Annotated in this window: 40 protein-coding genes and 4 pseudogenes; 25 read left to right on the top strand and 19 right to left on the bottom strand. The window is 60.3% G+C overall.

Going from position 1 to position 49,024, the window contains the following annotated elements; all coding sequences use genetic code 11:
* Window positions 1-36: 36 nt before the first annotated feature.
* On the bottom strand, window positions 37-333 hold the full coding sequence (locus tag F0169_RS13615) for a DUF3077 domain-containing protein (protein ID WP_152746822.1): 297 nt from the start codon (window positions 331-333) through the stop codon (window positions 37-39).
* A 501-nt stretch (window positions 334-834) separates the two neighbouring features.
* On the bottom strand, window positions 835-1,296 hold the full coding sequence (locus tag F0169_RS13610; RefSeq protein WP_152746821.1) for an Lrp/AsnC family transcriptional regulator: 462 nt from the start codon (window positions 1,294-1,296) through the stop codon (window positions 835-837).
* Between the two features lie 160 nt (window positions 1,297-1,456).
* Between F0169_RS13610 and yedA the strand changes: the two genes are divergently transcribed.
* Together yedA and rhlE1 are read left to right on the top strand one after the other, a co-directional pair.
* Window positions 1,457-2,353: a drug/metabolite exporter YedA gene (gene yedA / locus F0169_RS13605; protein WP_152746820.1), complete on the top strand. Its 897-nt coding sequence runs from the start codon at window positions 1,457-1,459 to the stop codon at window positions 2,351-2,353.
* 48 nt (window positions 2,354-2,401) lie between these two features.
* Window positions 2,402-3,736, top strand: a complete 1,335-nt coding sequence (rhlE1, locus tag F0169_RS13600) for an RNA helicase RhlE1 (RefSeq protein WP_058413865.1) — start codon at window positions 2,402-2,404, stop codon at window positions 3,734-3,736.
* A gap of 126 nt (window positions 3,737-3,862) precedes the next feature.
* Here the strand turns inward: rhlE1 and F0169_RS13595 are convergent, their stop codons facing one another.
* Window positions 3,863-5,089, bottom strand: a complete 1,227-nt coding sequence (locus tag F0169_RS13595) for a TIGR03862 family flavoprotein (RefSeq protein ID WP_152746819.1) — start codon at window positions 5,087-5,089, stop codon at window positions 3,863-3,865.
* A 170-nt stretch (window positions 5,090-5,259) separates the two neighbouring features.
* Window positions 5,260-6,180: a histone deacetylase family protein gene (locus F0169_RS13590; RefSeq protein ID WP_058413867.1), complete on the bottom strand. Its 921-nt coding sequence runs from the start codon at window positions 6,178-6,180 to the stop codon at window positions 5,260-5,262.
* Between the two features lie 75 nt (window positions 6,181-6,255).
* Here F0169_RS13590 and F0169_RS13585 point away from each other — a divergent pair, with 75 nt between their 5' ends.
* From F0169_RS13585 to F0169_RS13575, 3 genes are read left to right on the top strand one after another with little or no spacing between them, the layout of a single operon-like run.
* Window positions 6,256-6,825: a GNAT family N-acetyltransferase gene (locus tag F0169_RS13585; protein WP_058413868.1), complete on the top strand. Its 570-nt coding sequence runs from the start codon at window positions 6,256-6,258 to the stop codon at window positions 6,823-6,825.
* Window positions 6,826-6,866: 41 nt separating this feature from the next.
* Window positions 6,867-7,736 carry an acyl-CoA thioesterase II gene (gene tesB, locus F0169_RS13580; RefSeq protein WP_058413869.1) on the top strand — a complete coding sequence of 290 codons (870 nt, stop codon included), beginning with the start codon at window positions 6,867-6,869 and terminating at the stop codon, window positions 7,734-7,736.
* A complete protein-coding gene (locus F0169_RS13575) occupies window positions 7,733-8,338 on the top strand; it encodes an HAD family hydrolase (RefSeq protein ID WP_152746818.1) in 606 nt (201 codons plus the stop codon). Before tesB ends, F0169_RS13575 begins: the two co-directional genes overlap by 4 nt.
* Window positions 8,339-8,482: 144 nt before the next feature.
* Here the strand turns inward: F0169_RS13575 and F0169_RS13570 are convergent, their stop codons facing one another.
* The 3 genes from F0169_RS13570 to F0169_RS13560 all read right to left on the bottom strand — a co-directional run bounded on the left by F0169_RS13570 (window position 8,483) and on the right by F0169_RS13560 (window position 10,860).
* On the bottom strand, window positions 8,483-9,469 hold the full coding sequence (locus F0169_RS13570) for an alpha/beta hydrolase (protein WP_152746817.1): 987 nt from the start codon (window positions 9,467-9,469) through the stop codon (window positions 8,483-8,485).
* Window positions 9,470-10,357: a KPN_02809 family neutral zinc metallopeptidase gene (ypfJ, locus tag F0169_RS13565; RefSeq protein ID WP_152746816.1), complete on the bottom strand. Its 888-nt coding sequence runs from the start codon at window positions 10,355-10,357 to the stop codon at window positions 9,470-9,472. It lies immediately after the preceding gene.
* Window positions 10,358-10,443: 86 nt separating this feature from the next.
* Window positions 10,444-10,860 carry a membrane lipoprotein lipid attachment site-containing protein gene (locus tag F0169_RS13560; protein WP_152746815.1) on the bottom strand — a complete coding sequence of 139 codons (417 nt, stop codon included), beginning with the start codon at window positions 10,858-10,860 and terminating at the stop codon, window positions 10,444-10,446.
* 185 nt (window positions 10,861-11,045) lie between these two features.
* On the opposite strand from F0169_RS13560, the gene F0169_RS13555 reads away from it, so the two are divergent.
* Complete coding sequence (locus F0169_RS13555; RefSeq protein WP_152746814.1) at window positions 11,046-11,924, top strand: DMT family transporter; 879 nt, start codon at window positions 11,046-11,048, stop codon at window positions 11,922-11,924.
* Between the two features lies 1 nt (window position 11,925).
* On the opposite strand, the pseudogene F0169_RS13550 reads toward F0169_RS13555, so the two are convergent.
* Window positions 11,926-13,091 (bottom strand): annotated as a pseudogene (locus F0169_RS13550) (MFS transporter).
* 400 nt (window positions 13,092-13,491) lie between these two features.
* Here F0169_RS13550 and quiC point away from each other — a divergent pair.
* Window positions 13,492-15,393 carry a 3-dehydroshikimate dehydratase QuiC gene (quiC, locus tag F0169_RS13545; protein WP_152746813.1) on the top strand — a complete coding sequence of 634 codons (1,902 nt, stop codon included), beginning with the start codon at window positions 13,492-13,494 and terminating at the stop codon, window positions 15,391-15,393.
* Window positions 15,394-15,470: 77 nt separating this feature from the next.
* A complete protein-coding gene (locus F0169_RS13540) occupies window positions 15,471-16,136 on the top strand; it encodes a TetR/AcrR family transcriptional regulator (protein WP_058413877.1) in 666 nt (221 codons plus the stop codon).
* Between the two features lie 36 nt (window positions 16,137-16,172).
* On the opposite strand, the gene F0169_RS13535 is transcribed toward F0169_RS13540, so the two are convergent.
* Window positions 16,173-17,021 carry a shikimate dehydrogenase gene (locus F0169_RS13535; RefSeq protein WP_152746812.1) on the bottom strand — a complete coding sequence of 283 codons (849 nt, stop codon included), beginning with the start codon at window positions 17,019-17,021 and terminating at the stop codon, window positions 16,173-16,175.
* Complete coding sequence (aroQ, locus tag F0169_RS13530) at window positions 17,018-17,467, bottom strand: type II 3-dehydroquinate dehydratase (RefSeq protein WP_058413879.1); 450 nt, start codon at window positions 17,465-17,467, stop codon at window positions 17,018-17,020. The genes F0169_RS13535 and aroQ overlap by 4 nt, the downstream gene beginning before the upstream one ends.
* Window positions 17,468-17,750: 283 nt before the next feature.
* On the opposite strand from aroQ, the gene F0169_RS13525 reads away from it, so the two are divergent.
* Both F0169_RS13525 and F0169_RS13520 read left to right on the top strand, forming a co-directional pair.
* Window positions 17,751-18,179, top strand: coding sequence for a hypothetical protein (locus tag F0169_RS13525; protein WP_058413880.1), 429 nt, complete (start codon window positions 17,751-17,753; stop codon window positions 18,177-18,179).
* Window positions 18,176-18,616 (top strand): DUF2442 domain-containing protein, encoded by a 441-nt coding sequence (locus tag F0169_RS13520; RefSeq protein WP_058413881.1) that lies wholly within the window; start codon window positions 18,176-18,178, stop codon window positions 18,614-18,616. The genes F0169_RS13525 and F0169_RS13520 overlap by 4 nt, the downstream gene beginning before the upstream one ends.
* 6 nt (window positions 18,617-18,622) lie before the next feature.
* Here the strand turns inward: F0169_RS13520 and trmA are convergent, their stop codons facing one another.
* Window positions 18,623-19,702, bottom strand: coding sequence for a tRNA (uridine(54)-C5)-methyltransferase TrmA (trmA, locus tag F0169_RS13515; protein ID WP_099235022.1), 1,080 nt, complete (start codon window positions 19,700-19,702; stop codon window positions 18,623-18,625).
* Window positions 19,699-20,994, bottom strand: a complete 1,296-nt coding sequence (locus F0169_RS13510) for an NCS2 family permease (RefSeq protein ID WP_058413883.1) — start codon at window positions 20,992-20,994, stop codon at window positions 19,699-19,701. Before F0169_RS13510 ends, trmA begins: the two co-directional genes overlap by 4 nt.
* Before the next feature lie 210 nt (window positions 20,995-21,204).
* Here F0169_RS13510 and F0169_RS13505 point away from each other — a divergent pair, with 210 nt between their 5' ends.
* The 4 genes from F0169_RS13505 to F0169_RS13490 all read left to right on the top strand — a co-directional run bounded on the left by F0169_RS13505 (window position 21,205) and on the right by F0169_RS13490 (window position 25,435).
* Window positions 21,205-21,648 (top strand): DUF4879 domain-containing protein, encoded by a 444-nt coding sequence (locus tag F0169_RS13505; protein ID WP_058413889.1) that lies wholly within the window; start codon window positions 21,205-21,207, stop codon window positions 21,646-21,648.
* A gap of 96 nt (window positions 21,649-21,744) precedes the next feature.
* Window positions 21,745-22,269 (top strand): (2Fe-2S)-binding protein, encoded by a 525-nt coding sequence (locus F0169_RS13500; RefSeq protein WP_058413884.1) that lies wholly within the window; start codon window positions 21,745-21,747, stop codon window positions 22,267-22,269.
* The gene (locus tag F0169_RS13495; protein ID WP_058413885.1) at window positions 22,266-23,255 is read left to right on the top strand and encodes an FAD binding domain-containing protein; all 990 of its coding nucleotides are present in this window, start codon (window positions 22,266-22,268) and stop codon (window positions 23,253-23,255) included. The genes F0169_RS13500 and F0169_RS13495 overlap by 4 nt, the downstream gene beginning before the upstream one ends.
* The gene (locus tag F0169_RS13490; RefSeq protein WP_152746811.1) at window positions 23,252-25,435 is read left to right on the top strand and encodes a xanthine dehydrogenase family protein molybdopterin-binding subunit; all 2,184 of its coding nucleotides are present in this window, start codon (window positions 23,252-23,254) and stop codon (window positions 25,433-25,435) included. Before F0169_RS13495 ends, F0169_RS13490 begins: the two co-directional genes overlap by 4 nt.
* A 185-nt stretch (window positions 25,436-25,620) precedes the next feature.
* On the opposite strand, the pseudogene F0169_RS13485 reads toward F0169_RS13490, so the two are convergent.
* Window positions 25,621-26,777: pseudogene (locus F0169_RS13485) on the bottom strand (MFS transporter).
* A gap of 418 nt (window positions 26,778-27,195) precedes the next feature.
* Between F0169_RS13485 and F0169_RS13480 the strand changes: the two are divergent.
* From F0169_RS13480 to F0169_RS13470, 3 genes are read left to right on the top strand one after another with little or no spacing between them, the layout of a single operon-like run.
* A complete protein-coding gene (locus F0169_RS13480) occupies window positions 27,196-28,635 on the top strand; it encodes a cytochrome ubiquinol oxidase subunit I (RefSeq protein WP_152746810.1) in 1,440 nt (479 codons plus the stop codon).
* Between the two features lies 1 nt (window position 28,636).
* Window positions 28,637-29,644 carry a cytochrome d ubiquinol oxidase subunit II gene (gene cydB / locus F0169_RS13475; protein WP_058415051.1) on the top strand — a complete coding sequence of 336 codons (1,008 nt, stop codon included), beginning with the start codon at window positions 28,637-28,639 and terminating at the stop codon, window positions 29,642-29,644.
* Window positions 29,645-29,656: 12 nt separating this feature from the next.
* On the top strand, window positions 29,657-29,824 hold the full coding sequence (locus F0169_RS13470) for a DUF2474 domain-containing protein (RefSeq protein ID WP_082649093.1): 168 nt from the start codon (window positions 29,657-29,659) through the stop codon (window positions 29,822-29,824).
* Between the two features lie 67 nt (window positions 29,825-29,891).
* On the opposite strand, the gene F0169_RS13465 is transcribed toward F0169_RS13470, so the two are convergent.
* Window positions 29,892-31,016 (bottom strand): methyltransferase, encoded by a 1,125-nt coding sequence (locus F0169_RS13465; protein WP_152746809.1) that lies wholly within the window; start codon window positions 31,014-31,016, stop codon window positions 29,892-29,894.
* 169 nt (window positions 31,017-31,185) lie between these two features.
* On the bottom strand, window positions 31,186-31,896 hold the full coding sequence (locus F0169_RS13460) for a helix-turn-helix transcriptional regulator (RefSeq protein ID WP_152746808.1): 711 nt from the start codon (window positions 31,894-31,896) through the stop codon (window positions 31,186-31,188).
* A 425-nt stretch (window positions 31,897-32,321) separates the two neighbouring features.
* Here F0169_RS13460 and F0169_RS13455 point away from each other — a divergent pair, with 425 nt between their 5' ends.
* Window positions 32,322-33,098 carry a ferredoxin--NADP reductase gene (locus F0169_RS13455; protein WP_152746807.1) on the top strand — a complete coding sequence of 259 codons (777 nt, stop codon included), beginning with the start codon at window positions 32,322-32,324 and terminating at the stop codon, window positions 33,096-33,098.
* Between the two features lie 48 nt (window positions 33,099-33,146).
* Here F0169_RS13455 and mscL read toward each other — a convergent pair whose 3' ends face one another.
* Window positions 33,147-33,563 (bottom strand): large-conductance mechanosensitive channel protein MscL, encoded by a 417-nt coding sequence (mscL, locus tag F0169_RS13450; RefSeq protein ID WP_058415055.1) that lies wholly within the window; start codon window positions 33,561-33,563, stop codon window positions 33,147-33,149.
* A 287-nt stretch (window positions 33,564-33,850) separates the two neighbouring features.
* Between mscL and katB the strand changes: the two genes are divergently transcribed.
* The 3 genes and pseudogenes from katB (at window position 33,851) to radA (ending at window position 37,391) form a co-directional block, all read left to right on the top strand.
* Window positions 33,851-35,392, top strand: coding sequence for a catalase KatB (katB, locus tag F0169_RS13445; RefSeq protein WP_152746806.1), 1,542 nt, complete (start codon window positions 33,851-33,853; stop codon window positions 35,390-35,392).
* A gap of 57 nt (window positions 35,393-35,449) precedes the next feature.
* A pseudogene (locus tag F0169_RS13440) lies at window positions 35,450-35,980 on the top strand (ankyrin repeat domain-containing protein); the annotation flags it as partial.
* Window positions 35,981-36,023: 43 nt separating this feature from the next.
* Window positions 36,024-37,391, top strand: a complete 1,368-nt coding sequence (radA, locus tag F0169_RS13435) for a DNA repair protein RadA (RefSeq protein WP_058415058.1) — start codon at window positions 36,024-36,026, stop codon at window positions 37,389-37,391.
* A gap of 132 nt (window positions 37,392-37,523) precedes the next feature.
* On the opposite strand, the gene F0169_RS13430 is transcribed toward radA, so the two are convergent.
* Complete coding sequence (locus F0169_RS13430) at window positions 37,524-37,892, bottom strand: PilZ domain-containing protein (RefSeq protein ID WP_152746805.1); 369 nt, start codon at window positions 37,890-37,892, stop codon at window positions 37,524-37,526.
* Between the two features lie 172 nt (window positions 37,893-38,064).
* On the opposite strand from F0169_RS13430, the gene F0169_RS13425 reads away from it, so the two are divergent.
* The 3 genes from F0169_RS13425 (at window position 38,065) to yjiA (ending at window position 41,469) form a co-directional block, all read left to right on the top strand.
* On the top strand, window positions 38,065-40,131 hold the full coding sequence (locus F0169_RS13425; RefSeq protein WP_058415060.1) for a carbon starvation CstA family protein: 2,067 nt from the start codon (window positions 38,065-38,067) through the stop codon (window positions 40,129-40,131).
* Between the two features lie 15 nt (window positions 40,132-40,146).
* Entirely contained in the window at window positions 40,147-40,344 is a 198-nt protein-coding gene (locus F0169_RS13420; RefSeq protein WP_058415061.1) for a YbdD/YjiX family protein, read from the top strand.
* Between the two features lie 165 nt (window positions 40,345-40,509).
* On the top strand, window positions 40,510-41,469 hold the full coding sequence (yjiA, locus tag F0169_RS13415) for a GTPase (protein ID WP_152746804.1): 960 nt from the start codon (window positions 40,510-40,512) through the stop codon (window positions 41,467-41,469).
* Between the two features lie 144 nt (window positions 41,470-41,613).
* Here yjiA and glyA read toward each other — a convergent pair whose 3' ends face one another.
* Both glyA and F0169_RS13405 read right to left on the bottom strand, forming a co-directional pair.
* On the bottom strand, window positions 41,614-42,867 hold the full coding sequence (glyA, locus tag F0169_RS13410) for a serine hydroxymethyltransferase (RefSeq protein WP_058415063.1): 1,254 nt from the start codon (window positions 42,865-42,867) through the stop codon (window positions 41,614-41,616).
* 231 nt (window positions 42,868-43,098) lie between these two features.
* Window positions 43,099-46,949: pseudogene (locus F0169_RS13405) on the bottom strand (sensor domain-containing protein).
* A 285-nt stretch (window positions 46,950-47,234) separates the two neighbouring features.
* Between F0169_RS13405 and ettA the strand changes: the two are divergent.
* Window positions 47,235-48,899 carry an energy-dependent translational throttle protein EttA gene (gene ettA, locus F0169_RS13400; RefSeq protein ID WP_058415065.1) on the top strand — a complete coding sequence of 555 codons (1,665 nt, stop codon included), beginning with the start codon at window positions 47,235-47,237 and terminating at the stop codon, window positions 48,897-48,899.
* The last annotated feature ends 125 nt before the right edge of the window (window positions 48,900-49,024 follow it).

Here is a 49,024-nt window from a genome sequence, read left to right as displayed (position 1 = left end):
GTCGCACCGCCCCTCCCACAGTTATTTATGCGGCGCCTATCGAGGCTGCACACACTCCAACGCCCGATCTACAACTTCCTTCGCCATCCCCACCAAATGCATCACCGCACGCTGCTGCGGGTTCACTGCATCACCCAACACATTTGTCGTCTCCACCGCGCAATGCAGCAAATCGGCCGCATGGGCGAGGGCATCTTCGAAGCTCAAGTTGTCATTCAGCACAAAGTTGGGCGCATCCGGGGCGGAGGCTTTGAGGTAGTAGTCGATGGCTCGACGATTGAGCAGGGCGTCTTCGCTGAGGAACGTGGGTGGATCTGGGGTAACTTTGACCATGTTGTAATTCCTTTTGTTACGGAAGGAGCTGCATCCATTCGCTTGCACGCGAAATAGGGTGGCAGCGGTACGCGGGTGTGCAAAGACCGGGAAAAAAGGTAAACCCAGCAGATCCGAAGATCTCCCGCGCACCGCCGCCATTACAGATCAACACCAAGCATTGATACACCCGTGTTAATGCGTTCAGACGTTTGTACGGATTTTATTCGGTCGGACTTGCACGTCCGGTCACCGAAAACTCGATGACTGGGCGAGACTAGCGACCTAATCCGGCGGAAACAAGGCCGTGGAATTCTCTAGGAAATTTCCCGCAAATGAAAGGGATCGGTCTTGCTGGCCATTGAAACATCAGGCATTGGGGAGGGTTCTTAAGATTTCCTGAAACAGTCAGTAGGTTGAGTCTGATTCCTGTGTAGGACGCTGCCACTGACGCCCTCGGGAGCACGTCGAATCGTCGCACTGCCCCTCGCACGTTTTGAATCTGCGCCCGCCAGCGGTAGATCAGCCCCCATTTTTGCCATTGCCCTCCAACTGCCCCAGCGGCACTCGCCGCTCTATCGCGCTGGATAAAATAATCGAGGTCTTGCTGAACCCGAACTTTGCGATCCGGTTGATCAGGTTCTCCAGTTCCGGCATCGAGCCCACCGCCGCTTGCATGATCACGCAGGGGTCGCCGGTGACGCGGTGGCATTCGGTCAGTTCGGGAATTTCGGCCAGTGCGTCGTAGACCTTCTGGCTGCCGTGGTTGGTCAGGCGCACTTCAATGACGCACTGGATCGGCAACCCCACTTTGGACAGGTCGACCTTGGCCTGATAGCCGGTGATCACGCCGCTGGCTTCAAGCTTGGCCACGCGTTCGGCGACGGCGGGCGCGGAGAGGTTAACCGTGCGCGCGAGTTGCGCGAAGGACGCGCGGCCGTCTTCGAGCAGGGCGCTGAGGAGCATGCGGTCATATTTGTCCATGATAAGGCGCCTGGAATACATGGCTTTCGAAAGTACGGTTTATAGCGCTCATAACCATGCTTTGAAAAGTGTATGGGCGGTTTAAACAGGTTTTGTAACTTATGTTTAACGGCCCGCCTTTCTAAAATAAGCCTCCCTTATTCTGCCGCAGAGCTACCCAATGCCAGGCCCACGTCGTTTTCCCTTACCGTTGATCGCTGCCTTTTTTGCGTTGTATGTGATCTGGGGGTCTACCTACCTGGTGATTCGGATCGGCGTGGAATACTGGCCGCCGCTGATGCTGGGCGGGATTCGTTTTTTGCTGGCGGGTGTGGCGATGTATGGCTTTTTGCGCTGGCGCGGTGCGCCGGCGCCGACCTGGGCGCAGTGGAAGGCGGCTGCCAAAATCGGCATTTTGCTGCTGACCTTCGGTAATGGCGCGGTGACGGTGGCCGAACACACGGGGGTCGCCTCCGGTGTGGCCGCGCTGGCGGTGGCGACGGTGCCGTTGTTCACGTTGTTGTGCGGCTATTTCTGGGGGGCACGTAACACCCGCCTGGAGTGGGCCGGGGTGGTGCTGGGGATTATCGGCATTGGCATGCTCAACCTGGGCTCCAACCTGCAATCGAGCCCGACCGGTGCGCTGTTGTTGCTGTTTGCTGCCGCTTCCTGGGCGTTCGGCTCGGTGTGGAGCAAACACTTGCCGCTGCCTGCGGGGGCTATGGCCAGTGCGGCGGAAATGATCATCGCCGGGGCCATGCTCTTGCTGGGCAGTGCGCTGACCGGTGAGCACCTGCACGCCATGCCGCCGCTTGAGGGCTGGCTGGCCCTGGCCTACTTGGCCGTGTTCGGTTCGGTTATCGCGTTTAACGCGTATATGTATTTGCTCAAGCACGTACGCCCGGCGGCCGCGACCAGCTACGCCTACGTGAACCCGGCCGTCGCGGTGTTGTTGGGCATTGTGTTTGTCGGCGAAACCATTGGTATGGAAGAAGCCTTGGCGATGCTGGTGATCATCAGCGCGGTGCTGTTAATCAGCCTGCCTCAGTGGCGCAAGCCGAAGCCGGAAATAAGGTAAACTGCGGCGCATTACGGCTTTGCGCTGAATTTTTCCTACGGTAAACACATGACTTTCGCCACCCTTGGCCTGATCGAACCCTTGCTGCGCGCCCTTGAGACGCTTGGCTACCAGACCCCGACGCCGGTGCAGGCGCAAGCGATTCCGGCGGTGCTGGCCGGTCGCGACCTGATGGCTGCGGCCCAAACCGGCACCGGCAAGACCGCTGGTTTCGCCCTGCCGCTCCTGCAATTGCTGACAATGGAAGGGCCGAAAGTCGCCGCCAACTCGGCACGCGCGCTGATCCTGTGCCCGACCCGCGAGCTGGCCGAGCAGGTTCACCAAAGCGTTGCCGAGTATGCACAACACCTGCCGCTGACCACGTATGCGGTGTACGGCGGCGTGAGCATCAACCCGCAGATGATGAAGCTGCGCAAAGGCGTCGACATTTTGGTCGCTACGCCTGGCCGCCTGATCGACCTGTTTCGCCAGAACGCGCTGAAGCTTAATCAGCTGCAAACCCTGGTGCTGGATGAAGCCGACCGCATGCTCGACCTGGGTTTCTCCGAGGAGCTGGCGAACATCTACCGCATGCTGCCGAAAAAGCGCCAGACCTTGCTGTTTTCCGCGACGTTCTCCGATGAAATTCGCCAGCTCGCCGGGCAGATGCTCAACGACCCGCTGACGGTCGAAGTCAGCCCGCGTAACGTGGCCGCCAACACCGTCAAGCAGTGGGTGGTGCCGGTCGACAAGAAGCGCAAGGCAGAGCTGTTTGTGCACCTGATGCGCAAAGGCCGATGGAAGCAGGTGCTGGTGTTCGCCAAAACCCGCAACGGCGTGGATGCGTTAGTGGATAAGTTGCAAGGCCTGGGCATCAATGCCGATGGCATCCACGGTGACAAGCCACAAGCGACCCGCCAACGTGCGCTCGACCGCTTCAAATCCAGCGATGTGCAGATTCTGGTGGCCACCGACGTGGCGGCGCGTGGGTTGGACATCGAAGACCTGCCGCTGGTGGTCAACTTTGACCTGCCGATCGTGGCTGAGGATTACATCCACCGTATCGGCCGTACGGGCCGGGCGGGCAACACCGGTGAGGCGATTTCGCTGGTGTGCGCCGATGAGGTGAACATGCTGTCGGCCATCGAGATGCTCACGCGTCAGACCTTGACCCGGCACATGGAGCAGGATTTCGAACCGGAGCATCGCGTGCCAGACACCGATGCCAGCGGCCAAGTGGTGAAGAAGCCGAAAAAACCGAAGAAGCCTAAAACTTCGGGCGGCGGCGGTAAGCGCAATTTGGGCAAGTGGGTGGACAGCGGGGAAGCGTCGCCGGTGGAACCTTCGATTAAACCTGTGCGTAAAGTGCCTGTTTTTAATACGGGGCCGCGTAAGAAGAAGTGATTTTTCGGCGTTGCCGATGGCCTCATCGGGAGCAAGCCCCCTCCCACATTTTTGATCTGTGAATACATTCAAAATGTGCGAGGGGCGGTGCGAAGATTCGACTGGCTGCCGATGGCGGTTTTGACTTCAGCGCTTAAGCCACTCCAGCACGCCGCGCCCAGCCGCCCGGCCGCTGGCAAAACACCCGGTCAGCAGATACCCGCCGGTCGGCGCTTCCCAATCCAGCATTTCCCCCGCACAAAACACCCCCGGCAATGCTTTGAGCATCAACCGTTCATCCAGCGCCTCGAATGGCACACCACCCGCCGTGCTGATCGCTTCGTCCATCGGCCGGGTTTTCACCAGGTTCAGCGGCAACGCCTTGATGCTCAACGCCAACTGCGCCGGATCATTGAAGTGTTGCGCAGGCGCCAACTCACGCAAGAGCGCGGCTTTCACCCCATCCAGGCCCAGTTGGCTGTGCAAATGTTTGCTCATCGAGCGCGAACCACGCGGTTTGGCCAACGCGGCCTGCACCTTGTCCAGCGGTTTGCTCGGCAACAGGTCGATGTGCACGGTGGCGGAGCCGTGCCGATTGATCGCTTGCCGAATCGGCGCCGACAGCGCGTAGATCAAACTGCCCTCGATACCGCTGGCCGTGACCACACATTCCCCGAGCCGAGGGCTGTCATCCGCCAACCCGATGGCGACGTTTTTCAACGGCGCGCCCGCGAATTTGCTGACCATCAATTCGCTCCAGGCTGACACCTCAAAGCCACAATTACTCGGTTGCAGTGGCGCACACGGCACGCCTCTTTCCTCCAGCAATCTGAGCCAGGCACCGTCGGAACCCAAGCGTGACCAACTGCCGCCGCCCAAGGCCAGCAACACTGCGTCGCTGTGGACAGTTTTATCGCCATCCGGGCTGTGGATAAGTAAATCGCCATCGGCATTCCAGCCCAGCCAGCGATGCCGGGTGTGGATAACCACGCCGTGGTCGCGCAGGCGCTTGAGCCACGCGCGCAGTAGCGGGGCGGCTTTCATGTCGGTAGGGAAGACTCGGCCCGAGGTGCCGACAAAAGTTTGAATGCCCAGCGCGTGAATCCATTCGCACAAGGCTTCGGCACCAAATTCGCGCAACAATGGCGCCACGTGCGGCGCGCGTTCGGCATAGCGCGACACAAACGCCGGGTAAGCCTCGGAGTGGGTGATGTTCATACCGCCCACACCCGCCAGCAGGAACTTGCGCCCCACCGACGGCATGCCGTCATACAGGTCGACCCGCACGCCCGCTTGGCTCAAGACTTCAGCGGCCATCAGCCCGGCAGGGCCGCCGCCGATGATGGCAACGTGTGTGGAGGCGGTTTGAGGCATGGGCAGGGCTACGTTCGCTGAATAGGCCGAGCATTCTACCCGAGGACAGCCTGGCTGCCTGATCAAAAAATGTACACTTTCCTACAGGCCATACGGCTGTTTGCTCTCAGCGCCTTACGCTCAAGTTATCCACAGGCCGTTCCACAGGCATTGTGGGTAAGCTTCACAGTTCAATGACAACCTGATGACGCCCACACCCGCTGCGCGCTGTGGTGCAGGATGCCGTGGCGACGGGCCAGGGCAGGGCGGTCTTTGCTGTAGCCGCCACCGATCACGCCCATCACCGGGATGTCGCGCCCCAGGCAATGGCGCATCACGCTTTCATCACGCGCGGCCACGCCGGCGTCTGTCAGCTTGAGGTAACCGAGGGCGTCATCCTTGTGCACGTCTACACCGGCGTCGTACAGCACCAGGTCGGGCTGGTAGAGCGGCAACAGGTAGTTGAGCGCGTCGTCCACCACCTTGAGGTAATCGGCATCGCCCATGCCCATGGGCAGCGGGATGTCCCAATCACTTTGCGCCTTGCGCGCGGGGAAGTTCTTTTCGCAGTGCAGCGACACGGTGATTGCATCCGGCGTGTCGTGGAGGATGCGCGCGGTGCCATCGCCCTGGTGCACGTCGCAGTCGAAGATCAGCACGCGGTTGACCCGGCCGCTGGCCAGCAGGTACTGGCTGATCACCGCCAAGTCATTAAAGATGCAAAAGCCTGCCGGGTAATCGTAATGCGCGTGGTGCGTGCCGCCCGCCAAGTGGCAGGCCAAGCCGTGCTGCAGCGCTTGTTCCGCCGCCAGTATCGAGCCGCCGACCGCGCGCACGGTGCGCCGCGCCAACGCTTCGCTCCAGGGCAGGCCGAGGCGCCGTTGGTCTTCGCGGCTCAACTGGCCGCTCATGTAGCGTTCGATATACCCAGGGTCATGCGCGAGGGCCAGAATCTCTGGCGGGCACAGCGCCGGGCGCAGCAATTGGCTGTCGTGCGTCAGGCCGCTGTCCACCAAGTGGTCGCGCAACAGGCGAAACTTGTCCATGGGAAAGCGGTGTTCCGCCGGGAACTCGGGGCTGTAGTCATCGTGGTAGATCAATGGCAAAGGCATGGGATTTTCTGACGGGAACCTGCGAAGGATCTTACCAGCGCTGTACACTCACGCACATCGCAAGGGAGGGGACCCATGGAGCCGATACTGGAATTGGAAAGCGCACGCCTGGTGCTGCGCCAATGGCGCGACAGCGACCTGCCGGAATTTGCGCGTATGTGCGCCGACTCGCAGGTGATGCGCTATTTCCCGGCCACGTTGGGCCACTTGGAAAGCGCCGCGTTGATTGGCCGGATTCGCGGCCACTTCGCCGAGTATGGCTTTGGTTTTTGGGCCTTGCAGCGCAAGGACACCGGCGAGTTTATCGGCCTGACCGGGTTGCAGAATGTCAGCTTTGAAGCCGACTTTGTGCCGGCGGTAGAGATTGGCTGGCGCTTGGCCCGCGAGCATTGGGGCTTGGGTTACGCCAGTGAAGCGGCCTGGACCGCGCTGCGCTGTGGGTTTGACCGGTTGCAGCTGGATGAAATCCTCGCCTTCACCACCGAAACCAATTTGCCATCACAAAAAGTCATGCAAGCCATCGGTATGCATTACGCTCCCCAGGCAGACTTTGAACACCCCAAAGTCGCAGCCGATAACCCGCTGCGCCACCATGTTTTGTACCGCATCACCCGCGCCCAATGGTTGGACACGCTGCATGGATAAGCAGCCCGGAATGCCTTATCGATTGTTGTAGGAGTTGCTCAATGAGCCAAGTATTGGAAGACCTAGTGGACTTGCTGACCCTGGAGCCGATCGAGGAAAACCTCTTTCGTGGCCGCAGCCAAGACCTGGGTTTTCGCCAACTGTTCGGTGGCCAGGTGCTGGGCCAGTCGTTGTCGGCCGCCAGCCAAACCGTCGATGAAGCGCGGCACGTGCATTCCTTGCACGGCTATTTTTTGCGCCCGGGCGATGCCGCGTTGCCGGTGGTGTATTCGGTGGACCGGGTGCGCGATGGCGGCAGTTTCAGCACGCGCCGGGTCACGGCGATTCAGAAGGGCAACCCGATTTTTACCTGCAGCGCGTCGTTTCAATATGACGAAGAAGGTTTTGAGCACCAGACCACCATGCCGGTGGTGGTCGGCCCGGAAAACCTGCCGTCGGAACTTGAGCTGACCAAACAGCGCGCGCACCTGATCCCCGAGCACATGCGCGACAAGTTGCTGTGCCCCAAGCCGATCGAAGTGCGCCCGGTCACCGAAAAAGACCCGTTCAACCCGCAGCCGTCCGACCCGGTCAAATACGTGTGGTTTCGGGCAGACGGCGCGCTGGCCGACTCGCCCGCGCTGCATAAATACCTGCTGGCCTATGCCTCGGACTTCGGCCTGCTGACCACCTCGTTGCTGCCGCATGGCAAAACCGTGTGGCAAAAAGACATGCAAGTCGCCAGCCTCGACCACGCGCTGTGGTTTCACGCCGACTTGCGCGCCGATGACTGGTTGCTCTACGCGATGGACAGCCCATGGGCGGGTAATTCGCGCGGTTTCTCACGCGGCAGCGTGTACAACCGCGCCGGGCAGTTGGTGGCGTCGGTGACGCAGGAAGGCTTGATCCGCCATCGCAAGGATTGGTCATGAGCCTGTCGCACGTTAAGCACTGGGTGTTCGACATGGACGGCACGCTCACGGTGGCGGTGCATGACTTTGCCGCGATTCGCGTGGCCCTCGACATCCCGCCGGAAGACGACATTCTCACGCATTTGGCGGCACTACCGGCGGATGTCGCGGCGGCCAAACATGCCTGGCTGCTTGAGCATGAGCGCGAGTTGGCGCTGGGTTCGGTGGCGGCTGAAGGTGCGGTGGCGCTGGTGCGCGAACTGGCCGGGCGTGGCTATCGCTTGGGCATTTTGACGCGCAATGCGCGCGAGTTGGCGCACGTCACGCTGGAGGCGATTGGTTTGGCGGACTGCTTTGCGGTTGACGACGTGCTGGGGCGTGAGGACGCGCCGCCCAAGCCTGACCCCGGTGGTTTGCTGAAACTGGCGGCGGCTTGGGAGGTTTCGCCCACGCACATGGTGATGGTCGGGGATTACCGCTTTGACCTGGATTGCGGGCGCGCGGCGGGGGCAAAGACGGTGCTGGTGAATCTGCCGGAAAACCCGTGGCCGGAGCTTGCAGATTGGCATGCTGAAGACTGTGCGGCCTTGCACCGGATGATCCAGCGCAAGCTCTGGCTTTAGCCTTAGACACTGGAGATCAACTGTGGGAGGGGGCTTGCTCCCGATGGCGGTGGGTCAGTCAGAACATGTGTAGCTGACCCACCGCCATCGGGAGCAAGCCCCCTCCCACAGTTTGATTCCCACAGTTTGATACGGTTTTTTCAGTTATTTCCCGAACAACACCTTTTTACCTTCAGGCGAAGTGAATATCCCGTCGCCGTTATGCCCAACCCCCGGCACTTCCACCAGCGTGTGGCTCAGCTGCGGATGACGCGCTTTCAGGTAGTCAAAATAATTGTGCCCGCGAATCAGCCGATACGCGCCCTGGGTCTCGGCTTCGCAGCTCTTATCCAGCGCCGGGTGATTCGGGTCGGTGTCTTGCTGGCCGAGCAGGTAGGTGACGTTGCGCGACACGTAGGTTTGCTCAAGCCGCGTTGCGCTCTGGCCGTCGGCGTAGGCCGGCAGGTGTTGCATGCCGTACTTCCAGTCGTTGAAGCCAGGGCAACTGGCGGCGTCGAACTTCACCGGGCGCTGCGCGCTGAAGTAGGCGTAGGTCGATGGGTTTGCCACCACGTAACGCAGGCTGATGCCTTCGGTTTTCAACAGTGGGTGGTCGTGGCCGGTGAGGGCGAAACGCTGCACCACTTGGCCGCCGCCGGAGTGGCCGGCTACCACGATTTCTTTCAGTGCCGGGAACAGCGTGCGGTTGCCCAAGTGTTTGATGATGCGGTCGAGCGCGCCATAGGAGCTGACCTGGCCTGGGCCGGTCGACGGCTCGCCGGCCATCCAGTCATTGCCCTTCCAGCGCAGCACCTGGTCGCCCAAGTGGTTGCGCTTCACGTCTGAGGCGTTCAGAAACTGCGGCGCGATCACCAGTGTCGTGGCGCCAAGCCCGGCATGCTCGGCGGCAGATTCACCGCTGTGCAAGTAGGTCTGCGCGTTGCGCTGGCGACCGTGCACGATGATCAGCGCACGGGTAACGTTGGGCAGCGGCTGGCGCCAGTCCTGGCTCAGGCCCACGCTGAGGTCGCCAGCCTCCAGGTGCAAACGATCAGGGCTGACGTCTTTGACGCCGTGTTCTTTCTCGGCTGCCCAAGTGAAAGGCGCGCAGGTGATCAACACGCCCAACAGCAAACCCAATCGTTTTTTCATCTAGAGGCTCTTGGCGGCGAAGGTATCGCATTGAGTGATCTGGCCTTGGGCGAAGCCGGTTTTGAACCAGCGAACCCGCTGCGCCGAGGTGCCGTGGGTAAACGAGTCCGGCACCACGCGCCCTTGACTCTGTTGCTGCAAACGATCATCGCCGATGGCGTTGGCCGCGTTCAATGCTTCTTCAATGTCGCCGGGCTCCAGCCAGTTAAGGCGCTTTTGCGCACGGTTGGCCCACACGCCGGCAAAACAGTCCGCTTGCAGCTCCTGGCGTACCAACAGGCCGCCGTCGCCCTGCATCGGCCGGCCTTGTTGGCGCGCGGCCTGGATCTTCGACGATATGCCGAGCAACGTTTGCACGTGATGCCCGACTTCGTGAGCGATCACGTAGGCCTGCGCGAAATCGCCGGCGGCCTGGAAGCGTTGCGACATTTCCCGGAAGAAATCCAGGTCCAGGTACACCTGTTGGTCGGCCGGGCAATAAAACGGGCCGCTGGCCGAGGTCGCGCCACCGCAGGCGGAATTGACCCGGCCACGGAACAGAATCAGTTTGGGGTTCTGGTAGGTCAGGCCGTTTTCCTTGAACACTTGGCCCCACGTGTCTTCGGTATCACCGAGTACGGCGCGCACAAAGTCGGCCTGCTCATCGTTGGCCGGCGGGGCCTGGCGCGATTGAGTGCTGGCGGTGGGCGCCTGTTCCATCTGGCCGGTCAACTGGCCGAGGATCTGCATCGGGTCCTGGCCGGTCAGCCAGCCGATGCCCACTATCAGCACAATCGCCGTGAGGCTCAGGCCCTTGCCGCCGCCAAAACGCATGCCGCCACCACCACTGCCGCTGTCATCGCGGGCATCTACCACGTTGTCGCTGCGTCGGCCTTTTTTCCATAGCATGAAGCAATCCTCTCGATAAACCTTGGGAACAGTGTGGTGGGTGCGCAGGCATGGCGCCCGTTTAATGCTGTGTCAGCAAAGCTTGCTCAGTCGCGGCAGTAGCCCTCGCCGGTATCGACAATCAGGCAGTCCTTTTTATCCGCCAGCCATTTCAACCCCGTCGCTTCACCGTCGCCGGCGCTCAGTTGTTGCGGGCCGTCCGGGCGGGTAAAGGTGATGCCATCTTCGTTGGCTTCACCTTTGAAGGTGCCCGAATCATCGGCGTCGACCCCGTATTGCATGGTCAGGAGGTAGTGGCCACGGCCAATGCTGTCGTCTTTGGCGATGGTCAGGTACAGGCCTTCGACGCCCACCCACTTGCCCACCCATTTATCCGTCGGTGGGGTGTGCGGCACCAGGGTCGCCTGCACCGACGCGGGGGCGGGTTTGGGGGCTTCTTTCGTCTCCTGATTACACGCGGCGAGCAGGGCGACGGCAGAAAGAATAAACAGTGTTTTTTTCATAGCGGCAGGGCCTTGGTTAAAAAGTACGCAACGCGCGAGCAAACCTGCAGCGTTGGACTCGAATCCGGTGATTTAGTGCGCTGTTCGCACGGTGTTTGGTCATGCTCTTGGGGCAGACGCAGGCCCGGCTGCTAGAGTAACGGGTTGAGTGCCCCAGCGTTCAGCGCGCCATGCAAGAGAACCCAATGACTGTCAGTACACCGCTCTCCGGCGTCAACCACCCCTTTAAAGGTATTTTGCTGATTGTGGTGGCGACGTTTCTGTTTTCCAGCCACGACGCCTTGTCCAAGTACCTGGCGGGGTTTTACCCGATTGTGATGGTGGTGTGGGCGCGCTACCTGGTGCACACGGTGTTGATGGCGGGCATCTTCCTGCCGCAATCGGGCCTGCGTGTGCTGCGCAGCAAGCGGCCGGGCATGCAGTTGGTGCGAGCGTTGTGCCTGCTGGCCACCAGCCTGTTTTTTACCACCGCGCTGCATTACATCCCGTTGGCTGAAGCTACGGCAGTGAACTTCCTGGCGCCGATTCTGGTGACCGCGTTGTCGGTGCCTTTGCTCGGCGAGCATGTCACGCGTGGCCAATGGCTGGCGGTGATCTGCGGGTTTATCGGCGTGCTGGTGATCATCCACCCCGGCGGCGAGCTGTTCACGCCTGCGGTGTTGCTGCCGCTGTGTTCGGCGATGTTCTTCTGCTTTTACCAACTGCTCACGCGCATCCTGAGCAAATACGACACCCCCACCACCAGCAACTTTTTCGCCGGCCTGTGCAATACCGTGGTGATGAGCGCGATGGTGCCGTTCTTCTGGCAAATCCCGAAGCTGTGGCATGGCGTGTTGATGCTGGCGCTGGGCACCTGCGGGATGACCGCGCACTTGATGCTGACGCAGGCGTTTCGCTTCGCGGCACCGGCCTTGCTGGCGCCGTTTGGCTATTGCCAGATCGTGTTTGCCGGGTTGTTGGGCTGGCTGGTGTTCAGCCATACCCCCGACATGACCACGGTGGTCGGCATCGGGGTTATCTGCCTGAGCGGGTTAGCCGCTGCCTGGCAGCAGCGGCGGCGCTGAATCACACGTCTACGCTGGGAATCTTGCGCGGCGCCATGAAGTACATCCACGTCAGCGCAATGAAGTACATCGCCGGTATCAGCGTGAACAGCACGGTGTAGTTATTGTGGGTGACGGTGAGGATATGGCCGACGATTTGGGTCATGAACATGCCGCCGATGGCTGCGCACATGCCGCCGAAACCAAACACCGTGCTCATCATGTGCTTGGGCGTGTAGTCCATCACCAGGCTCCAGATGTTGGCGGTCCAGGCCTGATGCGCGCCGATGGCCAGCGAAATCGCGAACACCGCAACCCACAGTTGGCTGGAGCCTGCGGCCATTATCACGCCGACGATGCAGCAGGCAAACAGCAGCATCGACAGCAGCCGTGCCTTGATCGAGTTCATCCCGCGGCCAATCAGGAACGACGACAGAATGCCGCCGCCCACGCTGCCGAAGTCGGCGGTCAGGTAAATGATGATCAGCGGGATGCCCATTTGGGTCACGTTGATGCCCAGGTTGTATTGCTGGTTCAAAAACGGCGGCAGCCAATACAGGTAAAACCAGAACACCGGGGCGGTCAGCGAGTAGGCGATGGCAAAGGCCCAGGTGCCGCGCATGCGCAGGATACGGCTGAAGGGCACGCTCGGTTGCGGCGGCTCGACTTCCTGTTGCACGTAGGCAAGCTCCGACTGTTTAACGCTCGGATGGTCTTCGGGGTTGTAGTACTTCAAGCCCCAGAACAGCAGCCAGATACCGCCGAGTGCCGACATGCACAGGAACGCCGCCTGCCAGCCCCACACGTGAAGAATCAACGGCAACAGCATCGGCGTCATCATCGCGCCGACATTCGTGCCGGCGTTGAAAATACCGGTGGCCACCGCGCGTTCACCGGCCGGGAACCACAGCCGCGTGGTCTTGACGCACGCCGGGTAGTTCGCGGCTTCGGTCAGCCCGAGGATAAACCGGCACATCATAAAACCTACGGCAGAGGTGGCCAGGCCGTGGGCGCCGTGGCCAGGCTCCACAGCAGCACGGCGCAGAAGAACACGCGTTTTACGCCGACGCGGTCGATCAGGCGGCCCTGCAGCACGAAGCCGATGGCGTAGCCGACCTGAAACCAAAAGTTGATGTTGGCGTAGTCCATCGCCGTCCAGCTCATCTCCTTGGCCAAAATCGGTTGCATTACGCCCAGAGCGGCACGGTCGATGTAGTTCAGGGTGGTGGCGAAGAACACCAGGGCCAGCATGCCCCAGCGCGTTTTACCCACGGCCAGGGCGCCGCGAATCTTGTCGCCGATGCCGGCGTGCGGGTTGCCTGGGCGCGCGGCCAGGGCGGAATTTTGCAGAGGCATGAGGTCGTACCCGTTTTTTGAAATTTTTATGGTGTGTTCTGGGTCTTTTTTCTATGAGGGTTGCGTCGTCGATGGTGCGCAGTGACTAAAAAATCGTCAATTCGCCGATTGCCATTTTGTTCGATAATCGCCCAAAAAACTAACCGGTTCGTACATTTCAATTGCTGTGTACAGTTTAGCGGCGAATAATTTGCCGTAAATAAGACGAGCCTCAAATGCCGGGAGTCGCCCCATGCAACGCTCCATTGCCACCGTTTCCTTGAGTGGAACCTTGCCGGAAAAACTCGAAGCCATCGCGGCTGCCGGGTTTGATGGCGTGGAAATTTTTGAAAATGACCTGCTGTATTACGACGGCAGCCCGCGCGAAGTCAGGCAAATGTGTGCCGACCTCGGCATTGCTATCACCTTGTTCCAACCGTTTCGCGACTTTGAAGGCTGCCGCCGTGACCGCTTGGCGCGCAACCTGGAGCGTGCCGAGCGTAAATTCGATTTGATGCAAGAGCTGGGCACCGACCTGGTGCTGGTGTGCAGCAACGCGTCGGCTGATTGCGTGGGCGACGAGCGCATTTTGCTCGACGACCTTGGCCTGTTGGCCGAGCACGCCGGCCGCCGTGGCCTGCGCATTGGTTATGAAGCACTGGCCTGGGGCAAGCATGTGAACACCTGGCAGCAGGTGTGGAACCTGGTGCGTCAGATCGATCACCCAAGCCTCGGTGTGCTGCTCGACAGTTTTCACACGCTGTCGTTGAAAGGCGACCCGAGCGCCATCGCCGACATCCCTGGCGACAAAATCTTCTTTGTGCAAATGGCCGACGCGCCGATCCTGGCCATGGATGTGCTGGAGTGGAGCCGGCATTTCCGCTGCTTCCCGGGCCAGGGCGAATTTGACTTGGCGGGCTTTCTGGCGCCGATCATCAAGAGTGGTTACACCGGGCCGTTGTCGCTGGAAATTTTCAACGACGGTTTCCGTGCCGCGCCGACGCGGGCGAATGCGGCGGATGGCTTGCGCTCGTTGCTGTACCTGGAAGAGAAAACCCGCCAACGCCTGGCGCAGGAACAACCTGCCGCGCCGGTCGAGATACTGTTTGATACCCCGGCCGCCAGCGAATATGACGGCATTGAATTCCTCGAATTTGCCGTGGACGAAAACCTCGGCGCCAAGCTCACCCAATGGCTGGAGCGCATGGGGTTCGTCAAGGCCGGGCAGCACCGCTCCAAAAGCGTGAGCTTGTTGCGCCAGGGCGACATCAATTTGATCCTCAATAGCGAACCCTATTCTTTCGCGCATAACTTTTTTGAAGCGCATGGGCCGTCGTTGTGCGCCACGGCGATTCGGGTCAAAGACAGTGCCAAGGCGCTGGAGCGGGCGGTGGCCTTTAACGGCCAGCCTTATCGCGGTTTGGTCGGGCCTAATGAACTTGAACTGGCGGCGGTGCGCGCGCCGGATGGCAGCCTGATTTACTTGGTGGATCAGAGCGAAGGCGGGCTGTACGACACCGACTTCAAGCTGCAAACCGCAACGGCTTCGAGCGGCGGCCTGTTGCGCATCGACCATATGGCGATGGCCCTGCCGGCCGACAGCCTCGACAGTTGGGTGCTGTTTTATAAAAGCCTGCTGGATTTTGAAGCCGATGACGAAGTGGTGCTGCCCGACCCTTACGGTTTGGTGAAAAGCCGCGCGCTGCGTAGCCGCTGCAGCTCGATTCGGCTGCCGTTGAATATTTCCGAAAACCGCAACACGGCAATTTCCCACGCGCTGTCGAGCTATCGCGGCTCGGGCGTGCATCACATTGCGTTCGACTGCGCGGATATTTTCGCCGAAGTCAGCCGGGCCAAAGAGGCCGGCGTACCATTGCTGGATATTCCACTCAACTACTACGACGACCTGGCGGCGCGGTTTGATTTCGACGACGAGTTCCTCAGCGAACTGGCGTATTACAACGTGTTGTACGACCGTGACGCTCAGGGCGGTGAGTTGTTTCACGTCTACACCGAGCCGTTCGAGGGGCGGTTTTTCTTCGAGATCATCCAGCGCAAGAACGGCTATGCCGGCTACGGCGCGGCCAACGTGGCGGTGCGCTTGGCGGCGATGGCCAAATCGCGCAGCGGCGCGGTGCGCCAGGCGCGGCTATAACGGCGGGGCGGGTGCTTCCTTCGGCGAGCGCCGCGCCGCATAATCACCGCCTGCATAACACAGGCTGTGAGCGCCCCATGACTTCGAGTCCCGAACTCCCCGCGGTGTCAGACGCACCGCGTAAGGGTCGTAAGAACAACCCCGGAAAGACCCGCGAAAACATCCTTCAGGAAGCCATCGTCGAGTTTGTTCAGCAGGGCCTGTCCGGCGCTCGCGTGGATGCAATCGCCGAGCGCATCCACACCTCCAAACGCATGATCTATTACTACTTCGGCAGCAAGGAGCAGTTGTACGTCGAGGTGCTGGAGAAACTCTACGGCGACATTCGCAACACCGAAACCCGCATGAACCTCACCGAGCTTGAACCGCGCGAAGCGATCCGCCGCCTGGTCGAATTCACCTTTGATCACCACGACCAGAACGTGGATTTCGTGCGCATCGTGAGCATCGAAAATATCCACAATGCCGAATACGTGAAGCGTTCGGATTCGATCAAGGCGATGAACAGCAACATCCTTGAATCGTTGGGCGTTACCCTGCGCCGCGGCGCCGAGATGGGGCTGTTTCGTGAAGGGCTGGAGCCGTTGGACGTGCACCTGCTGATCAACTCGTTCAGCTTTTACCGGGTGTCCAACCGCCATACGTTCAGTGAGATCTTTCAGATCGAGCTGTCGGACGAGGCGATTAAACAGCGGCATCGAGAGATGATTTGCGAGTCGGTGATGCGTTACCTGCAGGCCTGAATGCATTCAATGTGTGAGGGCGCACGCCCCCTCCACTCAGGCAGTCATGCTCTGGAAGTGCGCCAGCATGCGCTGCGCATCGGGCGCCTCGCCACTGAACAACTCGAACGCCTTCACCGCTTGAAACACCGCCATGTTGCCGCCGTCCAGTGTGCGGCAACCCAACGCGCGGGCATCGCGCAGCAGCTCGGTTTCCAGCGGGAAGTAGACGATCTCCGCGACCCATAATTCAGCCCGCAACAAGGCCGCTGGCACCGGCGTGCCGGGCAATTTTGCCATGCCCATCGGCGTGGTGTTCACCAGGCCATCCGCCTCGGCCATGGCGTTCTCCAACTGGCTGCCGACTTGGGCGCGACCGCTGCCGAAGCGTTGCGCAAGGTTATCCACAAGGTCGCGGGCGCGGGCCACGTCCACGTCGAAGATGCTCAAGTGCTGCACACCCTCGGCCAGCAGCGCATGGGCCACCGCCGCGCCCGCACCGCCGGCGCCCATCTGGACCACGCGTTGACGTGCGACATCACTCAAGTTGCGCCGAAAGCCTTCAGCGAATCCCAGGCAGTCGGTGTTGTGGCCGATACGTTTGCCGTGTTTGAACACCACCGTATTCACCGCGCCAATGCCACGCGCCTCGTCGGACAATTCATCGAGTAACGGCAGAATCGCCTGTTTGCACGGGTAGGTAATGTTCAGCCCGGTGAACTGCATCAGCTCGGCGGCGTCCAGCAGGTCGGGCAGGGCAGTGATGTTCAGTTGCAGCGGTTCCAGATCGATCAGGCGATACAGGTAGCGCAGCCCTTGCGCATCGCCTTCCTGCTCATGCAGGGCGGGTGTGCGGGAGGCTTGGATACCCGCGCCGATCAGCCCGGCGAGAATGCGCGGCTTCATTGGCCTGATCCTTTCAACGTGTGGCTGAAGTGTTCCAGCGCCAAATGGTAGCCATGGCTGCCAAAGCCTGCGAGTACCGCCTTGGCGATGGGCGACACAAACGAGTGATGCCGAAACGCCTCACGTGCGTGCACGTTGGAAAGGTGCACTTCAATCACCGGCACTTCACTGGCCACCAACGCATCACGAATCGCCACCGACGTGTGCGTCCAGGCCGCCGGGTTGATCACGATGCCGGCGCAACGCGCGCGCGCGCCGTGTATCCAGTCGAGTAACTCGCCTTCGTGGTTGGTCTGGCGAAATTCTATTTTGAGTCCGAGTTTTTCCGCGCTGCGGCCACACAGCGCGGCGACATCGGCCAGGGTTTCATGGCCGTAGGTGGCGGGCTCGCGAGTGCCGAGCAGGTTGAGGTTGGGGCCGTTAAGCACCAGCACGATGGGCTGCATCAGGGTGTCTCCAGACTTATTGTTCGTTGTGCAAATAAAATGTACCAGATGGTTAATTGGGTCAATCAGTCGCTCAAGATTGATGCTGCATGTGTTCGATTATCGAACGTTTAATCAATCACAGGCGTTTCTCGCAGCGTCGGCATGAGTGGTTACAAGACCAGATTCTCCGTCGCGCCCTGCGTGACTACCCTGTGAACCAGTGCTCGGATAAAGGCGCCGGTTGTCGGGTGATACATGAAAATTGTTACCTGACCGAAAATAACCTAACGGATGGGTTAATATGAAAGTAGGTGCTTACAAAGGATGTGTGATTTCGGTATTTCTCAGGGATGAGCATTGCCCGCCCCACGTACATGTCAGGGGCAAGGAATGGGATGCGCGCTTTGGTTTCAGTTTTCTGGATGGGCGAGTGCAGTTGTGGGACGTAGACCCTGAACGCAGGCGACCGCCGACAGCGGTGCTCGAGGGCGTACGCAAGGCGCTGCTGCAGCCGCACTACTTGGCGCGTGCCCGCAGGATCTGGTGGGAGAAGCTGCAAACGGTTTGCCTGGAGAATCATTCCTGGGATTGGGAAAACGCAGAAGTTTTGCCTGGGCTGATCATTCAGCGCGGTGTTTATGTGATCGCGCGGGCCCGCCACGATGTGGTGGGGCAGAAAACAATTTTGAATCTGGTCAGGGCGCCGGGTTCTGTGGAGATCGACTTATGAAACAGATCGTAAAGGCCAACGTTTTACCCGATGTACCGCTCACCGAGGCCGACGTCGACAAGGCAATCGACCGTGGGCGCAAATTGAAGCGTTTGTACGCCAACGCCAGCAATGTGCGTCATGAGGACAACTGCATCTCCATTGGCTTCAGCGACGGCAGCCGCATCATGCTGCCGGTGGCGGGGCTACCGGAGTTCGAAGGCTTTTCCCAGGAGGATTTTCAGCAGTTGGAGGTGGGTTTTGGCGGCAAGGCGCTGTGCTGTGAAGCGCGCGATCTGGATGTTTCGATTACCGGGCTGATCGCCACAAGCCAGCCCTTGATGGAATTGGCCGCAAGCCTGGTCGCATCGCGCAATGGGCGTAAAAGCAGCGCGGCCAAAACCGCCGCCGCCCGCGCCAATGGCAAGAAGGGCGGGCGGCCACGCAAGGAAACGTAAGAACGCTTATCGGCGGGTTAACAGCACGCCCGATTCCATGTGGTGCGTCCACGGGAACTGGTCAAACATCGCGCATTGGGTAATGCGGTGCGTGTCATGCAGTTGCGCAATGTTCGCCGCCAGCGTTTCCGGGTTGCAGGAGATGTACAGGATAGTGTCGAAGCGCCGGGTCAGCTCGCAGGTGTCCGGGTCCATGCCGGCACGTGGCGGGTCGACGAACACGCTGCCGAATTCGTAGCTTTTCAGGTCGATGCCGTGCAGGCGACGGAACGGGCGTACTTCGTTGAGCGCTTCGGTGAGTTCCTCGGCGGAGAGGCGCACCAGGGTGACGTTACCCACCGCGTTTTCATCCAGGTTACTCAAGGCCGCATTCACCGACGTCTTGCTGATTTCGGTGGCGAGCACTTTGCGCACGCGCGTGGCCAACGGCAGGGTGAAGTTGCCGTTGCCGCAGTACAGCTCAAGCAAATCATCCGTGCGATCGCCCAAGGCTGCGTACGCCCAGTTGAGCATCTTCTGGTTCACCGTGCCGTTGGGCTGGGTAAACGCGCCTTCGGGTTGGCGATAGCTGAACGTGCGGCCGCCGACCTCGAGTTTTTCCACCACGTAATCATGGCCGATTACATCGCGTTTGCCCTTGGAACGGCCGATGATGCTCACGTTCAACTGCGCGGCCAGGGCGTTCGCAGCGGTGTGCCAATGCTCGTCCAGCGGGCGGTGATAACACAGGGTGATCATCGCGTCGCCGGCCAGGGTGGTCAGGAACTCCACTTGGAACAGCTTGTGGCTCAGGGCGGCGCTGGCTTGCCAGGCGGCCTTGAGTTGCGGCATCAACTGGTTGATGCGCGCGCTGGCGATGGGGAATTCTTCGATCAGGATGGGCGTGCGCTTGTCGTCCTGGGAAAACATCGCGTAGTGGCGCTCACCGCCTTCGCGCCACAGGCGAAACTCCGCGCGCAGGCGGAAGTTCTGCAGCGGCGAATCGAAAACCTCTGGCTCTGGCGCGTCGAACGGTGCCAGCAGGTCACGCAAGCGCGTGACCTTGTCTTGCAGTTGAGCGGTGTAGCGTGCGGCGTCAAAAGTCATGCGTTGAACCAGCCCAGCTTGATCACAAACAGAATCGACAGGATCACCAGTGCCGGGTTCAGCTCACGGTAGCGGCCCGAAAGCAGCTTGATGGCGGTCCAGGCGATGAAACCGAAGGCGATGCCGTTGGCGATGGAGTAAGTGAAGGGCATCGCCAGGGCAGTGATCACCACCGGCGCTGCCACAGTAATGTCATCCCAGTCGATTTCCGCGAGGCCCTGGGTCATCAGCACGGCCACAAACAGCAGCGCTGGCGCGGTAGCGAAAGGCGGAACGCTGGCAGCCAAGGGCGAGAAGAACAGCGCCAGCAAAAACAGAATCGCGACCACGATGGCGGTTAAACCGGTACGGCCACCGGCGCTCACGCCCGCAGCGGATTCGATGTAACTGGTGGTGGTCGACGTACCCAGCAGCGAACCGGCCATGGCGGCGGTGCTGTCGGCGATCAGCGCGCGGCCCATTTTCGGCATGTGGCCGTCTTTGCCCATCAGGCCGGCACGCTTGGCGACGCCGATCAGGGTGCCGGAGTTGTCGAACAGGTCAACGAACAGGAAGGCAAAAATCACGCTGACCAGGCCGATGTCCAGTGCGCCTTTGATGTCCAGCTGCAGGAAGGTCGGCGCCAGCGAAGGTGGCATCGAAGTCACGCCGCCGAACGGGGTGAACCCCAGGGCGATGGACACGATGGTCACTGCCAGAATACCGATCAGCACTGCGCCGCGCACGGCCAGGGCTTCCAGCGCCACGATCAGCACGAAGCCCAGGGTGGCGAGAATCGGTGCGGGTTGTTTCAGGTCGCCCATGCCCACCATGGTGGCCGGGTTGCTGACCACGATACCGGCGTTGTGCAGGGCGATCAGCGCCAGGAACAGGCCGATACCGGCGGCAATCGCCGAGCGCAGGGGCAGGGGGATGCTGTTGATGATCCACTCACGGATGCGGAAGATCGACAGCAGGAAGAACAGCACCGCCGAAATAAACACCGCGCCCAGCGCCACTTGCCACGTGTGGCCCATGTGCAACACCACGGTGTAGGTGAAGAAGGCGTTGAGGCCCATGCCCGGCGCCAGCGCGATCGGGTAGTTGGCGATCAGGCCCATCACGGTCGAACCGATGGCGGCGGCCAGGCAGGTCGCGACAAACACCGCGCCCTTGTCCATACCGGTTTCGCCGAGGATGCTCGGGTTCACGAACAGAATGTAGGCCATGGCCAAAAAGGTCGTGATGCCCGCCAGTATCTCGGTGCGCACGTTGGTGTTGTGTGCCTTTAATTGAAACAGCTTTTCCAGCATGCCGGCTCCCTGTGACGCTATTTTGCGTCGTTATTTGTTGACCTCTAAGTCAAAGCACAAATTGCGCCAAGCGCCTGTGGTTTCAGAGAGGATCGGAAAAAGCGGCGCATCATACCAGCAGCCGAAGGCCAATGGCGCATAGGCTTGGTTTTGTGGGTACACGGCCTTGAGGCATACTGCAGCGACGTTCACCAAGGGGTCGTTCACAGCATGAAAAAAGCCAGCGCTGGCAGTCTAGCTCTGTTCGCCCTGATCGGCCTGGGGCCGGTGGCACCGACGTGGGGCGCGACTGCACCGGCGTTGAGCGAGGTGCGCGTGTTCAAGGTCGAATCGGCGCGTTGCACCGAAACCATCCCCGAGCGGGCGACCAGCACCCAAATGTGCACACACCGTGGGCCTACCAGGGTTTCGGTGATGGAGGTTGGGCTCGGCAACAACCCGATGGGCCGCTTCGACGGCGCGGAGTTGAACGGGCAGCGCACGCCGATATGCCAGGTCGGCACCATCAGCCAGGCATGCAATGGCGCAGGCACGGTGATGGGCTACATCTATGTGTTTGACCTGGATGTCGAAGCCCAAGGCTGGTTCCAATACAGCAACTCCTCGATCAACGGCCCGCAACACACCTTGAAAACCCTGCTCAATATCCGCTGATCAATTCTCTTGAACGCTTAAACCCACGGGAAGTCGTACCCCTGAGACGGCGACTTCCCTGAACGCCGCGGATGTACACCAACCCGTGAGGTGTTTATGAGCGCAACCCCTAATGGCGCGGCGGCCAAACCGTTCGTCAGCCACTCCATACGCCTGACCCTGAATGGCCAGGAACGCCAACTGGATGTGTTGCCCTGGACCACATTGCTCGACCTGTTACGCGAGCAACTGGACTTGGTCGGCAGCAAAAAAGGCTGCGACCATGGCCAATGCGGTGCCTGCACCGTGTTGCGCGACGGCAAACGCGTGAACGCCTGCCTGACCCTCGCCGTGATGTGCGACGGCGCCGAGTTGACCACCGTTGAAGGCCTGGCCAACGGCGACCAGTTGCACCCGATGCAGCAAGCGTTTATCAAACACGACGCCTTCCAGTGCGGCTACTGCACCCCCGGCCAAATTTGCTCCGCCGTTGGCCTGGCCAATGAAGGCCGTGCCCACGACACCGCGCAAATTCAGGAACTGATGAGCGGCAACCTGTGCCGTTGCGGTGCCTACAGCAACATCCGGGATGCCATCGAAGATGCCTTGCCCGCCTGCCGCACGCAGGGAGGCCAGCGATGAACCCTTTCCAGTACAGCAAGCCCGCCGATGTGCACGAGGCCGTGCATTTGAGCAGTGCGGTGTCACGGTTTATTGCGGGCGGCACCAACCTGCTGGACCTGATGAAAGAGAACATCAGCCGCCCCGAACACTTGATCGACATCACCGGCTTGCCGCTGCAAGGGGTTGAGCCCACCGCAGAAGGCGGCGTGATGATCGGCGCCCTGGTGAGCAATGCTGACCTGGCCTGGCACCCGCTGATCGAGGCGCGTTACCCGTTGCTGTCGCAAGCGATCCTGGCGGGCGCCTCGCCACAACTGCGCAATATGGCCAGCACCGGCGGCAATTTGTTGCAGCGCACGCGTTGCTACTACTTCTATGACGCCAGCGTGCCCTGCAACAAGCGCGAACCCGGCACGGGTTGCCCGGCGCGCACCGGCTTGAACCGCATCCATGCAATTCTTGGCGCCAGCGTGCAGTGCGTGGCCACGCACCCTTCAGACATGTGCGTCGCCCTGGCAGCGCTGCAAGCGCGGGTGCACGTGGAGGGCCGTGGTGGCCCGCGCGTTATCGAGTTTGCGGACTTCCATCGCCTGCCCGGTGATGCTCCGCAGCGCGACAACCAATTGGCCGACGACGAGCTGATCACCGCCATCGAACTGCCCGCCGACCAGTTGGCCAGTCACAGCCACTACTTGAAAATTCGCGACCGTGCTTCTTATGCGTTCGCCTTGGTTTCGGTTGCCGCCGCGCTGCAATTGGACGGTGACACTATCGTCGACGCCCGCCTGGCCCTTGGCGGTGTGGCGCATAAACCGTGGCGCGACCGTGCGGTAGAAGCCGCGCTGATCGGGCAGACCGTCAGCCGCGAAACCTTCAGCGCCGCCGCCGACGCCCTGCTGCAAGACGCCGAACCGCTCGAACACAACGCTTTCAAAGTCAAGCTGGCGCGCCGCGCAATTATTCGCGCCCTCAGCGACGCCGCCGTCGCAGGAGAACGTTCATGAGCGCTATCGGTAAACCTCTGGACCGCGTTGACGGTCTGCTCAAGGTCACAGGCCAGGCGCGCTATGCCGGTGAGTTTCCAGACAAAGACTTGCTGCATGGCAGCGTGGTCTCCAGCACCATCGCCAAAGGCCGCGTGCTGCGCATCGACGCCTCCAAGGCGTTAGCGCTGCCGGGCGTGGTGATGGTGCTCGATCACCTCAACCGGCCCAACATTGCCAGCTACGATGACGCGTTCGCCGACGCCGATGCCGCCGACGGCTCGCCGTTTCGGCCGCTGTATAACGACCGCGTGCTCTACAGCGGCCAGCCGCTGGCACTGGTCATCGCCGATAACCTGGAACTGGCGCGGCACGCAGGTTCCTTGGTCGAGATCGAGTACGCAAGCGAAGCCTTTGAAACTGACTTGGTGGCCCTGCAGGAGCACGCTTACCCATCGCCGCAAACGCCGCCTGAGCCGCGCGGCAACTTCCAGGCCGAATGGGCCGCTGCCGCCGTCAGCCTGGATGCGCACTACAGCACGCCCATCGAACACCACAACCCGATGGAACCGCACGCCAGCACCGTGCTGTATCAAGCGGATGGCACCCTGCATATCCACGACAAAACCCAAGGCCCGCAGAACTGCCAGGCCTATGTGCAAAAAGTCTTCGGGCTGGATAAAAGCCAGGTACGCATTTTTGCAGCGTTCGTCGGCGGTGCTTTCGGTTCGGGCCTGCGCCCGCAATACCAACTGCCGTTGGCCGTGATGGCATCGCTTGCGCTCAAGCGTTCGGTGCGTGTCACCCTGACCCGCCAACAGATGTTCACCTTCGGCTACCGCCCACGCACGTTGCAGCGTTTGCAGATGGGCGCCGCCGCCAACGGTCGCCTGCTGGCGTTGGGGCACACCGCAATCGGCCAAACCTCGCGTTTCGAAGACTTCAGCGAGCACGTGGTGGAGTGGAGCGGCATGCTCTACCACTGCGACAATGTGCAGTTAACCTACAAGTTGGTGCCGCTGGATGTGTTCACCCCGCTGGACATGCGCGCACCGGGCGCGGCGTTGGGCGTGATCGGCCTGGAATGCGCCATGGATGAGTTGGCCTGCGCCTTGGGCATGGACCCGGTGCAACTGCGCCTGATCAACTACGCCGAGCGCAACCAGGCCGAAGACAAACCCTGGTCAAGCAAAGCCTTGCGCGAGTGTTACAGCGAAGGTGCCGAGCGTTTCGGCTGGGACCAGCGCAACCCGGAACCGCGCAGCATGCGTGACGGCAACCAGTTGATCGGCTGGGGCATGGCCGGCGGCGTGTGGGAAGCCATGCAAATGAAGGCCAGCGCCAAGGCGCGTATCGATGCGCAAGGCAAACTGACCGTCAGCAGCGCCACCACCGACATCGGCACCGGCACCTACACGGTAATGACGCAAATTGCGGCGCAGGCGAGTGGCGTGGCGATGGCCGACATCAGCTTTTTGCTCGGCGACTCGTCACTGCCAACCGCGCCGTTGCAGGGCGGCTCGTTTACCGTGTCGTCGGTCGGCACGGCCGTGCAGCAAGCGTGCGAAGCCTTGAACGCGAAATTGCTGAGCATTGCCCGAAAGACTTACCCGGTATTCAAAGAGGCAGAAGTGGTACGTTTTGAAGACGGCAAACTGCACACCGGCGACGTCAGTGTGTCACTCGCGCAATTGGTCAAAGACGGCGGTGAGGACGCTCTGCAAGTGCAGGTCGACAGTGAGCCCGACAAGAAACGTGAGGGTTACGCCACGGCCACGCACTCGGCGGTGTTTGTTGAAGTGCGCGTGGATGAAGACCTCGGCACCATCAAGGTCAGCCGGGTGGTCAGCGCAATTGCGGCCGGGCGCGTAGTCAATCCGAAAATGGCGCGCAGCCAGATTCTCGGCGGCGTGGTCTGGGGGATCGGCATGGCGTTGCATGAAGAGACCCAGATTGACCATCAACTGGGCCGCTACATGAACCATAGCCTGGCGGAGTACCACATCCCGGTGAATGCCGACATCGGCGAGATTGACGTGATTTTTGTTGAAGAGCACGACGAAATCGTCAATGCGCTGGGATCCAAAGGTGTGGGTGAGATTGGCATCGTCGGGGTCGCGGCAGCGGTGGCGAATGCGATTTACCACGCCACCGGCAAGCGCGTGCGCGACTTTCCGATCACCCTGGATAAGGTGTTGTAGGGCACTTCTTCCAAATCCTGGAGATGCAACATGTGGGAGGGGGCTTGCTCCCGATAGCGGAGTTTCAGTCGACGCATAAGCTATCTGGTCTATCGCCATCGCGAGCAAGCCCGCTCCCACAGTTTGAGCGTATTCCACAGATGCACTTGGTCCAACTGTGGGAGGGGGCTTGTTGCCAGATTGGCTCAGGCGCCGGGCTTGATCGGTTCTTCCACCGGCACGTGCATGCGGTCGCGGTTGGCCAGCGTCGGGAAGAGTTTTATCCACACCCCGGTCACCACCAGCGTGCCGATGCCGCCCATGACCACGGCGGGCACGGTGCCGAACCAGTGGGCGGTGATGCCAGACTCGAATTCGCCCAATTGGTTGGATGCGCCGATAAACAGGCCGTTGACCGCACTCACCCGGCCGCGCATTTCATCCGGGGTTTCCAGTTGCACAAACGAGGCGCGGATCACCATGCTGATCATGTCTGCGGCGCCCAATACCACCAGCACGGCCATCGAAAACCAGAACGAGGTGGACAGGCCAAACGCGATGGTCGCCACGCCGAACACACCCACGGCGGTAAACATCACCCGGCCGACGTTGCGGTCGACCGAGAAGCGCGCCAGCCACAGCGACATCAACAACGCGCCCACCGCCGGTGCCGAGCGCAGCAGGCCCAGCCCCCACGGGCCGGTCAGCAAAATATCCTTGGCGAACACCGGCAGCAAGGCGGTGGCGCCGCCGAGCAATACGGCAAACAGGTCGAGGGAAATCGCGCCGAGGATGTCCTGGCGGCTGCGAATAAAGCGAATCCCGGCCAGCAACGAATCCATCGTGGCCTTGGCTTTGTTCAGCGGGGTCTGGCGCGCGGGCAGGTTGAGCATCAGCACGCAGGCGATCAAGTACAGCACCACGGTCGGGCCATACACCCACACGCTGCCAAACGCGTACAGCAAACCGCCGAGCGCTGGCGCGACGATCGTCGCCAGTTGTTGCGCTGATTGCGAGCGGCCACCGCGCGCGGAAACAGCGCGGCGGGCACGATACTTGGCAGCAACGCCTGGGTGGTGGGCATTTCAAACGAGCGCGAGGCGCCGAGCAGGAAGGCGAGAATAAAGATCATCTCGCGGGTCACGTTGCCGGTCAGCCCGCCGATGGCCAGCGACAAGGCAATCAGCGCCTGCACGGTCTGGCAGATCGCGGCGACTCTGCGCCGCTCATAGCGATCAGCCACGTGGCCGGTGTGCAGCATGAACAGCACGCGCGGTATGAATTCCACCAGGCCCACCAAACCCAGGTCCAGCACGTTGCCGGTCAGTTGGTAGAGGTTCCAGCCAATGGCCACGGTGAGCATCTGAAAGCCGCTGGCGGTAAAAATACGTGCCAGCCAGAACGCGATGAAAGGGCGGTGGTGACGCAACAGCAACACAGGTTCACTAGGCATCAGGCAGTCAGATCTGAATCGGAAGGAGTAGCGAGATTAGCACCGAGCTGTAACAAATAGTTGCAAGGGTTTAATGCCCGCCAGGCTGAGGCAAGCTGTCACGCGGCAAAAGACCACGCCGTCCTGCAGCCAAAATGGGACTACTCTTTGAACAATGCTTGATCCAGATCAAAACCGGCCGCGGGATTGGTCTGGCGGCCGCAAGGCCAGAATCCCCGCGTGATGGCTAATAAAAGAAACGAATTGAAATTCGCCACACTCCATATCCGTGGGGGCAGTGGGTGCAGGCTCTCGCCGGCAGCCGGTATTACCTGACAGAGGAAGACTTATGTTCGGTTTGGAGGCGCTAGATCTCGCCCGAATTCAATTTGCGTTCACCATCTCGTTCCACATCCTGTTCCCGGCGATCACCATCGGCCTGGCCAGTTACCTCGCGGTGCTGGAAGGTTTGTGGCTCAAGACCCATAACGATACCTACCGTGACCTCTACCATTTCTGGTCGAAGATCTTTGCCGTCAACTTCGGTATGGGTGTGGTCTCAGGCCTGGTCATGGCCTACCAGTTCGGCACCAACTGGAGCCGCTTCTCGGACTTCGCCGGTGCCGTGACCGGGCCGTTGCTGACGTACGAAGTGCTGACGGCCTTCTTCCTTGAGGCAGGGTTCCTCGGGGTCATGCTGTTCGGCTGGAACAAGGTCGGGCGCAAGCTGCACTTCTTTTCCACAGTCATGGTGGCCGTCGGCACATTGATCTCGACCTTCTGGATTCTCGCCTCCAATAGCTGGATGCAGACCCCGCAGGGCTTTGAAATCATTGATGGCCGGGTGATTCCTACCGACTGGCTGGCGGTGATCTTCAACCCGTCGTTCCCCTACCGCTTGATGCACATGGCCACTGCGGCGTTTGTGGCGACGGCGTTCTTCGTCGGTTCGTCGGCGGCCTGGCACTTGTTGCGCGGCAAAGACAGCCCGGCGATTCGCACCATGCTGTCGATGGCGATGTGGATGGCCCTGATCGTCGCGCCTATCCAGGCGGTGATCGGTGACTTCCATGGCCTGAACACCCTTAAGCACCAGCCGGCGAAAATCGCCGCGATTGAGGGCCATTGGGAGAATATCGGCGATGAGCCGACGCCGCTGATCCTGTTCGGCTGGCCCGACATGAAAGCCGAAAAAACCAAATATGCCGTCGAGATTCCGTACCTCGGCAGCCTGATCCTGACCCACTCGCTGGACAAACAGGTGCCGGCGCTCAAGGACTTCCCGCCTGAAGACCGCCCCAACTCGACCATCGTGTTCTGGTCGTTCCGGGTCATGGTCGGCTTGGGCTTCCTGATGATCTTCACCGGTTTGTTCAGCCTGTGGCTGCGCCGTGGCGGCAAAATGTACACCTCAAGACCGTTCCTGTACCTGGCGTTGTGGATGGGGCCATCCGGCTTGATCGCGATTCTGGCCGGTTGGTTCACCACCGAAATCGGCCGTCAGCCGTGGGTGGTCTACGGGCTGATGCGCACGGCGGATGCCTCGTCGGGGCATAGCCTGGTGCAAATGACGATCACCCTGGTGCTGTTCGTGGTGGTGTACTTCGCACTGTTTGGCGCCGGTTTAGGCTACATGATGCGCCTGGTCCGCAAAGGTCCTGTGACCCACGAAAGCACCGAGCCGACCCACGGTGGCCCAGGTCAGAAACGCACCCCGGCGCGGCCATTGTCGGCTGCCGATGATGGCAGCGATGACGGCCACGACCACCTCCAGCACAAGGGGCATTGAGATGGGTATTGATCTTCCGCTGATCTGGGCCGTGATCATCATCTTCGGCATCATGATGTACGTGGTGATGGACGGCTTCGACTTGGGTATCGGCATCCTGTTTCCGTTTATTCCGGGCAAAGTCGACCGTGACGTGATGATGAACACCGTTGCGCCGGTCTGGGACGGTAACGAAACCTGGCTGGTACTCGGTGGCGCGGCGTTGTTCGGCGCGTTCCCGTTGGCCTATTCGGTGGTGCTGTCGGCGCTTTACCTGCCGCTGATTCTGATGCTGATCGGGCTGATCTTTCGCGGCGTGGCCTTCGAGTTCCGCTTCAAGGCCAAGGACGACAAACGTCACCTGTGGGACAAGGCGTTTATCGGTGGCTCAATTGCGGCGACGTTCTTCCAGGGCGTAGCGCTCGGTGCGTTTATCGACGGTATCCCGGTGGTCAATCGTCAGTTCGCCGGGGGCTCGCTCGACTGGGCCACGCCGTTCACGATGTTTTGCGGCGTTGCCTTGGTGGTTGCGTATGCCTTGCTCGGTTGCACCTGGCTGATCATGAAGACCGAAGGCAAGTTGCAAGAGCAGATGCACAATTTGGCGCGGCCGTTGGCCTTTGTGGTGTTGGCGGTGATCGCCATCGTCAGCCTGTGGACGCCGCTCGCGCACCCCGAAATCGCCTCGCGCTGGTTCACCTTGCCGAACTTGTTCTGGTTCCTGCCGGTGCCGATTCTGGTGCTGGTGACCATGTACGGCTTGATCCGCGCGGTGGCGCGCCATGCGCACTACACGCCGTTCTTGCTGACGCTGGTGCTGATCTTTCTCGGCTACAGCGGCCTTGGGATCAGCTTGTGGCCGAATATCATTCCACCGTCAGTCTCGATTTGGGAAGCCGCCGCGCCGCCGCAGAGCCAAGGCTTCATGCTGGTGGGCACGCTGTTTATCATCCCGTTTATCCTGGGTTATACCTTCTGGAGCTACTACGTGTTCCGCGGCAAGGTCACCCACGAAGACGGCTATCACTAGGAGGCGCGTACCATGGCCAGCAAACCTACATTGCACGAGATCGAACAGGCCGAGAAACAGCCGCTGTGGCGGCGCTTGGGGTGGTTGGCGATGATCTGGACCGGCAGCGTGCTGGCCCTGTTTATCGTCGCCAGCCTGATGCGCATGTTCATGAACGCGGCCGGCTTGACCACCCACTGACATCCCAATCCGGGCTTCGCGGCCCGGCTTTTCAGCCCTGCCTCTCGCAAGATTGGCAGGGCTTTTTTTATTTGCGCGCTTTGAGAATCACGAATTTTGGCGTGGCGGCGACTTGCTCGACGCCACGGAACAGCCGCGCCAGCTTGCTGTGATAACCCAAGTGACGGTTGCCGACGATGTAGAGCGCGCCACCGACCACCAGCGCCTCGCGTGCCTGTTGGAACATGCGCCAGGCCAGAAAGTCGCCGACCACTTGCTGCTGATGAAACGGCGGGTTGCACAGCACCACGTCCAGCGATTCTGGCGCCTGGCCAGCCAGGCCATCGTCGGCGCGCACTGACACATCGCGTGCGCCGAGGGCTGCCTGCCAGTTTTGCAGTGCAGACTGCACCGCCATGTACGACTCATCCACCAGCGTGTACTGCGCGTCGGGGTTTTGCAGGGCACTGGCAATCGCCAATACGCCATTGCCGCAGCCCAGGTCTGCCACGCGGGCGCTGCCCAGGTTCGTCGGCAAATGTGGCAGGAAGGCGCGCGTGCCGATGTCCAGCCCTTCGCGGCAGAACACGTTCGCGTGGTTCAGCAACGTAATGGCCGGTGTGTCGAGAGTGTAACGGCTCGGGTAGGGCGAAACTGCAACGGGGCGAGCCTCCACGGTGGCGATCAGCAGCCGGGCTTTTTTGACCGCCAGCGACGCGTGCATCGGGCCGATGTAGCGTTCCAGCAACTCGCCTGCCGCCCGTGGCAAATGCTTGACCATGGCCCCTGCAACCACGTGTGCGCCCGGCGCCAACTGCCCGTGCAGGCGGATCAGTTGTTCTTCGAGCAAGGCCAGGGTTTTCGGCACGCGAATCAGCACCCAATCAAACGGCCCCGCCGGCACGTGGCTGCCAGGCACAAACGGCACCGCATCAAACGCCTTGCCATTGCGTACCAGGTTCGTTTCAAGGCCTTGGGCTGCCAGAAACGAGTCGCCGCTGGACGTAACCTGCAACTGCCCTTGAAGGCTTGCCGCCAGGGCGCCAAAGCTGTCATTAAGCACCAACACGCGGGTTGCAGCGCCGGGCTGCTGCTCGGCCAGGTGGCTGAGCAGGTACTCGTCGGCAGCATCAAAGGCTTGCAGCGGGTCATTGTGTTGCGCGGGCTGACGGATCAGGTCGAGCTGGGCGAAGGGGCTCTCAAGCAGGGGCATGGCGGGGGAGGCTCTGGGTCATCGATGGGTGTTGGCGGGCGTGGGCAGCCGGCGCAACCGACTGAGTGAACGGCGATGCGGCTCCCGCTAGGGGCTGCGTCAACACTCAGAATGGGCTGCAAATGTTACTTTTTTTTCGGAGGGATTACATGCGATGTTTCCAGGCCTGTTAAAACAGCCCTGCTTTGGAGGCACACAGCACGGCGGCGATCTTGTTGCTCACCCCAAGCTTCTTCAGGCAGCTGCTGATATGAAAACCCACGGTGCGCTCTGACAGGCACAGGATCGTGGCGATGTCACAGGCTGTCTTGCCCATGGCCGACCATCTGAGAATTTCTGTTTCTCGCGGGGTCAATTTGCACGGCGCACTGATGTTCGGTGCGTAGGCATATTTTTGTGCCATCACTGCATGCATCGCGTGGCACAGCCACATCACCTGGCCGGCTTTCTCGTACAGCTCTTCAGGGCTGACTTCGCCAGTACGGCGACCCAGCGTCAGCATGCTGAACATTCCCTGGAAGTCATGCACTGCTTGAGTCCAGCCTAAATGCACACCAAATGATTGGGCCAACGACCATAAATTTGGCGTGCTGCTGAAGGCTTTCTCATCCCACACAATAGGCATTACGCTGCGCTTGCAGTGAGCGACGATAGGATCAATTTCAAAAAAGTGTGCTTGCTTATAAAGCGTGTTCCACTCATTTGGATAGTTGTTTAAGTTAATCGGTTTTGTTGGATTAGTCGGTTGCTGGGGGCTCATCGTAAATGAGCAATATTCAAAGCCTAGCTGGTAGGTGTGGTTAATGACCATCTCATAAATAGTGGTGATCTTGTCCTCACCCTCAAGTTTGGGAATTTTTGTGTTGCGCCAGTTGATCATCCGATGCCCTCCATGCATTTGGGTGTGTTGGCCCCTCATGGAGCCTACGGTTCACGGAAATGAGTGTAGGGCATGTACTACATCTTCGTGGGAAAAATGTCTGCGCTCATCCGTGTTGAAGTTTCTTGAGCGTCGGCAGCAATCGGTTTTTTAAAAAAACCAAGTTGAACGTGGAAGAACCTGACTTAGTTCAACGGTGTCCAGCCGCTGATGTTTGGATTTGCTGCACTCATTAATCGTGTGCAGGAAGGTAGGGCATAACTAAATGATTAGTTCAATTTGCCAATGAGTACGAGGGCTACTGTCTTAAAAAACTGACACTTTCACGCTTGTCAGCGCACGCACGGTCAATGCCAGTACAAACCAGCGGTGTTTCCCGGCACGACTTTGAGGGACACTGGGGCACCTGTTGAACGGAGCCCGCCATGACGGCCAGCGCTGAAAAATTTACCCGCCAGACCCTGCTCGACGTGCAGTCACTCACCCCCAGCCTGTTTACCCTGCGTACCACACGCGACCCGGGCTTTCGGTTTACCGCCGGCCAGTTCGTGCGCCTTGGGGTGACCAAGGCGGATGGCAGCACGGTATGGCGTGCCTATTCGATTGTGTCTTCGCCGTTTGACGAGCATCTCGACTTCTTCTCTATCGTGGTGCCGGGTGGCGAATTCACCAGTGAGTTAAGCCGCCTGCAGGTGGGCGACACCTTGATGGTGGAGCGCCAGGCCACGGGATTCCTGACCCTGAATCGCTTTATAGACGGGCGTGACTTGTGGTTGCTGGGCACGGGCACTGGCGTGGCACCGTTCCTGTCGATGCTGCAGGACTTCGAGGTCTGGGAAAAATTCGAGCGCATCATTCTGGTCTATAGCGCGCGCGAATCCAGGGAGCTGGCGTACCAGTCGCTGATCGCGACGCTGAGTGAGCGTGAATACCTGGCCGAGTACGCGCACAAGCTCATCTATATTCCCATCGTCACCCGTGAGGTTCAGCCGGGCGCGCTGAACGGGCGCATTACCACGTTGATCGAGAACGGCGAGCTGGAGCGCGCCGCTGGCGTAGAACTGACCCCGCAACATTCGCGCGTGCTGATTTGCGGCAACCCGCAGATGGTCGATGACACCCGCCAACTGCTCAAGCTTCGCGACATGCAATTGAGCCTCAGCCGGCGCCCTGGCCAAGTGGCGGTGGAAAACTACTGGTAATAAAAAAGGCGCCTGTCACCAGGCGCCTTTTTTCCAAGCCGGTGCTGATTAAAGCGGCTTGTCGTTCTGTGCCTTGAGCAGATCACGGATCTCGCTCAGCAGCACCTCTTGCTTCGTCGGCGTCGGCGGCAAAGTGGGGGCCACGGCCTCTTCGCGCTTCAGGCGGTTGATGGCCTTCACGCCCATGAAGATCGCGAACGCGACGATCAAAAAGTCGACCACGCTCTGGATGAACTTGCCATAGGCCAGCACCACTGCTGGCACATCGCCTTGGGCGGCTTTGAGCGTCACCGCCAAATCACCAAAGTCCACACCGCCGATCAACAGACCGAGCGGTGGCATCACTACGTCGCCTACGAACGAGGAAACAATTTTGCCGAAGGCCGCGCCGATGATGATACCGACGGCCATATCGACCACATTACCTTTGACCGCGAAGGCCTTGAATTCACTGATCACGCCCATAGGTTATTCCTTGTTACAGATGAGTAGAGTGAATGGCAGTGTAAGTCAGTCGCAGAGGGCTTGCCCGACACAACCGTTTACACCGTTGATTTTTATCGACACATCAAATCGTAAATAGTTTGCAAAGTGCCAGTAATCGCGCGCGAAATACTCGCTATTTCGGTGGCGGGCCACATTATTTTCTTTATCGAGCAGGTACAGGTTTTCTATTTATCTTCTGGCGTTCAGGTCATTAGCCTCTGACAAGCACAACTGAATGTGTACTAAAAAAACCAGAGGAAACCATGATGAAGAGTCCAATGAGCCGCGGGCCGGTTTCAGCGCGATATGCGCTGGCACTGGTGAGCGTAAGCCTGCTTTCTCTCTCCGTACACGCCGCAAACCTGACCCGCGATAACGGCGCCGCCGTTGGCGATAACCAGAACTCGCAAACCGCCGGAGCCACTGGCCCGGTGCTGTTGCAAGACGTGCAGTTGATTCAGAAGTTGCAACGCTTTGACCGTGAACGCATCCCCGAGCGTGTGGTGCACGCCCGAGGTACCGGCGCCCACGGTACATTCACCGTGACCGACAACCTCAGCGACCTGACCAAGGCCAAGGTATTCGCCGCCGGTGAAGCCACGCCGGTATTCGTGCGTTTCTCTGCTGTGGTGCACGGCAACCATTCGCCGGAAACCCTGCGCGACCCGCGCGGCTTCGCCACCAAGTTCTATACCGCCGACGGTAACTGGGACCTGGTCGGCAACAACTTCCCGACGTTCTTTATTCGCGATGCAATTAAATTCCCGGACATGGTTCACGCCTTCAAGCCGGACCCGCGCACCAACCTCGACGACGACTCGCGCCGCTTTGACTTCTTCTCGCATGTACCAGAGTCCACCCGCACACTCACCGAGCTGTATTCCGACTCGGGCACCCCGGCCAGCTACCGCGAGATGGACGGCAACGGCGTGCACGCCTACAAGCTGATCAACGCCAAAGGCGAAGTGCACTACGTCAAGTTTCACTGGAAGAGCCTGCAAGGCATCAAGAACCTTGATCCCAAGCAAGTCACCGAAGTGCAGGGCCGTGATTACAGCCATATGACCAATGACTTGGTCACGCATATCAACAAGGGCGACTTCCCCAAGTGGGACCTGTACGTGCAGGTGCTCAAGCCTGAAGACCTGGCCAAGTTTGATTTCGACCCGCTGGACGCCACCAAGATCTGGCCAAATGTGCCTGAGCGCAAAGTCGGGCAAATGGTGCTGAACCGCAACCCGGGCAACGTCTTCCAGGAAACCGAGCAAGTCGCCATGGCCCCGGCCAACCTGGTGCCGGGCATCGAGCCGTCTGAGGATCGCCTGCTGCAAGGCCGCGTGTTCTCCTACGCCGACACCCAAATGTATCGCCTGGGCGCGAATGCCCTGCAACTGCCGATCAACGCCCCACGCGTCACCGTTAACAATGGTAACCAGGACGGCACGCTGAACAGCGGCAAAACCACCAGCGGCGTGAACTACCAGCCAAGCCGCCTGGAGCCTCGCGAAGAGCCAAAAGACGCGCGTTACAGCCAACTGGCGCTGTCGGGCAGCACCCAGCAAGCGAAGATCCAGCGCGAGCAGAACTTCAAGCAGGCCGGTGACCTGTACCGCTCCTACAACAAGAAAGAGCGTGAAGACTTGATCGAAAACTTCGGCGGCTCGCTGACCACCACCGATGACGAGAGCAAGCACATCATTCTGTCGTTCCTCTACAAGGCCGACCCGGAATACGGCACCGGCGTGACCAAGGTCGCCAAGGGTGACCTGGCCCGCGTGAAGGCGTTGGCGGACAAGCTGACTGACTGACGTTGGTGACAGTCGACGCCCTGCTTTCGGGCGTCGACCTCTTGAGGAGAAAAGCCCATGCGTATTTCAATTGGTTTACTGCTGGCAATGCTCGCTTTTGTCGCCCATGCCGAGTCCCCCGACCCGGCGGTGCTCAAAGCGCAGTTACAGGACTACTATTTCGATGCCGCGCGCCGTGGCGATGTCGACATGCTCAACACCTTTATCGACTCTGGCTACAGCCTCAACACCCAGGATGATAAGGGTTATACCGCGCTGATTCTTGCCGCCTATCATGGCCAAGGCTCGTTCGTGGAGCGCCTGCTCAACGCCGGTGCCGATGCCTGCGTGCAGGACAAACGCGGCAATACCGCGCTGATGGGCGCTATTTTCAAAGGCGAGCTGAAAATCGCTCAACGCCTGCTGTCGACCGACTGCAACCCCGACCAACGCAACGGCGCCGGGCAGACCGCAGCGATGTACGCCGGGCTGTTCAAGCGCGTCGAATTGCTCGATGAGCTAAAGGCCAAAGGCGCCGACCTCAACGCTGAAGACCCTATCGGCAACAGTGCTTCACGATTGGCCAGTGGTGAAATCCGGACCCCGGCGCGCGCTGAGCTATTATCGCGGTTTTTCGGTTGGAGGTTCTTGAATGGCAAAGGCCAAGCGCATGTACGGCTGCACCGAGTGCGGCGCGACCTTTCCCAAGTGGGCTGGCCAGTGCACCGAGTGCGGCGCGTGGAACACCCTGACTGAAACCATGATCGAAAGCGGCGGCGCTGCAGCCCCCACCGGCCGCGCCGGCTGGACCGGGCAACAGGCGCAGATCAAGACCCTGGCCGAAGTCAGCGTCGAAGAGATTCCGCGTTTCTCTACGGCTTCCGGGGAACTCGACCGCGTACTCGGCGGCGGCCTGGTGGACGGCTCAGTGGTGCTGATCGGCGGCGACCCCGGCATTGGTAAATCGACCATTCTTCTGCAAACCCTGTGCAGCATCGCCAGCCGCATGCCGGCGCTGTACGTCACCGGCGAAGAATCCCAGCAGCAAGTGGCCATGCGTGCGCGTCGTCTGGGTTTACCTCAGGACCAACTGCGGGTGATGACCGAAACCTGCATCGAAAGCATCATCGCCACGGCCCGCATCGAAAAGCCCAAGGTGATGGTGATCGACTCGATCCAGACGATTTTCACCGAGCAACTGCAATCGGCACCGGGCGGCGTGTCTCAGGTGCGCGAAAGCGCGGCGCTGCTGGTGCGGTATGCCAAGCAGAGCGGCACGGCGATCTTTTTGGTCGGCCACGTCACCAAAGAAGGCGCGCTGGCCGGGCCACGGGTGCTTGAGCATATGGTCGACACCGTGTTGTATTTTGAAGGCGAGTCCGATGGTCGGTTACGCCTGCTGCGCGCGGTGAAAAACCGCTTTGGCGCCGTGAACGAATTGGGCGTGTTTGCCATGACCGACCGCGGCCTGAAAGAAGTCTCTAACCCGTCGGCGATTTTTCTCACGCGTGCGCAGGAAGAAGTCCCTGGCAGTGTGGTGATGGCGACGTGGGAAGGCACCCGCCCGATGCTGGTGGAAGTGCAGGCGCTGGTCGATGACAGCCACTTGGCCAACCCGCGCCGGGTCACGCTTGGCCTGGATCAAAACCGCCTGGCGATGCTGCTCGCGGTGTTGCACCGTCACGGCGGCATCCCGACCCACGACCAGGACGTGTTCCTCAACGTGGTCGGCGGGGTCAAGGTCTTGGAAACCGCGTCCGACCTGGCCTTGATGGCGGCGGTGATGTCCAGCCTGCGCAACAAACCACTGCCGCATGACCTGCTGGTGTTTGGTGAAGTGGGCCTGTCGGGCGAAGTGCGCCCGGTGCCCAGCGGCCAGGAGCGCCTGAAGGAAGCCGCCAAGCACGGCTTCAAGCGCGCGATCGTGCCCAAAGGCAATGCGCCGAAGGAAATGCCGCCGGGGCTGCAGGTGATCGGCGTCACGCGCCTGGAACAAGCCCTGGATGCATTGTTCGAATAACCCGCCAAACAGACTAACTAGCTAACCTGTGGGAGGGGGCTTGCTCCCGATAGCGGCCTGTCAGCGACACATAAGTGCCTGACACACTGCTATCGGGCGCAGGCCCCCTCGCACATTTGACAGGTGTTGCCGTTAGATTTCCAACAACGCCGCCAGCTCCCGGTGCAGCTCATCCTCATCACCCAGGTTCAACTCGATCAGCCTGCGCAAGTGGCTGATCGAGTCCAGGTCAATGTGCTCGCACACAAAACCCAACTGCCCGTGATCATTGTGAGTCAGGCGCACCTGCATCTGCACGTCGGTTTCAGCGTCAAGGTGAATATCCACATCGAAAGCGGCGTCGGCGCTGCCCAGCCAAGCCTGCGGCCGTTGCACCAACAAACCTTTCAGCGACAAATCGACTAACTGCACCGACCATTTCTGGCTGTTTTGGCGAAGTTCGGTTTTGGCGTCAAAGGCGATCCGGCGAAAGCGGCGACGATCAGACGGTTGCTCGTTCATGGTGAAACCCTCGGTGAATGAGGCAATTGTAGCCCTGCGCCATTATTGAGTCGGGTTTTCTGCTTTTTGGCCCCTTGAAGGCTCTAGACCAATGTAGGGGGCTGGTCTTTAAAGCAAGTAGCGCTAAACTCGGGATGGCTGTCCTTCTGTCCACCCTGGCTGGAATATAAAAATGAAAAATAATAATAGCCTGCTACGCCACTTACCCTGGCTGCTGCTGGCAATCGTAGGAGCAGGCGCCCTTGGCGTAGTGGCCTTGCGCCGCGGCGAGGCGATCAACGCCTTGTGGATCGTGGTCGCTGCCGTGGCCATCTACCTGGTTGCATACCGTTACTACAGTTTGTTCATCGCGACCCACGTGATGCAACTGAACCCGCTACGGGCCACCCCCGCAGTGGTCAACAACGATGGTCTGGACTATGTGCCGACCAACAAACACATTCTTTTCGGTCACCACTTTGCGGCGATTGCCGGTGCAGGCCCGTTGGTCGGCCCGGTGCTGGCGGCGCAAATGGGCTACCTGCCCGGCACGCTGTGGCTGATTGCCGGGGTGGTGCTGGCAGGCGCGGTGCAAGACTTCATGGTCTTGTTCATGTCCACGCGGCGCAACGGCCGTTCGCTGGGCGACATGGTTCGCGAAGAGATGGGCCGCATTCCCGGCACTATTGCGCTGTTTGGCTGCTTCCTGATCATGATCATCATCCTCGCGGTGCTGGCGCTGATCGTGGTCAAGGCCTTGGCCGAGAGCCCGTGGGGCATCTTTACGGTGATGGCGACCATCCCGATCGCGATGTTCATGGGCGTGTACATGCGCTACATCCGCCCCGGCCGCATTGGCGAAATCTCGATTATCGGCGTGCTGTTGCTGCTCGGCTCGATCTGGCTGGGCGGGCAAATCGCGGCTGACCCGGTGTGGGCCAAGGCCTTCTCGTTTACCGGCATTCAGATCACCTGGATGCTGATCGGCTACGGTTTCGTCGCAGCGGTACTGCCGATTTGGCTGATCCTGGCGCCGCGTGACTACCTGTCTACCTTCCTCAAAATCGGCACCATCGTTGCGCTCGCGATTGGCATTCTGGTCACCATGCCCGAGCTGAAAATGCCGGCGCTGACGCAGTTCACCGACGGCACCGGCCCGGTGTGGAAGGGCGGCCTGTTCCCGTTCCTGTTCATTACCATTGCCTGTGGCGCGGTCTCGGGTTTCCACGCGCTGATCTCTTCGGGCACCACGCCCAAGCTGCTGGATAACGAAGTCAACTCGCGCTACATCGGTTACGGCGCGATGCTGATGGAATCGTTCGTCGCGATCATGGCCATGGTTGCCGCCTCGGTGATCGAGCCAGGCGTTTACTTCGCCATGAACAGCCCCGCTGCCGTAGTGGGCGCAGACGTGGTAACGGTTGCGCAAACGGTCAGCAGTTGGGGCTTTGCGATCACACCGGAAGCGCTGCAAGCCGTCGCGCATGACATTGGTGAAACCACCATCCTGGCGCGTGCCGGGGGTGCGCCGACGCTGGCGGTGGGTATCGCGCAAATTCTGCACAGTGTGTTGCCGGGTGAAAACACCATGGCATTCTGGTACCACTTTGCGATTTTGTTTGAAGCACTGTTCATCTTGACCGCGGTTGACGCCGGCACCCGAGCCGGTCGTTTCATGCTGCAAGACCTGCTCGGTTCGTTCGTGCCGTCGCTCAAGCGTACCGAGTCGTGGACCGCCAACCTGATTGCCACGGCGGGCTGTGTGGCGATGTGGGGTTACTTGCTGTACCAAGGCGTGATCGACCCATTGGGTGGCATCAACACCTTGTGGCCGCTGTTCGGTATCTCTAACCAGATGCTGGCCGGTATCGCGCTGATGCTCGCCACCGTTGTGCTGATCAAAATGAAACGCCAGCGCTACATTTGGGTGACCATGTTGCCCGCTGTGTGGCTGCTGATTTGCACCACCACCGCAGGCTTCATCAAGCTGTTCGACGCCAACCCGGCGATCGGCTTTCTGTCGCTGGCCAAAAAGTACAGTGATGCGCTGGCCAACGGCCAGATCCTCGCCCCGGCGAAGAACATCGACCAGATGCAGCACGTGATCTGGAACGCCTACACCAACGCAACGCTTACGGCGCTGTTCCTGTTCGTGGTGTTCAGCATCCTGTTCTATGCGCTCAAGGTTGGCATTGCCGCCTGGGGCAACAAAGAACGCACGGATAAAGAAGCCCCGTTCCAGGCCATACCGGACGCGTAAGCGAGGAGTGCAAGCATGTTCAATGACATCAGTCGCCTCGGTAAATACCTCGGTCAGGCCGCGCGCCTGATGGTCGGCATGCCCGACTACGACACCTACGTCGAGCATATGCAAACCAAACACCCGGGCAAACCGATGATGGACTACAAGGCGTTCTTCCGGGAACGCCAGGAAGCCCGTTACGGCGGCAAGGGTGGGCCAAAGTGTTGCTAGCCCGATAAGTTGGGCGTGTAGTGCCCCATGTGGGAGCGGGCTTGCTCGCGATTGCGGCGTGTCAGTTGATGCATACTGAGACTGATACACCGCCTTCGCGAGCAAGCCCGCTCCCACATTTGTTTTGCGTTCCTTCAGTTATTTCATCTAAAAAGGAGAATCTCTTTGTCCTCTCCCATCCCCGTCACCATTCTCAGCGGCTTCCTCGGCGCGGGTAAAACCACCTTGTTGCGCCACCTGCTCAAGGCCGAACACGGCTTGAAAATCGCCGTGATCGAAAACGAATTCAGTGACGCCGGTATCGACACCCAACTGTTGGGTGCCGAGCCGGTGCAAGTCATGACCCTGTCCAATGGCTGCGTGTGCTGCACCATCCACACCGACCTGACCAAAGCGCTGTACCTGCTGCTGGAACGCCTGGACAGCGGCGAGATCGCCTTCGACCGCCTGGTGATCGAGTGCACCGGCCTTGCCGACCCGGCGCCGGTGGCGCAGACGTTTTTCATCGATGAAGAACTGCGCGAGCGCTACATCCTCGACGGCATTATCACGTTGGTCGACGCGGCCCACGCCGACCAGCACCTGGCCCAGACCATCGCGCAGGCGCAAATCGGTTTCGCCGACCGCTTGCTGGTGAGCAAACGCGACCTGGTCGACACGGCGACCTTCGACGCCCTTAGCCAGCGCCTGACCCGCATCAACCGGCGTGCGCCGATTCGTGTGGTCGACCACGGCGCCATCGACCTGGCCGAGTTGCTGGACGTGCGCGGCTTCAACCTCAACGCCGGCATGAGCCTGCGCCCGGTGGTTGCTGCGCCGTCTGTAGACCGTATTTCGAGCCTTGTGCTGCGCACCGACCAGCCGCTGGATATTGACCGCCTCAGCGCGTTCATGAACGACCTGCTGGAAGACCACGGCAAGCAGTTGCTGCGCTACAAAGGCGTGCTCAATATTGCCGGCGAAGACCGGCGCATGGTGTTCCAGGGCGTGCTCAAACTCTACGGGTTCGATTGGGACACCGAATGGGCCGAAGGCTGCGCGCGCGAAAGTGTGATCGTGTTTATTGCCGACGAGTTGCCGGAAGACAAGATCCGCGAAGGTTTTGCCAAGGTCTACCAACCCTGACCTGACCTGACCTGAAATGCAGCCAAAAACTGTGGGAGCAAGCCCCCTCCCACAATTTGATTGCATTTCAGATTGAGCAAGCAGCGTTTTCAGGCATAAAAAAGCCCGGCTCATAAGCCGGGCTTTTTATTCAAGCAACTGCAATCAAGCGCCGTATACCGGCAGCTTTTTGCAGATGGCCTTGACCTTCTCACGTACCGCGTCAATCACGGCTTCGTTGGAAAGATCCGCCAGGATGTCGCAGATCCAGCCGGCCAGTTCCTTGCACTCTGCTTCCTTGAAGCCACGTGTGGTCACTGCCGGGGTGCCGAAGCGCAGGCCGGAAGTGACGAACGGCGAACGTGGGTCGTTCGGCACGGAGTTCTTGTTCACGGTGATGAAGGCTTTGCCCAACGCGGCGTCAGCATCTTTACCGGAAATGTCCTGCTTGATCAGCGACAGCAGGAACAGGTGGTTTTCAGTACCGCCGGAAACCACATCGTAGCCGCGTTCGATGAACACGCCAGCCATGGCCTTGGCGTTTTTCACCACTTGTTGCTGGTAAGTCTTGAACTCAGGCTGCAGCGCTTCCTTGAAGCAGATCGCTTTGGCGGCGATCACGTGCTCCAGCGGGCCACCCTGGGCGCCCGGGAATACGGCGGAGTTGAGCTTCTTCTCGATCTCGGCGTTGGCGCGCGCCAGGATCAGGCCGCCACGTGGGCCGCGCAGGGTTTTGTGCGTCGTGGTGGTCACCACGTCAGCGTAAGGCACCGGGTTCGGGTACACGCCAGCGGCGACCAGACCGGCTACGTGAGCCATGTCGACGAACAGGTAGGCGCCCACTTTGTCGGCGATTTCACGGAAGCGCGGGAAGTCCAGAATCTGCGAGTAGGCAGAGAAACCGGCCACGATCATTTTTGGCTTGTGCTCAACCGCCAGGCGCTCGACTTCGTCGTAGTCGATCAGGCCGTTGGCGTCGATGCCGTATTGAACCGCGTTGTACAGCTTGCCCGAAGAGGAAACGCTGGCGCCGTGGGTCAGGTGACCGCCGTGCGCCAAGCTCATGCCCAAAATGGTGTCGCCGCCTTGCAGCAGGGCCAGGTAAACCGCGCTGTTGGCCTGCGAGCCGGCGTGCGGCTGCACGTTGGCGTAATCGGCGCCGAACAGTTCCTTGGCACGGTCGATGGCCAGTTGCTCAACCACGTCGACGTATTCGCAACCACCGTAGTAGCGCTTGCCTGGGTAGCCTTCGGCGTACTTGTTGGTCAGCACCGAACCTTGAGCCTCCATGACCGCAGGGCTGGTGTAGTTTTCCGAAGCGATCAGCTCAATGTGCTCTTCCTGGCGCACGGCTTCTTGCTCCATGGCGGCAAAGAGATCGGCGTCGTACTTGGCAATAGTCAAATCACGGCTGAACATGGCGGTCCTCAAGGATCGGGGGCAGAAAAGAAGGGCATTCTAACCCAACGGGTTTTAGATGGCATATGAAAGGACATCATGTCGCGGACAAGCGGGATTCATCTGCGGATAGGCGGTGTTTGGGTGGGCCTCATCGCGAGCAAGCCCGCTCCCACATTTGAATGTATTCACAGATCAAAATGTGGGAGCGGGCTTGCTCGCGATGGGGCCATCAGCCCCCCCCACAAAACCTCAGTCAAGCAAGAACAGCGCATCATTGCTGAACTGCGCTTCGAACCGGTTCGCCGGCATCGGCCGCCCGAACAGATAACCCTGCACTTCGTCGCAGCCATGCTCACGCAGGAAATCCAACTGCTCATGCGTCTCGACGCCCTCGGCGATGACCGCGAGGTTGAGGCTGTGGGCCATGGCGATAATCGCGCGGGCGATTTGCGCGTCCTGCTCGCCGGACGGCAGGCCGTCGACGAACGTGCGGTCTATCTTCAACACGTCGATAGGGAACTGCTTGAGGTAGTTCAGCGACGAGTAACCCGTACCAAAGTCATCCACCGCGATGCTCAGGCCGAGGTTTTTCAAGCTGGCGAGGATCTGCATCGCCTCGTTGACCTCACGCATCAGGATACTTTCGGTCAGCTCCAGCTCCAGGCACGCCGGTGGCAGGCCCGTGTCGCGCAGAATGCTGGCGATGCGTTCGCCCAGTTGGCCATCCGAGAACTGCCGCGCCGAGATGTTCACGGAGACTTTCGGCACCCGCACCTTGTTCTGGTGCCAGGTTTTAAGCTGGCGACACGCTTCGCCGAGCACCCAGTCGCCCACGTCTACCACCAGGCCCAATTCCTCCAGCACCGGAATAAAATCACCCGGCGGCACCAGCCCGCGACGCGGGTGGCGCCAGCGCAGCAAGGCTTCGGCGCCGGTCAAGCGTTTGCCGTCACCACTGAATTGCGGCTGGTAATACAGCACGAATTCGTCCTGTTCCAGCGCGTGGCGCAGGTCGCTTTCGAGCTCCAGGCGCTCAAGGGCGCTGGCGTTCATGTCGGCCTGGTAGAACTGGAAGTTATTTTTGCCGCGTTCTTTAGCGTGATACATCGCGGTGTCGGCGTTCTTCATCAACTGGCTCAGCTCGTTGCCGTCTTGCGGGCTGAGGGCGATGCCGATACTGGCGGTCACGAAGAACTCGCGACCTTCCAGCACAAACGGCTTCACCAGGCTGGCGAGGATCTGCTCGGCCACATTGATCGCGCGGTTCAACGCCATCTCACGGCTGACGCGCGGTTGCAGGAGCAAGGTGAACTCGTCGCCACCCATGCGCGCCACGGTGTCGTCTTCGGCCACGCAGCCCAGCAGGCGCGTGGCCATCTCTTTGAGCATGCGGTCGCCCGCGGCGTGGCCCAGCGAATCGTTGATCGGCTTGAAGCGGTCGAGGTCGAGGAACATCAGCACCACCCACGACTTCTGCCGCTCCGCCGACTGCAACGCGGTGTGCAGGCGGTCCTGAAACAGCGTGCGGTTGGGCAGGTGGGTCAGGGCGTCGTAATAGGCCAGGCGGTGGATGCGCTGTTCGCTGGCCTTGCGCTCGCTGATGTCGCTGAAAAAACACACATAGCTGGCCAAGTCGCCTTCATCGTCGAACACCGCGGTAATGCCGACCCAGGCCGGGTAATGCTCGCCATTCAGGCGTTTCAGCCAGACCTCGCCTTCCCACGTGCTGTGCTGGTGCAATTGTTTGAGCACATAGCGCAGGTGGGCTTCCTGCTGTTCGTCGACGGTCAGCATGTTCGGCAACTGGTCGAGCACATCCGCCACGGCATAACCGCTGACGCGGCTGAACGCCTCGTTGGCCTGCACGATATAGCCCGCCGGGTCGGTGATCAGGATCGCCGACGTTGAGTGTTCGAACACCGTGGCGGCCATGCGCAGGTCTTTCTCGGCGCGCCGTTGCTGGCTGATGTCGCGGCCCACGCCAAGAATGCCTTCAAACGCGCCATGTTCATCCCAGACCAATACCAGGCGCAGCTCAATCGGTACTTTGCGGCCATCGGCGCGCAGGCAATCGAAGACGAACAGCCGGCTCTGCAATTGATCGCGCAGCGTGTTCAGCGCCTCGACGTCGCCGAGCGCGCGGCTGACCTGCTCGACCAGGCTATAAATGCCGGTGAGTTGCTGCGGGTTGGCAATAATCGACTGCCAGCCGTTTTTCAGCACCCATTCCACGTCATAGCCCAGCACGGCGCTGACCGACGGGCTGATGTAGTTGAGCGCCAGCTGGCTGTCGGTGGAGCAAATCACGTCGCTGATGCTTTCGGCCAGCATGCGGTAGCGCTGCTCGCTGTCGCGCAGCGATTCGCTGGCTTCAATCTGGTCGGTAATGTCTTTGGCCACGCCGATGATTCGGGTGACTTGCGCGCTCTTGTCGCGCGCCAGGGCCTGCTCGCGAATATCAAAGCGCCGCCATTGGTTATTGCGGTGGCGAAAGCGCAACTGGCACTGCAACTGGTTCGCGTAGCCGGTTTCACGTTGTTGCTGGCGCAGGTCGTGGTAATGCTCGGCGTCTTCGGGGTGCAGCAGGATTTCCCAGAAGTAGTCGCCCATTTGCTGCAGCGCTACTTTGTCATAGCCCAGGGTGTGGCCGAGGTGATGGTTGCTGAAAATAATGCGCTGGCTGATCACGTCCTGCACGTACAGGTGGTCGGGCACGTGCGCACCACGTCGGACCAAAAGCTTTCGCGCTCCACCAGTGACAGCTCGATCAGCTTGCGGCTGGTGATGTCGCTGATGCTGAGGATCACCGCCTTGAAGTCGTCTTGCTGCTCCGGCAGGCGCATCACCAGCCACAGGTATTGTTCGTTGCCTGCGGCGTCGTTGAGCTGGATTTCCAGTTCCAACTGCTTTTGCTGGGTCAGCACCGCCTCAAGCACGGAGTGGCCGATGGCCGTGGCATTGCCCGAGCGATCATCAATCAGGCGTTCCCACGCCTCCTCGCAAGAGCCGACGCCCAACAGGCGCACGGCGACTTGGTTGACCTCGGTGATGCGCAACTCCTTGAGCAATTGCTGTCGCTGCTCAGCGTTGTTGTGCAGCCAGGCCTGCAATTGCTCGCGGGTCTGCAGTTTTGTCTTGTCGAAAAAGCCTTTCAACCCCGACAGGTCCAGCACGCACAAGGCCACGCCGGTGCCTTCGAAAATATCCTGATAACGCCGGCGGCCTTCATGCACCTGGCGCTGGCGGCGGCGCATGTTCAGCAGCACCACCAACGGGATCAGCGAGAAGGCCAGGCCCAACAAGCATTTGCCGATAAACGCCGGCAGTAACTGCTCCAGCACGGCGTTGCGGTCGAACAGCCCGCGCAATTGCCAGTCGCTTCTGCTCAGCGGCGTTACCAGCACGCTTTTATTCAGTTCATCCGGGGTCAGCGCGGTGGGCCACTGCGCCGGCATGCCGGTGTCACGGCTGACCACGTGATGGTTCAGGCGGTTCTCGATGGCCCACATCGGGCGCGGGCCTTGGGCGTCCTGGCCGTTGAGGTTGGTCAGGTAATTGGGGGCCAGGCGCAGTGCCCAGTACATTTTTGAGCCGCCGCTGGGCTGGTGCAGCAGCAAATAGATGAGCGTGCCGTCGGCGTTGTTGCTCAGGTAATACGGTTGCGCCTGGCTGCGCTGCACCAGTTCTGTCAGCAACGCGCTGTCCTGGCTGTCTTTGGCGCTGTCGCTGATCAGCGCACCGCTGGCGCTGAGCAACGCCACGCTGCGCAGCTCCGGCAACGAGCGTTGCAAGGTGCGCATCAAGGCCTGATGCTGTTCGTCGTTGCGCGGCGGCTCGACGATCGGCAGCAAATTCATCGCGATTTTTGCGCTCAGCGCCATGTTCAGGCTGATCTGTTCAGCCAGGTCGGCGCTGTAGTCGATGGTGTACTGCTGCTGGTTCTTCTGGTTTTGCTGCAACTGGTCGAGCAGTTGCCAGAACAATAACGCGAGCAACATCAGCACAAGCGTCGCCAACGCGCCTTTAAAGGTGCCGTGCAGGGGCGCTCCCGGCGCTAAGTGAGCAGCGCGCAGGGGCGTAGGCGACGTGACTTTGGACAAGCTGTGATCCTGCGGTTTGGCTGAGCTGGCGCGCGACGTGCACTATAAGCCGGACGCCCGAAGGGCGGCTAGCATGCCTTGAGTTGTGGCAAAGTGCCAGTCCCGCCTGGCTGGACTGACCAAGCGCATTCAGGTAGCTTTGAAGGTTACGCGAGGGCGTTCCAGCCCCAGACATTCAGGCTTCTTCCGCACGCAGGCATTGATCACCATCAACGGCCCGCGCGGCGCATGGCCTGGCACGGGCTTCGCCCGCTTAATTCATCTGTCACTGACGCTAGGTTCACCATGGCTCAATACGTATTCACCATGCATCGGCTGGGAAAAGTTGTTCCGCCGAAGCGGGAAATCCTGAAAAATATTTCGTTGTCCTTCTTCCCCGGCGCCAAAATTGGCGTGCTCGGCCTCAACGGTTCGGGTAAGTCCACGCTGTTGAAAATCATGGCCGGCGTCGACACCGAGTTCGAAGGCGAAGCCCGCCCGATGCCGGAACTGAACATCGGTTACCTGCCGCAAGAGCCTATTCTCGATCCGACCAAGACCGTGCGTGAAGTGGTTGAAGAAGCGGTCAGCGTGATCAAGAACGCCCAGGCCCGCCTGGACGAGGTTTACGCCGCTTACGCTGAAGAAGATGCCGACTTCGATAAGCTGGCTGCCGAACAGGCCAAGCTCGAAGCCATCCTGCAAGCGGGCGACGGTCACAACCTTGAGCGCCAACTCGAAGTCGCCGCCGATGCGCTGCGCCTGCCGGCGTGGGATGCCAAGATCGAATTCCTCTCCGGTGGTGAAAAACGCCGTGTGGCCCTGTGCCGCCTGCTGCTGTCGGCACCCGACATGCTGTTGCTCGACGAACCGACCAACCACTTGGACGCCGATTCCGTCGCCTGGCTGGAGCACTTCCTGCACGATTTCCCGGGCACCGTGGTTGCGATCACGCACGACCGCTACTTCCTCGACAACGTAGCGGGCTGGATTCTGGAGCTCGACCGTGGCGCCGGTATCCCTTACGAGGGCAACTACTCCGGCTGGCTCGAAGCCAAGTCCGACCGTCTGGCCGCCGAATCCAAGCAGCAATCGGCTCACGAAAAAGCCATGAAGGAAGAACTGGAGTGGGTGCGCAAAGGCGCCAAGGCCCGCCAGTCGAAATCCAAGGCACGTCTGCAACGCTTTGAAGAAATGCAGTCGCAGGAGTTCCAGAAACGCAGCGAAACCAATGAAATCTACATCCCGGCCGGTCCGCGCCTGGGTGACAAGGTGATTGAGTTCAAAAACGTTTCCAAAGGCTATGGCGACCGCGTGCTGATCGACAACCTGTCGTTCAGCATGCCAAAAGGCGCGATCGTCGGCGTTATTGGTGGTAACGGTGCGGGTAAATCCACGCTGTTCCGCATGCTGATGGGCAAGGAAACACCGGATTCGGGCAGCATCGAAGTCGGCGACACCGTGCAGCTTGCCTGCGTGGACCAGAGCCGCGAAGACCTCGACGGCAGCAAAACCGTGTTCCAGCAGATTTCCGACGGCTCCGACCAGATCCGCATCGGCAACTATGAAATCCCGTCGCGCACCTACGTGGGCCGTTTCAACTTCAAGGGCGGCGACCAGCAGAAGTTCGTCAAAGACCTCTCTGGCGGTGAGCGCGGTCGTTTGCACCTGGCGCTGACCTTGAAAGAGGGCGGCAACGTGTTGCTGCTCGACGAACCTTCCAACGACCTCGACGTTGAAACCCTGCGTTCGCTGGAAGAAGCTCTGTTGGACTTCCCGGGCGCCGCCATTGTGATCTCTCACGATCGGTGGTTCCTTGACCGCGTCGCGACCCACATCCTGGCGTACGAAGACGACTCCCAAGCGGTGTTCTTCGAAGGCAACTACACCGAGTACGAAGCCGACCGTAAAAAGCGTTTGGGCGATGCAGCTGCCCAGCCGCACCGCGTACGGCACAAAAAACTGGCCTGATCCGGGTCAGTGGTTTGAAAAAACGGAGCCTTCGGGGCTCCGTTTTTTTTGCGCATATTTCAGCCAGACCTGTGGGAGCGGGCTTGCTCGCGATGGCATCAACCCGGTGTACCTGATGGTCCGAG

The organism is Pseudomonas kitaguniensis (assembly GCF_009296165.1).
In the GTDB taxonomy this organism is placed as follows: Bacteria; Pseudomonadota; Gammaproteobacteria; order Pseudomonadales; family Pseudomonadaceae; genus Aquipseudomonas; species Aquipseudomonas kitaguniensis.
This window is presented reverse-complemented; position numbering and strand designations above follow the sequence as displayed.

Excerpts from the sequence above, each read along its gene's own strand:
- F0169_RS13615 (WP_152746822.1), bottom strand. The coding sequence starts at position 333 with ATGGTCAAAGTTACCCCAGATCCACCCACGTTCCTCAGCGAAGACGCC.
- F0169_RS13610 (WP_152746821.1), bottom strand. The coding sequence starts at position 1,296 with ATGGACAAATATGACCGCATGCTCCTCAGCGCCCTGCTCGAAGACGGC.
- yedA (WP_152746820.1), top strand. The coding sequence starts at position 1,457 with ATGCCAGGCCCACGTCGTTTTCCCTTACCGTTGATCGCTGCCTTTTTT.
- rhlE1 (WP_058413865.1), top strand. The coding sequence starts at position 2,402 with ATGACTTTCGCCACCCTTGGCCTGATCGAACCCTTGCTGCGCGCCCTT.
- F0169_RS13595 (WP_152746819.1), bottom strand. The coding sequence starts at position 5,089 with ATGCCTCAAACCGCCTCCACACACGTTGCCATCATCGGCGGCGGCCCT.
- F0169_RS13590 (WP_058413867.1), bottom strand. The coding sequence starts at position 6,180 with ATGCCTTTGCCATTGATCTACCACGATGACTACAGCCCCGAGTTCCCG.
- F0169_RS13585 (WP_058413868.1), top strand. The coding sequence starts at position 6,256 with ATGGAGCCGATACTGGAATTGGAAAGCGCACGCCTGGTGCTGCGCCAA.
- tesB (WP_058413869.1), top strand. The coding sequence starts at position 6,867 with ATGAGCCAAGTATTGGAAGACCTAGTGGACTTGCTGACCCTGGAGCCG.
- F0169_RS13575 (WP_152746818.1), top strand. The coding sequence starts at position 7,733 with ATGAGCCTGTCGCACGTTAAGCACTGGGTGTTCGACATGGACGGCACG.
- F0169_RS13570 (WP_152746817.1), bottom strand. The coding sequence starts at position 9,469 with ATGAAAAAACGATTGGGTTTGCTGTTGGGCGTGTTGATCACCTGCGCG.
- ypfJ (WP_152746816.1), bottom strand. The coding sequence starts at position 10,357 with ATGCTATGGAAAAAAGGCCGACGCAGCGACAACGTGGTAGATGCCCGC.
- F0169_RS13560 (WP_152746815.1), bottom strand. The coding sequence starts at position 10,860 with ATGAAAAAAACACTGTTTATTCTTTCTGCCGTCGCCCTGCTCGCCGCG.
- F0169_RS13555 (WP_152746814.1), top strand. The coding sequence starts at position 11,046 with ATGACTGTCAGTACACCGCTCTCCGGCGTCAACCACCCCTTTAAAGGT.
- quiC (WP_152746813.1), top strand. The coding sequence starts at position 13,492 with ATGCAACGCTCCATTGCCACCGTTTCCTTGAGTGGAACCTTGCCGGAA.
- F0169_RS13540 (WP_058413877.1), top strand. The coding sequence starts at position 15,471 with ATGACTTCGAGTCCCGAACTCCCCGCGGTGTCAGACGCACCGCGTAAG.
- F0169_RS13535 (WP_152746812.1), bottom strand. The coding sequence starts at position 17,021 with ATGAAGCCGCGCATTCTCGCCGGGCTGATCGGCGCGGGTATCCAAGCC.
- aroQ (WP_058413879.1), bottom strand. The coding sequence starts at position 17,467 with ATGCAGCCCATCGTGCTGGTGCTTAACGGCCCCAACCTCAACCTGCTC.
- F0169_RS13525 (WP_058413880.1), top strand. The coding sequence starts at position 17,751 with ATGAAAGTAGGTGCTTACAAAGGATGTGTGATTTCGGTATTTCTCAGG.
- F0169_RS13520 (WP_058413881.1), top strand. The coding sequence starts at position 18,176 with ATGAAACAGATCGTAAAGGCCAACGTTTTACCCGATGTACCGCTCACC.
- trmA (WP_099235022.1), bottom strand. The coding sequence starts at position 19,702 with ATGACTTTTGACGCCGCACGCTACACCGCTCAACTGCAAGACAAGGTC.
- F0169_RS13510 (WP_058413883.1), bottom strand. The coding sequence starts at position 20,994 with ATGCTGGAAAAGCTGTTTCAATTAAAGGCACACAACACCAACGTGCGC.
- F0169_RS13505 (WP_058413889.1), top strand. The coding sequence starts at position 21,205 with ATGAAAAAAGCCAGCGCTGGCAGTCTAGCTCTGTTCGCCCTGATCGGC.
- F0169_RS13500 (WP_058413884.1), top strand. The coding sequence starts at position 21,745 with ATGAGCGCAACCCCTAATGGCGCGGCGGCCAAACCGTTCGTCAGCCAC.
- F0169_RS13495 (WP_058413885.1), top strand. The coding sequence starts at position 22,266 with ATGAACCCTTTCCAGTACAGCAAGCCCGCCGATGTGCACGAGGCCGTG.
- F0169_RS13490 (WP_152746811.1), top strand. The coding sequence starts at position 23,252 with ATGAGCGCTATCGGTAAACCTCTGGACCGCGTTGACGGTCTGCTCAAG.
- F0169_RS13480 (WP_152746810.1), top strand. The coding sequence starts at position 27,196 with ATGTTCGGTTTGGAGGCGCTAGATCTCGCCCGAATTCAATTTGCGTTC.
- cydB (WP_058415051.1), top strand. The coding sequence starts at position 28,637 with ATGGGTATTGATCTTCCGCTGATCTGGGCCGTGATCATCATCTTCGGC.
- F0169_RS13470 (WP_082649093.1), top strand. The coding sequence starts at position 29,657 with ATGGCCAGCAAACCTACATTGCACGAGATCGAACAGGCCGAGAAACAG.
- F0169_RS13465 (WP_152746809.1), bottom strand. The coding sequence starts at position 31,016 with ATGCCCCTGCTTGAGAGCCCCTTCGCCCAGCTCGACCTGATCCGTCAG.
- F0169_RS13460 (WP_152746808.1), bottom strand. The coding sequence starts at position 31,896 with ATGATCAACTGGCGCAACACAAAAATTCCCAAACTTGAGGGTGAGGAC.
- F0169_RS13455 (WP_152746807.1), top strand. The coding sequence starts at position 32,322 with ATGACGGCCAGCGCTGAAAAATTTACCCGCCAGACCCTGCTCGACGTG.
- mscL (WP_058415055.1), bottom strand. The coding sequence starts at position 33,563 with ATGGGCGTGATCAGTGAATTCAAGGCCTTCGCGGTCAAAGGTAATGTG.
- katB (WP_152746806.1), top strand. The coding sequence starts at position 33,851 with ATGAAGAGTCCAATGAGCCGCGGGCCGGTTTCAGCGCGATATGCGCTG.
- radA (WP_058415058.1), top strand. The coding sequence starts at position 36,024 with ATGGCAAAGGCCAAGCGCATGTACGGCTGCACCGAGTGCGGCGCGACC.
- F0169_RS13430 (WP_152746805.1), bottom strand. The coding sequence starts at position 37,892 with ATGAACGAGCAACCGTCTGATCGTCGCCGCTTTCGCCGGATCGCCTTT.
- F0169_RS13425 (WP_058415060.1), top strand. The coding sequence starts at position 38,065 with ATGAAAAATAATAATAGCCTGCTACGCCACTTACCCTGGCTGCTGCTG.
- F0169_RS13420 (WP_058415061.1), top strand. The coding sequence starts at position 40,147 with ATGTTCAATGACATCAGTCGCCTCGGTAAATACCTCGGTCAGGCCGCG.
- glyA (WP_058415063.1), bottom strand. The coding sequence starts at position 42,867 with ATGTTCAGCCGTGATTTGACTATTGCCAAGTACGACGCCGATCTCTTT.
- ettA (WP_058415065.1), top strand. The coding sequence starts at position 47,235 with ATGGCTCAATACGTATTCACCATGCATCGGCTGGGAAAAGTTGTTCCG.